Source organism: Kribbella sp. NPDC048915 (assembly GCF_040649595.1).
Lineage (GTDB): Bacteria > Actinomycetota > Actinomycetes > Propionibacteriales > Kribbellaceae > Kribbella.
Map to the genome: position 1 here is coordinate 1 of NZ_JBEZFT010000033.1, position 57,671 is coordinate 57,671.

Annotated in this window: 46 protein-coding genes and 2 pseudogenes (1 of these 48 running past the window's edge); 32 read left to right on the top strand and 16 right to left on the bottom strand. The window is 69.2% G+C overall.

What is annotated here, in order from left to right; genetic code table 11:
* Window positions 1-603 precede the first annotated feature (603 nt).
* Genes guaB through AB0B82_RS18585 form a run of 4 tightly spaced genes read left to right on the top strand, consistent with a single transcriptional unit; the run spans window position 604 to window position 4,433 of the window.
* Window positions 604-2,118, top strand: a complete 1,515-nt coding sequence (guaB, locus tag AB0B82_RS18570; RefSeq protein ID WP_360169412.1) for an IMP dehydrogenase — start codon at window positions 604-606, stop codon at window positions 2,116-2,118.
* 33 nt (window positions 2,119-2,151) lie between these two features.
* Window positions 2,152-3,258 (top strand): GuaB3 family IMP dehydrogenase-related protein, encoded by a 1,107-nt coding sequence (locus AB0B82_RS18575; RefSeq protein WP_360169415.1) that lies wholly within the window; start codon window positions 2,152-2,154, stop codon window positions 3,256-3,258.
* A complete protein-coding gene (locus AB0B82_RS18580; protein WP_360169418.1) occupies window positions 3,258-3,983 on the top strand; it encodes an acyl-CoA thioester hydrolase/BAAT C-terminal domain-containing protein in 726 nt (241 codons plus the stop codon). Before AB0B82_RS18575 ends, AB0B82_RS18580 begins: the two co-directional genes overlap by 1 nt.
* Before the next feature lie 33 nt (window positions 3,984-4,016).
* Window positions 4,017-4,433, top strand: coding sequence for a hypothetical protein (locus AB0B82_RS18585; protein WP_360169421.1), 417 nt, complete (start codon window positions 4,017-4,019; stop codon window positions 4,431-4,433).
* A 95-nt stretch (window positions 4,434-4,528) separates the two neighbouring features.
* Here AB0B82_RS18585 and AB0B82_RS18590 read toward each other — a convergent pair whose 3' ends face one another.
* Both AB0B82_RS18590 and AB0B82_RS18595 read right to left on the bottom strand, forming a co-directional pair.
* Window positions 4,529-5,428: a TIGR03086 family metal-binding protein gene (locus AB0B82_RS18590; protein WP_360169424.1), complete on the bottom strand. Its 900-nt coding sequence runs from the start codon at window positions 5,426-5,428 to the stop codon at window positions 4,529-4,531.
* A 47-nt stretch (window positions 5,429-5,475) separates the two neighbouring features.
* Window positions 5,476-6,924 carry a hypothetical protein gene (locus AB0B82_RS18595; protein WP_360169427.1) on the bottom strand — a complete coding sequence of 483 codons (1,449 nt, stop codon included), beginning with the start codon at window positions 6,922-6,924 and terminating at the stop codon, window positions 5,476-5,478.
* A 90-nt stretch (window positions 6,925-7,014) separates the two neighbouring features.
* On the opposite strand from AB0B82_RS18595, the gene AB0B82_RS18600 reads away from it, so the two are divergent.
* The 7 genes from AB0B82_RS18600 to AB0B82_RS18630 all read left to right on the top strand — a co-directional run bounded on the left by AB0B82_RS18600 (window position 7,015) and on the right by AB0B82_RS18630 (window position 16,546).
* Window positions 7,015-8,607 carry a succinic semialdehyde dehydrogenase gene (locus tag AB0B82_RS18600; protein WP_360169430.1) on the top strand — a complete coding sequence of 531 codons (1,593 nt, stop codon included), beginning with the start codon at window positions 7,015-7,017 and terminating at the stop codon, window positions 8,605-8,607.
* A gap of 115 nt (window positions 8,608-8,722) precedes the next feature.
* Complete coding sequence (locus tag AB0B82_RS18605; protein ID WP_360169433.1) at window positions 8,723-10,432, top strand: GMC family oxidoreductase; 1,710 nt, start codon at window positions 8,723-8,725, stop codon at window positions 10,430-10,432.
* 562 nt (window positions 10,433-10,994) lie between these two features.
* A complete protein-coding gene (bioB, locus tag AB0B82_RS18610; protein ID WP_360169436.1) occupies window positions 10,995-12,011 on the top strand; it encodes a biotin synthase BioB in 1,017 nt (338 codons plus the stop codon).
* Between the two features lie 244 nt (window positions 12,012-12,255).
* Window positions 12,256-12,567: a hypothetical protein gene (locus tag AB0B82_RS18615; protein ID WP_360169439.1), complete on the top strand. Its 312-nt coding sequence runs from the start codon at window positions 12,256-12,258 to the stop codon at window positions 12,565-12,567.
* Window positions 12,560-13,528 (top strand): zeta toxin family protein, encoded by a 969-nt coding sequence (locus AB0B82_RS18620; protein ID WP_360169442.1) that lies wholly within the window; start codon window positions 12,560-12,562, stop codon window positions 13,526-13,528. The genes AB0B82_RS18615 and AB0B82_RS18620 overlap by 8 nt, the downstream gene beginning before the upstream one ends.
* Before the next feature lie 520 nt (window positions 13,529-14,048).
* On the top strand, window positions 14,049-15,371 hold the full coding sequence (locus AB0B82_RS18625) for an adenosylmethionine--8-amino-7-oxononanoate transaminase (RefSeq protein WP_360169445.1): 1,323 nt from the start codon (window positions 14,049-14,051) through the stop codon (window positions 15,369-15,371).
* Window positions 15,371-16,546, top strand: a complete 1,176-nt coding sequence (locus AB0B82_RS18630) for an 8-amino-7-oxononanoate synthase (RefSeq protein ID WP_360169448.1) — start codon at window positions 15,371-15,373, stop codon at window positions 16,544-16,546. Before AB0B82_RS18625 ends, AB0B82_RS18630 begins: the two co-directional genes overlap by 1 nt.
* 21 nt (window positions 16,547-16,567) lie before the next feature.
* Here the strand turns inward: AB0B82_RS18630 and AB0B82_RS18635 are convergent, their stop codons facing one another.
* Window positions 16,568-18,553 carry a hypothetical protein gene (locus AB0B82_RS18635; RefSeq protein WP_360169451.1) on the bottom strand — a complete coding sequence of 662 codons (1,986 nt, stop codon included), beginning with the start codon at window positions 18,551-18,553 and terminating at the stop codon, window positions 16,568-16,570.
* 18 nt (window positions 18,554-18,571) lie between these two features.
* On the opposite strand from AB0B82_RS18635, the gene AB0B82_RS18640 reads away from it, so the two are divergent.
* Together AB0B82_RS18640 and AB0B82_RS18645 are read left to right on the top strand one after the other, a co-directional pair.
* On the top strand, window positions 18,572-18,988 hold the full coding sequence (locus tag AB0B82_RS18640) for a GPW/gp25 family protein (protein WP_360169454.1): 417 nt from the start codon (window positions 18,572-18,574) through the stop codon (window positions 18,986-18,988).
* Entirely contained in the window at window positions 18,988-20,931 is a 1,944-nt protein-coding gene (locus AB0B82_RS18645; RefSeq protein WP_360169457.1) for a putative baseplate assembly protein, read from the top strand. Before AB0B82_RS18640 ends, AB0B82_RS18645 begins: the two co-directional genes overlap by 1 nt.
* A gap of 25 nt (window positions 20,932-20,956) precedes the next feature.
* Here the strand turns inward: AB0B82_RS18645 and AB0B82_RS18650 are convergent, their stop codons facing one another.
* Window positions 20,957-21,163: a hypothetical protein gene (locus AB0B82_RS18650; protein ID WP_360169460.1), complete on the bottom strand. Its 207-nt coding sequence runs from the start codon at window positions 21,161-21,163 to the stop codon at window positions 20,957-20,959.
* A 250-nt stretch (window positions 21,164-21,413) separates the two neighbouring features.
* On the opposite strand from AB0B82_RS18650, the gene AB0B82_RS18655 reads away from it, so the two are divergent.
* Window positions 21,414-22,352 carry a zinc ribbon domain-containing protein gene (locus AB0B82_RS18655; RefSeq protein WP_360169463.1) on the top strand — a complete coding sequence of 313 codons (939 nt, stop codon included), beginning with the start codon at window positions 21,414-21,416 and terminating at the stop codon, window positions 22,350-22,352.
* A 35-nt stretch (window positions 22,353-22,387) separates the two neighbouring features.
* Window positions 22,388-22,930 (top strand): phage tail protein, encoded by a 543-nt coding sequence (locus AB0B82_RS18660; protein ID WP_360169466.1) that lies wholly within the window; start codon window positions 22,388-22,390, stop codon window positions 22,928-22,930.
* Here AB0B82_RS18660 and AB0B82_RS18665 read toward each other — a convergent pair.
* Window positions 22,914-25,373, bottom strand: a complete 2,460-nt coding sequence (locus AB0B82_RS18665) for a choice-of-anchor D domain-containing protein (protein ID WP_360169469.1) — start codon at window positions 25,371-25,373, stop codon at window positions 22,914-22,916. The genes AB0B82_RS18660 and AB0B82_RS18665 overlap by 17 nt on opposite strands.
* Window positions 25,374-25,551: 178 nt before the next feature.
* Here AB0B82_RS18665 and AB0B82_RS18670 point away from each other — a divergent pair, with 178 nt between their 5' ends.
* A complete protein-coding gene (locus tag AB0B82_RS18670) occupies window positions 25,552-26,913 on the top strand; it encodes a hypothetical protein (RefSeq protein WP_360169472.1) in 1,362 nt (453 codons plus the stop codon).
* On the opposite strand, the gene AB0B82_RS18675 is transcribed toward AB0B82_RS18670, so the two are convergent.
* A complete protein-coding gene (locus AB0B82_RS18675) occupies window positions 26,910-27,536 on the bottom strand; it encodes a response regulator transcription factor (protein WP_360169475.1) in 627 nt (208 codons plus the stop codon). The genes AB0B82_RS18670 and AB0B82_RS18675 overlap by 4 nt on opposite strands.
* Before the next feature lie 117 nt (window positions 27,537-27,653).
* Between AB0B82_RS18675 and bioD the strand changes: the two genes are divergently transcribed.
* The 5 genes from bioD to AB0B82_RS18700 all read left to right on the top strand — a co-directional run bounded on the left by bioD (window position 27,654) and on the right by AB0B82_RS18700 (window position 35,391).
* Window positions 27,654-28,325 carry a dethiobiotin synthase gene (bioD, locus tag AB0B82_RS18680; RefSeq protein WP_360169477.1) on the top strand — a complete coding sequence of 224 codons (672 nt, stop codon included), beginning with the start codon at window positions 27,654-27,656 and terminating at the stop codon, window positions 28,323-28,325.
* A gap of 34 nt (window positions 28,326-28,359) precedes the next feature.
* On the top strand, window positions 28,360-29,439 hold the full coding sequence (locus AB0B82_RS18685) for a hypothetical protein (protein WP_360169479.1): 1,080 nt from the start codon (window positions 28,360-28,362) through the stop codon (window positions 29,437-29,439).
* 11 nt (window positions 29,440-29,450) lie between these two features.
* Window positions 29,451-29,747 (top strand): hypothetical protein, encoded by a 297-nt coding sequence (locus AB0B82_RS18690; RefSeq protein WP_360169482.1) that lies wholly within the window; start codon window positions 29,451-29,453, stop codon window positions 29,745-29,747.
* Between the two features lie 21 nt (window positions 29,748-29,768).
* Window positions 29,769-31,319, top strand: a complete 1,551-nt coding sequence (gene guaA, locus AB0B82_RS18695) for a glutamine-hydrolyzing GMP synthase (RefSeq protein WP_360169580.1) — start codon at window positions 29,769-29,771, stop codon at window positions 31,317-31,319.
* A 1,648-nt stretch (window positions 31,320-32,967) separates the two neighbouring features.
* Window positions 32,968-35,391, top strand: a complete 2,424-nt coding sequence (locus AB0B82_RS18700) for a DUF222 domain-containing protein (protein ID WP_360169485.1) — start codon at window positions 32,968-32,970, stop codon at window positions 35,389-35,391.
* Between the two features lie 285 nt (window positions 35,392-35,676).
* Here the strand turns inward: AB0B82_RS18700 and AB0B82_RS18705 are convergent.
* A pseudogene (locus tag AB0B82_RS18705) lies at window positions 35,677-35,801 on the bottom strand (transposase); the annotation flags it as partial.
* Here AB0B82_RS18705 and AB0B82_RS18710 point away from each other — a divergent pair.
* Window positions 35,796-36,101: a hypothetical protein gene (locus AB0B82_RS18710; protein ID WP_360169583.1), complete on the top strand. Its 306-nt coding sequence runs from the start codon at window positions 35,796-35,798 to the stop codon at window positions 36,099-36,101. The pseudogene AB0B82_RS18705 and the gene AB0B82_RS18710 overlap by 6 nt on opposite strands.
* Here AB0B82_RS18710 and AB0B82_RS18715 read toward each other — a convergent pair.
* Window positions 36,021-36,433 (bottom strand): annotated as a pseudogene (locus AB0B82_RS18715) (IS630 family transposase); the annotation flags it as partial. The gene AB0B82_RS18710 and the pseudogene AB0B82_RS18715 overlap by 81 nt on opposite strands.
* Before the next feature lie 546 nt (window positions 36,434-36,979).
* On the opposite strand from AB0B82_RS18715, the gene AB0B82_RS18720 reads away from it, so the two are divergent.
* From AB0B82_RS18720 to AB0B82_RS18735, 4 genes are all read left to right on the top strand, one after another.
* Window positions 36,980-39,691: a S8 family serine peptidase gene (locus AB0B82_RS18720; protein WP_360169488.1), complete on the top strand. Its 2,712-nt coding sequence runs from the start codon at window positions 36,980-36,982 to the stop codon at window positions 39,689-39,691.
* A gap of 184 nt (window positions 39,692-39,875) precedes the next feature.
* The gene (locus AB0B82_RS18725; protein WP_360169491.1) at window positions 39,876-40,532 is read left to right on the top strand and encodes a hypothetical protein; all 657 of its coding nucleotides are present in this window, start codon (window positions 39,876-39,878) and stop codon (window positions 40,530-40,532) included.
* A 181-nt stretch (window positions 40,533-40,713) separates the two neighbouring features.
* Entirely contained in the window at window positions 40,714-43,473 is a 2,760-nt protein-coding gene (locus AB0B82_RS18730) for an AAA family ATPase (protein WP_360169494.1), read from the top strand.
* 14 nt (window positions 43,474-43,487) lie between these two features.
* A complete protein-coding gene (locus AB0B82_RS18735) occupies window positions 43,488-43,733 on the top strand; it encodes a hypothetical protein (RefSeq protein ID WP_360169497.1) in 246 nt (81 codons plus the stop codon).
* Here the strand turns inward: AB0B82_RS18735 and AB0B82_RS18740 are convergent.
* Entirely contained in the window at window positions 43,702-44,496 is a 795-nt protein-coding gene (locus tag AB0B82_RS18740) for an AraC family transcriptional regulator (RefSeq protein ID WP_360169500.1), read from the bottom strand. The genes AB0B82_RS18735 and AB0B82_RS18740 overlap by 32 nt on opposite strands.
* A 23-nt stretch (window positions 44,497-44,519) precedes the next feature.
* Between AB0B82_RS18740 and AB0B82_RS18745 the strand changes: the two genes are divergently transcribed.
* Together AB0B82_RS18745 and AB0B82_RS18750 are read left to right on the top strand one after the other, a co-directional pair.
* The gene (locus AB0B82_RS18745; protein ID WP_360169503.1) at window positions 44,520-45,347 is read left to right on the top strand and encodes a M55 family metallopeptidase; all 828 of its coding nucleotides are present in this window, start codon (window positions 44,520-44,522) and stop codon (window positions 45,345-45,347) included.
* A 56-nt stretch (window positions 45,348-45,403) separates the two neighbouring features.
* Complete coding sequence (locus AB0B82_RS18750) at window positions 45,404-45,826, top strand: DUF2000 domain-containing protein (RefSeq protein ID WP_360169506.1); 423 nt, start codon at window positions 45,404-45,406, stop codon at window positions 45,824-45,826.
* Here the strand turns inward: AB0B82_RS18750 and AB0B82_RS18755 are convergent.
* The 5 genes from AB0B82_RS18755 to sdhC all read right to left on the bottom strand — a co-directional run bounded on the left by AB0B82_RS18755 (window position 45,823) and on the right by sdhC (window position 50,381).
* Window positions 45,823-46,989, bottom strand: coding sequence for a sialidase family protein (locus AB0B82_RS18755; RefSeq protein WP_360169509.1), 1,167 nt, complete (start codon window positions 46,987-46,989; stop codon window positions 45,823-45,825). The genes AB0B82_RS18750 and AB0B82_RS18755 overlap by 4 nt on opposite strands.
* Window positions 46,990-47,065: 76 nt before the next feature.
* A complete protein-coding gene (locus tag AB0B82_RS18760) occupies window positions 47,066-47,770 on the bottom strand; it encodes a succinate dehydrogenase iron-sulfur subunit (protein ID WP_360169511.1) in 705 nt (234 codons plus the stop codon).
* The gene (gene sdhA / locus AB0B82_RS18765) at window positions 47,770-49,512 is read right to left on the bottom strand and encodes a succinate dehydrogenase flavoprotein subunit (protein WP_360169514.1); all 1,743 of its coding nucleotides are present in this window, start codon (window positions 49,510-49,512) and stop codon (window positions 47,770-47,772) included. Before sdhA ends, AB0B82_RS18760 begins: the two co-directional genes overlap by 1 nt.
* A 28-nt stretch (window positions 49,513-49,540) precedes the next feature.
* The gene (locus tag AB0B82_RS18770; RefSeq protein ID WP_360169517.1) at window positions 49,541-50,002 is read right to left on the bottom strand and encodes a succinate dehydrogenase hydrophobic membrane anchor subunit; all 462 of its coding nucleotides are present in this window, start codon (window positions 50,000-50,002) and stop codon (window positions 49,541-49,543) included.
* A 1-nt stretch (window position 50,003) separates the two neighbouring features.
* Complete coding sequence (gene sdhC / locus AB0B82_RS18775; RefSeq protein ID WP_360169520.1) at window positions 50,004-50,381, bottom strand: succinate dehydrogenase, cytochrome b556 subunit; 378 nt, start codon at window positions 50,379-50,381, stop codon at window positions 50,004-50,006.
* A gap of 225 nt (window positions 50,382-50,606) precedes the next feature.
* Between sdhC and AB0B82_RS18780 the strand changes: the two genes are divergently transcribed.
* Both AB0B82_RS18780 and AB0B82_RS18785 read left to right on the top strand, forming a co-directional pair.
* On the top strand, window positions 50,607-51,422 hold the full coding sequence (locus AB0B82_RS18780; RefSeq protein WP_360169523.1) for an MBL fold metallo-hydrolase: 816 nt from the start codon (window positions 50,607-50,609) through the stop codon (window positions 51,420-51,422).
* A 54-nt stretch (window positions 51,423-51,476) separates the two neighbouring features.
* On the top strand, window positions 51,477-53,051 hold the full coding sequence (locus AB0B82_RS18785; protein WP_360169526.1) for a methylmalonyl-CoA mutase family protein: 1,575 nt from the start codon (window positions 51,477-51,479) through the stop codon (window positions 53,049-53,051).
* A 168-nt stretch (window positions 53,052-53,219) separates the two neighbouring features.
* On the opposite strand, the gene AB0B82_RS18790 is transcribed toward AB0B82_RS18785, so the two are convergent.
* A complete protein-coding gene (locus AB0B82_RS18790; RefSeq protein WP_360169529.1) occupies window positions 53,220-54,401 on the bottom strand; it encodes an amidohydrolase in 1,182 nt (393 codons plus the stop codon).
* Window positions 54,398-54,850 carry a hypothetical protein gene (locus AB0B82_RS18795; RefSeq protein ID WP_360169532.1) on the bottom strand — a complete coding sequence of 151 codons (453 nt, stop codon included), beginning with the start codon at window positions 54,848-54,850 and terminating at the stop codon, window positions 54,398-54,400. The genes AB0B82_RS18790 and AB0B82_RS18795 overlap by 4 nt, the downstream gene beginning before the upstream one ends.
* 338 nt (window positions 54,851-55,188) lie before the next feature.
* Between AB0B82_RS18795 and AB0B82_RS18800 the strand changes: the two genes are divergently transcribed.
* Window positions 55,189-56,265 (top strand): BMP family ABC transporter substrate-binding protein, encoded by a 1,077-nt coding sequence (locus tag AB0B82_RS18800; protein ID WP_360169535.1) that lies wholly within the window; start codon window positions 55,189-55,191, stop codon window positions 56,263-56,265.
* A gap of 107 nt (window positions 56,266-56,372) precedes the next feature.
* Window positions 56,373-57,671, top strand: the 5' portion of a protein-coding gene (locus AB0B82_RS18805; RefSeq protein ID WP_360169538.1) for an ABC transporter ATP-binding protein. Its footprint extends 252 nt past the window's final position; only the first 1,299 of its 1,551 coding nucleotides appear in the window; its start codon is at window positions 56,373-56,375; its stop codon lies off the right edge, out of view.

Sequence of the window (57,671 nt, forward strand, 5' to 3'; positions counted from 1 at the left end):
TCTGGCCGATCCTGGGGTGAAATCCTCCCCGGATCGGGCCCGGATCGTGGCCTGACGCCGCCGCAGATCACGATCTCCGGCTGTAGTACTAGGAGAGTTTTCCGCACGACATTGGAGGATTTCTGCCCGCAGTACGGAGAAAACCCTCCATAGACGCGACTCCAACAACCCCACGCCCCCCTCGCCCCATACGCCCCTCGCCCCGTACGCCCCTCGCCCCGTACGCCCCTCGCTCCGTACGCCCCTCGCTCCGTACGCCCCCTCGCCCCACACGCCCACGCCTTCACCGCCCCCGGCCATCCCGCACGCCGACGGTCAGCGACCACCCCTCCTCCAGCAACAACCCGACCCACACATCGGTCAGAAGACCCGGTTATCCGTTCGTGCGAGGTTGGCTGCGTCGGTGGTCGTGCGGGCTGAAGACGGGGGATTGGACAGGTTGTGGTGGGTGTCGACTGGTTATTGCTTGTGCACGGTCCCTGGTGGGGGTGCGAGGTCCCGGCCGGGTGTGCGGTGGCCTGTGGACGGCGGATTCGGGGCCCTGCGGCCGCGCGGATAGGATGGTGTCCCGTTGTCGCCGCACAAAAGGTGCTCGTTTTCCCCATGGACATCACCCCCGCTGGAGTTCCCGACAAGTTCGCCGTCCTCGGTCTCACCTTCGACGACGTTCTGCTGCAGCCGAACGAGTCCGACGTCATCCCCTCCGAGGTCGTCACCCGGTCGCGCCTGAGCCGGAACGTCGAGGTCAACATTCCCCTGGTGTCCAGTGCGATGGACACCGTCACCGAAGCCCGGATGGCGATCGCGATGGCGCGCCAAGGCGGGCTCGGCGTCCTGCACCGCAACCTCTCGATCGAGGATCAGGCCCAGCAGGTCGACCTGGTGAAGCGGTCGGAGTCCGGCATGATCGCCCAGCCGATCACGATCGGCCCGGACGCCAGCATCGGTGAGGCCGACGCAGTCTGCGGGCAGTACCGGATCTCCGGCGTTCCGGTGGTGGACGACGCGGGTGTCCTGGTAGGCATCGTCACCAACCGTGACATGCGCTTCGAGACCGACCTGTCCCGGCCGGTCCGCGAGGTGATGACCAAGCAGCCGCTGATCACCGGCCGGCAGGGGATCGCGGCCGACGACGCGATGGCGCTGCTCAGCAAGCACAAGGTGGAGAAGCTGCCGCTGGTCGACGAGGCCGGCAAGCTCACCGGTCTGATCACGCTGAAGGACTTCGTCAAGCGCGACAAGTTCCCGCTGTCCACCAAGGACGGCTCCGGCCGGCTGATGGTCGGCGCCGCGATCGGCTTCTTCGGCGAGGCGTACAAGCGCGCCATGACGCTGGTCGAGGCCGGTGTCGACGTGCTGGTGGTGGATACCGCGCACGGCCACTCACAGGCCCAGATCGAGATCATCCGCAAGCTCAAGGCCGACCCGGCGACCCGCGGCGTGGACATCGTCGGCGGCAACGTCGGCACCCGCGCGGGCGCGCAGGCGCTGGTCGACGCGGGAGCGGACGGCGTCAAGGTCGGCGTCGGCCCGGGTTCGATCTGTACGACGCGAGTCGTGTCCGGCGTCGGCGTACCGCAGGTGACCGCAATCTACGAGGCGTCGCTGGCCTGCAAGCCGGCCGGTGTCCCGGTGATCGGCGACGGCGGCCTGCAGTACTCGGGCGACATCGCGAAGGCGCTGGTCGCGGGGGCGGACACGGTCATGCTGGGATCGCTGCTGGCTGGGTGTGAGGAGTCCCCGGGCGACCTGGTGTTCATCAACGGCAAGCAGTTCAAGGCGTACCGCGGGATGGGGTCGCTGGGTGCGATGTCGTCGGCCGGCGGGCTGCGCAAGTCGTACTCGAAGGACCGCTACTTCCAGCACGACGGCGGTGCGGACGAGAAACTGATCGCCGAGGGCGTCGAGGGCCAGGTGCCGTACCGTGGCCCGCTGTCGGCCGTCGCGCACCAGTTGGTCGGTGGCCTGCGCCAGTCGATGTGGTACACGGGCGCCCGGACCGTGCCCGAACTGCAGGAGAAGGGCCGCTTCGTCCGGATCACCTCGGCCGGCCTGCAGGAGTCCCACCCGCACGACATCCAGATGACGGTCGAGGCGCCGAACTACTCCGGCCGCTGACCCCGCCTGCACACACCCGTTAGGACACACCAGATGACCGAGATCGAGATCGGCCGGGCCAAGCGCGGCCGGCAGGCGTACGCGTTCGACGACATCGCGATCGTGCCGTCGCGGCGGACGCGGGACCCTGAGGAGGTCTCGGTCGCCTGGCAGATCGACGCGTACCGGTTCGAGCTGCCGATCCTGGCCGCGCCGATGGACTCGGTGATGTCGCCGGCCACCGCGATCGCGATCGGCAAGGCCGGCGGTCTCGGCGTACTGAACCTCGAAGGTCTCTGGACCAGGTACGAGGACCCGACCAACCTGCTCGAGGAGATCACCAGCCTCGACGCGCAGCAGGCGACGCACCGGCTGCAGGAGATCTACTCGGCGCCGATCAAGCCCGAGCTGATCTCGCAGCGGGTGCAGGAGATCCGCGACTCCGGCGTGACGGTGGCCGGTGCGCTGTCGCCGCAGCGCACCAAGCAGTTCGCCAAGCACGTCGTGGACGCGGGCGTCGACCTGTTTGTCATCCGCGGTACGACGGTGTCCGCCGAGCACGTGTCCGGCCAGGCGGAGCCGCTGAACCTGAAGCAGTTCATCTACGACCTCGACGTCCCGGTGATCGTCGGCGGCTGCGCCACGCACCAGGCGGCGCTGCACCTGATGCGGACCGGCGCGGCCGGGGTCCTGGTCGGTTTCGGCGGCGGCGCAGCGCACACCACCCGCAAGGTGCTCGGGGTCGCGGTGCCGATGGCGTCGGCAGTGGCCGACGTGGCGGCGGCGCGGCGCGACTACATGGACGAGTCCGGCGGGCGGTACGTACACGTCATCGCCGATGGCTCGGTCGGCCGCTCGGGTGACGTGGCGAAGGCGATCGCCTGCGGCGCGGACGCGGTGATGGTCGGTTCGCCGCTGGCCCGCGCCAGCGACGCGCCGGGTGGCGGCTTCCACTGGGGCGCCGAGGCCTGGCACCAGGATCTGCCGCGCGGCGAGCGGGTCGAGGTCGGCGTCACCGGCACGATGGAGCAGATCCTGTTCGGTCCGTCCTGGGTCCCGGACGGCACGATGAACCTGGTCGGCGCCCTCAAGCGCGCGATGGCCACCACGGGCTACACGGAGCTCAAGGAGTTCCAGCGCGTCGAGGTCGTCGTCGGCTAGTGAGTGTCGGCGTACTGCTGCTGCACGGCTCCAGTGGTACGCCGGATCTCGACCGTGCCCGTTTGCTCGCGGGCGAGGGGTACGACGTTCGCGCGCCGCGGTGGACGGTGACGCACGAGGTGCCGCTGGAATCGCTCGGACTGGACGAGCTCGCGCATCATGATCGGCTGGTCGTGATGGGCAGTTCGTGGGGAGCCGAGGCGGCGCTGTTGCTGGGTGCGTTGGACGAGCGTGTCGACGCGGTGGTCGCGTTCGCGCCGACGGCGTACGTCTGGGGTCGTGTCCTGGAGAACGGCGACCAGAGGCCGGCCTGGACCTGGCAGGGTGCGCCGCTGCCGTTCGTGCCCTACGACGCGGACTGGCAGCCGGACGACGATCCGCCCAGCTACGTCGGCCTCTACCGGCAGAGCATCGAGCGGTACGCCGACGCCGAGCGCGCGCGGATCCCGGTGGAGCGCATCCGCGACCTCCTGCTGATCTCGGGCGGTGACGACCGGGTCTGGCCGGCGGTCGAGTTCGCCGACGAGATCGTCCGGTGCCGTCGCGACCGCGGCGCTCGCCCGACACGGACTGTCAGCAGCGCGGAAGCCGGGCATCGTGCGGTGCTGCCGGGTGAGGAGCCGAAAGCCGCCGGGCAGCGGATGGCCCGCGGTGGCACCGACGCCGCCGACCGTGAACTCGGCGCCCGCGCCTGGCCCGAGATCTTGCGTGTCCTCGCCGAGTGAGCGCGGAACGATCTGGTCTGGAAGGATTGCGCCATGGGATTGTTCAGCCGACGAAGCAGCAAGGACACCGACAATGTTGCCCTCGCCGCGGCGCGAGGCCGACTGTCCTCGGACGACGTCGATCAGGTGCGTTTCCTGATCACGACGAAGAAGACGGTGCATGCCGTCAAACTGATCCGGGACCGAACCGGTCTGGATCTGAAGCATGCCAAGGAGTTGGTCGACGACATCCGCCTCGGGCGCTACGTGCCGCCGACCACCGCGACACCGCCGGTGGTCCGCAAGCCGGGCGCCAACCTGGCCGAGCGGACCCGCGCGTTGAAGGCCGCGGGTGAGCTCCACCAGGCGACCGCGCTGGTGGTCTCCGAGACCGGCATGACCGAGCTGGAAGCTGGCCTGTTCGTCGGCGCGCTGAAGACCGACGTCCAGGACCAACCCGCCGCGGACTGACCCCTGCAGACTGACCCCTGCAGACTGACCCCCGCGGCCTCACCCTTGAGGACTGGCCTCTGAGGACTGGCCCCTGAGGACTGGCCCGGCGCGGATCAGCCCTTCACGTACGACAGCTTCTCCGCGATCAGGCCGTCGCGCAGGCGCAGTACGTCGACTCCCCGGACGTGGCCGGCGCCACCGTCCCACGAGTACTGCCAGCGGACCACCGCGCGGTCGTCGAGGACGACGAGCTCCTCGGTGTCGAACCGCGGATCGGTCGTGTCCGCGAACAGCTTCGCCCACTGCGCGCGGACCGCCTCGGCGCCCTCGAACCGCTCGCCGTCCGGCGCCGGTGACGTGGACTCGAACACGACGTCCTCGGTGACCAACGACATCACGGTGTCCAGGTCACCACGCCCGAAGGCCTCGCCGAACAGCTCGATCAGGTGCCGCGCCGGACTCCACCGCGGATCCCGCCCGAACGCCGCGAGCAGCGCCTCGGCCGGATCGGTGAAACCCTCCAGATGCGCCCCGATCATCCCCGCGGACCGATAGATGTCCTCCCGCTGGGCGAACCACTTCGCGACCTCGTCGACGATCTCGGCGTCCATCCGCGGCAGCGCACCGGTCGCCACGGCCAGGTCCCAGCCGTGGACCAGGTGGTCCGCGGCGAGTTGCCGCAGGTACTCGTACGGATCCTCGTCGCCGTACGACAGATGTACCTTGTCGATCGTCCGGGTCGCCGCGAGCTGCGCCTCCGCGGCCGCGGCCACCGCCGCGCCGGCCGGGTCGTTGTCGAGCAGGTCGCCGTCGAGGGCGTCCCCGACCTCGGCGATCGTCCGGCCGTCCATCAGCGGTACGGTCCAGCGCTCCTCGCCGACGACATGATTCACCAGCGTGCGGACATCCCAGTCCGCGCACGGCGTCGGTGCCGACCACTGGTCGGCGGTCACCCCCGCGACCAGCTCGGCGAAGTCGGCGACAGTCCGGTTGTGCAGCTCCACGACGTCCATGACGTTCCCCTCCCCAAGCGTCAGCGTCCGCCTGGCGAGCCAGTACGTCAACGGCCGAGCTGCAGTTGCTCCGCGGCCTCGTGGGCGTGGTACGACGCAGTCAGGTCGCCGGTCGCGGCGAGCAGGTTGCCGTGGTGCCGGTAGCAGGCCCCGGCCAGCTCCTTCATCGGCTCGCTCTCGTCGGTGAACGGGATCAGCGCGGTGGCGACCTCCGCGCACCAGCCGCCGAGGTCGAGCGCGATCTCGGTCCGGCCGGCCTGGAAGTACGCCTGCGAGATGTCCATCAGCAGCTGCGCCCAGATCGGGACGTACGTCGCGGTCTGGAACCGCATCCGGTGCGACTCGCGCTCCGACGAGATCGCGAACAGATAGTGCGCCTCGAGCCCCAGTGTGAGCGCGGTGTCGGCGTCCTGCGACAGTAACGGTTGCACCAGCTCGGCGAGTTCGGACGCGCGCTGCGCCGCGGACTCCGGGTCGGTCCGTCCGGACACGGTCGCCAGCGTCATCCCGGGCGCGGGTTCGCTGAGTGCCACGAGCCGGTGGTGCTGCTCGAACGGCCCGAGCTTGATCTCGGCGTTCTCCAGTGCGGCGACCAGCGTCAACGGCAGACCCCGGTCCAGCTCCTCGATGACGCGGCCCGCCGTCTCGGGATCCGTGTCGTACGCCGTGCGCAGGCAGGCCTCGCCCTCCAGGCGGCCGATGCTGCCCAGGTGCTTGCCCTTCCGCACCAGCGCGGCGACCAGCGTGCGCATGTCGGTCGCCGATTCGGAGTCGGCCAGCGTGTCGGCGGTCGTCAGGCCGATCTCGTCGGCTTCGAGCGCGAGGTCCAGCCGGCCCTCGGCGGCGTGTACGTCAGCCGACACGGCGGTCGCCGTACACAGGTAGCGGGCGTACGAGAGCGACTGCGGGCTCTCGTTGATCTGGTCCGCCAGTTGCAGGAACAGCTGCGTCGCCGCGTCCGCGGACGCCACTGCTAGGGCCGGGTCGCCGTACCGGCGCAGGATCAGTGCATTCATCGCGAGGACGCGCGCGAAGTCGGGCTGGTGCTTGAGGCCGTCCGCACCGCCGACGAGCTGGCCGTACGCGATCACCGCGCCGTCCATCTCCAGGACGGCGGTGGCGCCGTACCCGCGATGTGCCTGCGTCATCGCGCGCCGGGCGCGGACGTCGGCGAGGAAGCAGGTGGCGTCCAGGACACCCGCGTCCTGCAGCTCGGTGTAGCCGAGCTGCGCCTCGTGCAGCGCGGCCAGCGCCTCGTCGTGCCGGCCGGAGGCGTTCAGGGAGCCGGCCAGCTCGTACTGCGTCGCGGCCATCAGGTGCTTGGCCTCGTAGTGGTTCGGGTGCTCCTCGGCCCGCTCCCGGGCCAGCTCGATGACCCGCTGCTGGTAAGGCCCCGCCTCGTCGGCACGGCCTTCCTCGATCAGGACCTGGGCCGTCTGCAGCGCCTCACCGAGCTCGTCCTCAGGAGGCGTCCAGAGCCCCCCGCTATCCACCATCGTGACCTTCCACCCCTTCGCGTCTCAGCGGGTCAGCTTAACGCTCCTCTGATACTGACAGGGCCGATTACCGGCAGGTAGCCTTCGGGTATGAGCGACCAGACGTCGATTCCCGCGGATCCGGAGCTCGACCCCACCGCGTCGTACGCGACCGATCAGTCGGTGATCCGGCGATTGTCGGGGCTGTTGCGCGCCACCGCCGGCACCCGGACGTCGTACGCGCCGGCCACCGGTCAGCCGATCGCGGACCTCCCGGTGTCGAGTGCGGACGACGTCGCCGCCGCGGTCCGGACCGCCCGGAAGACTCAGCAGACCTGGCGCCGGGTTCCGCTCGCCGAGCGCGCCGCGATCCTGCTGCGCTACCACGACCTGGTGCTCGACCACCGGCACGAGCTGGTCGACCTGATCATCCGCGAGTCCGGCAAGGCGCGCAAGCAGGCGTTCGAGGAGCTCGCGCACGTCGCGCTGACTGCGCGGTACTACGGCCGCAAGGCGTTCGAGCTGCTCGAGCCGGAGCGCAAGCTCGGCATCTTCCCGCTGCTCACCCGCGCCGAGACGCGGTACGTCCCGAAGGGCGTCGTCGGCATCATCTCGCCGTGGAACTATCCGCTGACCATGGCGATCTCCGACGGACTGCCGGCGATCCTGGCCGGCAACACCGTCGTCCACAAACCCGACAGCCAGACGCCGCTGACCGCGCTGCGCGGCATCGAGTTGCTGTACGAGGCCGGTCTGCCGCGGGAGGCCTGGCTGGCGGTCAACGGCGACGGCCCGACCGTCGGCGGCGCGCTGATCCAGAACGCCGACTACATCTGCTTCACCGGCTCTACCAAAACCGGCCGCTTGGTCGCGAAGCAGGCCGGTGAGCGGCTGATCGGCTGCAGCCTCGAGCTCGGCGGCAAGAACCCGATGCTGGTACTGCGGGACGCCGACATCAACCGCGCCGCGGAAGGTGCCGTCCGGGCCTGTTTCGCGAACGCAGGCCAACTGTGCGTCTCGATGGAGCGGCTGTACGTCGCCGACCAGGTGTACGACGCCTTCGTCACGGCGTTCGTGGATCGGGTGCAGAACCTGCGCCTCTCGGCCGGTACCGGCTGGGACGTCGACATGGGCTCGCTGATCTCCAAGGAGCAACTGGAGACCGTCACGCGGCACGTCGAGGACGCCCGGGCGAAGGGCGCGACGGTGCTGGCCGGCGGGAAGCCGCGGCCGGACATCGGTCCGCTGTTCTACGAGCCGACCGTGCTGTCCGGGGTGACGCCCGCGATGGAGTGCTTCGACAACGAGACCTTCGGTCCGGTGGTGTCGATCTACCGGTTCTCCGACGAGTCCGAGGCGATCCAGCGCGCGAACGAGGGCGAGTACGGCTTGAACGCGAGCGTCTGGACGCGCGACGGCCGCCGCGGACGCGCGGTCGCGGCGCAGCTGATGGCCGGAACCGTGAACGTCAACGAGGGGTACGGCGCGACGTTCGGATCGATCGACACACCGATGGGCGGCATGCGCTCGTCCGGCCTCGGGCGGCGGCAAGGCGTCGAGGGCATCCGCCGGTACGTCGAACCCCAGGCGATCGCCACTCAGCGCGTCCTCCCCCTCGCCGCCTCCCACGGCCTGTCGGACGAAAAGTTCGCCGACCTGATGACCGGTGCCCTGCGCATCCTCAAGAAAATCGGCCGCCCATGACTGTGCCAACGCAGCGACTCCGTCGCGGGAGGTCATGGGGCTGTGGCTCCCGGTCTTCCTTCGTCGCTCTGGTCGCTTCGCTCCCTCCGCTCCTCAGTCCAGACCGGGAGGCCCCATGACCTGGGACTACGACGTCGTCGTCATCGGGTCGGGGTTCGGTGGCTCGGTGTCGGCGTTGCGGCTGACCGAGAAGGGGTATCGGGTCGCGGTTCTGGAGGCCGGTGCGCGGTTCGACGACGCCGGGTTCGCGAAGAACTCGTGGGACACCAAGCGGTTTCTGTTCGCGCCCAAGCTCGGCATGTACGGCATCCAGCGGATCAGCGCGCTGCGCGACGTGATCATCCTGTCCGGCGCCGGGGTCGGCGGCGGCAGCCTCGTCTACGCGAACACGCTGTACGAACCGCTGCCCGCGTTCTACGCCGATCGCCAGTGGGCGCACATCACCGACTGGCGGTCCGAGCTCGCGCCGTACTACGACCAGGCGAAGCGGATGCTCGGCGTCACGACGTACCCGGGATTCACGCCGGCTGACAAAGTGATGAAACAGGTCGCCGACGAGATGGGGGTGGGCGACACGTTCCGCCCGACACCGGTCGGTGTCTTCTTCGGCGAGCCTGGTGTCGAGGTCGACGACCCGTATTTCGGTGGTGTAGGCCCGCGCCGGAGCGGGTGCCTCAACTGCGGCGAGTGCATGACCGGCTGCCGGCACAACGCGAAGAACACCCTGACCAAGAACTACCTGTACCTGGCCGAGAAGGCCGGCGCCGAGGTCTACTCGCTCACCACGGTCACGTCGGTCGAGCCGCTGCCGGAAGCGGCAGGCGGCGGGTACGCGATCGACACCCGCCGGACGTCGAACCGCAAGGTCACGCACCGCTTCACCGCCAAGCAGGTCGTGTTCGCGGCCTCCGCGCTCGGTACGGCGAAGCTCCTGCACCGGCTGAAGGACGAGGGGAAGCTGCCGCGGCTGTCGGACCGCCTCGGCGTCCTCACCCGGACGAACTCGGAGTCGCTGCTCGGGGTGATCGCCCGCGACCGCGACGTCGACTACAGCCAAGGCGTGGCGATCACGTCGTCGTTCCATCCCGACGACATCACGCACATCGAGCCGGTGCGCTACGGCAAAGGCAGCAACGTGATGTCACTGCTGCAGACGGTGCTGACCGACGGCGACGGGGACCAGCCGCGCTGGCGGACCTGGCTGCGCGAGCTGCGCGTCCAGCGGAAGAACGTCCGTCGGCTGTACGACCTCAAGCACTGGTCCGAGCGGACCGTGATCGCGCTGGTGATGCAGACCGAGGACAACTCGATCACGACGTTCGGCAAGCGCGACCGGCTCGGTCGCTGGCGGCTGACTTCGAAGCAGGGCCACGGCGCCCCGAACCCGTCCTGGATCCCGGTCGCGAACCAGGTGGTCCGGCGGATGGCCAAGCTGATGAACGGTACGCCGGGCGGCACGATCGGGGAGCCGTTCAACGTCCCGATGACCGCGCACTTCATCGGCGGCTGCGCGATCGGCGACTCGCCGTCGACCGGTGTGGTCGATCCGTACCACCGGGTCTACGGGTACGACGGCCTGCACATCGTGGACGGCTCGACGATCTCCGCCAACCTCGGCGTCAACCCGTCGCTGACGATCACCGCACAGGCCGAGCGCGCGCTGTCGTTCTGGCCGAACAAGGGCGAGGAGGACCTCCGCCCGCCCCTCGGGTCGCCGTACGAGCGGGTGCGGCCGGTGCCGCCGGCGCACCCCGTCGTACCGGCCGAGGCGCCGGCGGCGCTGCGGCTGCCGATCGTGCCGAAACAGGCTGTGACGGATTCGTAACGGAACAGCGTGAATTCCAGGGAAATGAAAAAGCCTCAGCAGTAAGTTGCTGAGGCTTTGTCCTGGGATTTTGGCGAAAGGTCCGGAAAAGGGAGCAGGTCCCTCGGGAACGTTTCCGCCCAAATCGTTTCCCGAGGGACCCACTCAAGCCGGGGTGAGGCGCCCGGCGCTTTGGGATCGGGTCACCAACCATGGCTGGCGACCCGAGCTCTTGGTCACTACTTTACCTCCGATTTTCAAGAACTTCGGCCTTGTGACCACTCTGCGTGCTGATCGTAATGATCTGCTCTGGGGGCCGGCTTTATCGCTCTTGGTAACCGGGTGGCGGTCTTCCTTGCGGTAACCGCCTCTGCACACTTCAACGAGCCCGTCTACGGGGGGTTACGAAGTTCCGCAGAAAATTCCGGAATCTTTTTCCGGGTGGGTTCCGGGGGTGTGCGGAGAGTGGCGATCGGCGGTTGAGTCACCGGGCGGTCATCTGTTCCACGTGACGCCCGCCGCAGCCCCGCCGTACCCGCCTGTCTTACTGTGAGCCGACAGTTGAGCTGAGGCAGGAGAACCCGTGAGCGAGCGAACAACCGGCAGAGGCGACATCCTGGACGTGGCACGTGTTCAGGTCCTGGAGCAGGGCACCGGGCTGAGCCAGGAGCAACTGGTCGAGGTTCTCCACACCCCCGACGAGCGGTTGCCGGAGTTGCTCGCGCTCGCCCACGAGGTCCGGGTGAAGTGGTGCGGCGAGGAGGTCGAGGTCGAGGGCATCATCTCGCTGAAGACCGGCGGCTGCCCCGAGGACTGCCACTTCTGCTCCCAGTCCGGTCAGTTCACCTCGCCGGTGCGCGCGGTCTGGCTGAACATCCCCGAGCTGGTCGAGGCCGCGAAGGAGACCGCGAAGACCGGCGCCACCGAGTTCTGCATCGTGGCCGCGGTCCGCGGGCCGGACGACAAGCTGATGGCCCAGGTGAAGGCCGGGATCGACGCGATCAACGCCGAGGTCGACATCAACATCGCCTGCTCGCTCGGGATGCTCACCCAGGAGCAGGTCGACCAGCTCAAGTCGTGGGGTGTGCACCGCTACAACCACAACCTCGAGTCGGCCCGCTCGTACTTCGGCGACGTCGTCACCACGCACTCGTTCGAGGAGCGCTGGGAGACCTGCCTGATGGTGCGCGAGTCCGGCATGGAGCTGTGCTGCGGCGGTCTGGTCGGGATGGGGGAGTCGCTGGAGCAGCGCGCCGAGCTGGCCGCGCAGCTGGCCGAACTCGACCCGCACGAGGTGCCGCTGAACTTCCTCAACCCACGCCCCGGGACGCCGTTCGGCGGCCTGGAGGTGATGGACGGCAAGGACGCGTTGCGCACCATCGCCGCGTTCCGGCTGGCGATGCCGCGGACGGTTCTGCGGTACGCCGGCGGTCGCGAACTGACCCTCGGCGACCTGGGCACCCGCGAGGGGCTGCTCGGCGGAATCAACGCGGTGATCGTCGGCAACTACCTGACCACCCTGGGGCGCCCGGCCACCGCCGACCTCGACCTGCTCGCCGAGCTGAAGATGCCGGTCAAGGAACTCCAGAAGACGCTGTGAACGCGACCTATTGCGGGCATTGCGGCCGCCGGTTCGATGATGGCGACCACGCGGTCTGTGGGCGAGCGCTGCACCTGGAGCCGCCGAGGTATTGCGGCGAATGCCGGCGCCGCATGATCGTCCAGGTCCACCCGACGGGCTGGTCAGCACGCTGCTCAGTTCACGGAGTGATCACTCCGGGCTGAGTGCTTGCTCTCTCGAGTGGTGCGGCGAGCTGACCCAGGCGGTCGGATATCGTTGAATCGTGGGTCAGCTCGCTGAGATCGCCGTGCTTCCGGCGCTGGGAAAGGCGAGCTGGAGCGGCGCGCAACTCCTGCAGTACGAGGTCGCGCTCGAGGCCGTTCGGCAGGCGATCGGCCACTATGCGCAGCGGATCGCCGAGGCCGAGGCTGCTGGAGAATCTGCTTGCGACGAGATCGCGATGCTGCGTGCCGAACAGGCTGCCTGGGCCGCCCGCGCGCAGGATCTGGACCCGCTCGACACCGGTGCCGTGAAGCAGCTCCGCACCGACGCTGACGACCTCCTCAGTGAGGACGAGGACGGCGCGGGTGAGTGACGAGCGCTTCGTGCCGAGCGGATTCCCGGCCGGTGACGGCTGGCCGGCTGCCCCAGAGCCGAGCGAGTACGTGCTGACCGACGCCGACAGCGAGCGGATCTTCCGCGAGCGGATCGTGCCGGACCGGGTCGTCGGCACCCCGCAGGACCGCCCGGTGGCCGTCTTCGTCGCCGGGCAGCCCGGTGACGGCAAGGCATCGATCACCGCGATGGTGCGCAACGTGCTGGCCCGCCGCGGTCGGCCGGTCGTCCTGAGCGCCCTCGCGTTCGAGGCGTACCACCCGCGGTTGGCGCAGCCGATCACTGAGGTGCCGCCGACCACCGACCGCTCGGTCGAGATCGACGGTCTGCGCTGGCTGGCGCGGGCCGAGGAGCTGGTCATTCAGCAGCGGTACGACGCAATCTGCGAAACCGAGCTGGTTGATCCTTCGGCGTTTGTTGCGTCGGCACGTGCGTTGAAGGCTGCGGGATACCAGGTCGAGGTCGCGCTCCTTGCTGTCCACGAGGCCGTCAGCCGCCTCGGCGTACTGCAACGGCACCTCCGCGCCCTGGAGGCCTTCGGGTACGGGCGGCTGGTCAGCCCGAGCCGGCACGACGCCGGGTATGACGGCGTACTGCAGGCGGCCGCGCTCATCGACGAAGGCACCTGGGCGGACCGCGTCGGCGTACTGCGTCCGGACGGGCAGCTGATCTACGGCAACCAGCGCGACACCGACTGGCAGCAGCCGCCTCGTACCCCGGAAGCGATCACCTGGGAACGCGAACGTGCCTGGACCGTCGCCGAGTCCCGCGACTTCCTCGACGCCGCCAGCACCATCGAACGCTTCGGCCTGACCGCGCCGTACCAGTGGATCCGCGACGAGTCCGTCGAAGGTGCCCACACCGCCACCACCCTCGCCAAACCCCGCCTCGACCCCCTGGCCGTAACCCTCCACATAGCCAAAGCCGGCACGGCGTTCTGACTCTCTTCGCGCCGCCGGTCCGGAGGGGGCCACCCGCCCCCACGCCCGGCCCGCGGCTCGGCCTGGTGCCCGTCGCGCGCCGTGCTTCGTGTGTCGCGCCCACCCCGGGCCGGGTCCGGCGCGGCCCGGGTCCGGCGCAGCCCGTGTCGGCGCGGCCCGTGTCGGCGCCGGGGATTCGAGGTCGCCGGGCTGTCGCCCGGCTGTCGCCGCTGGTGCGGAAGCCTGTGGGCTGATTGCGTGCGGTGGGTTTACCCACCGTGTTGTGGGTTCCTGCATCTTCACACGGGTTAGGAACCCACCACGCGGTGGGTGAACCCACCCCGTGCGCCCCGTCCGGCGCCGCACTTCGTGTGTCGCCCCCGGCGCACCCCGTCCCGCGCACCCCGTCCCGCGCTCCCGCGCACCCCGTCCCGCGCGGCCTGGTCGGCGAGGGGAGGTGATGATCACATCGTGGGGGCCAGTGAGGTGGAAGCCGGCGCGCAGCGATTACCGTGGTGAATCCTCAGGATGGAGGAGGACGGTGTCACAGTCGGTCATTGGGTGGCGACAGCGGGACGCGGAGGTGCTGTGGCATCCGTACTCTTCGCTGACCGAACCGTCGCCGGTGCGGATGGTCCGCGGTGCGTCGGGCGTTCGTTTGCAGCTGGACGACGGTACCGGCGGTACCGGCGGTACCGTCGAGGCGATCGACGCGATGGCGTCGTGGTGGTGCATGATCCACGGCTACCGGCACCCGGTCCTGGATGCCGCGCTGAAGCAACAAGTCGACGATTTCAGTCACGTAATGTTCGGTGGGCTGACCCACGAACCGGCGATCCGGCTGGCGGACCGCCTGGTCGAGATCACACCGGAGCCGTTGCAGCACGTCTTCTTCTGCGACTCGGGCTCAGTCTCCGTCGAGGTCGCGATCAAGCTCGCGTTGCAGTACCAAGTTGCGCGCGGCAACCACGGCCGCACCCGGATGCTCACGGTCCGTGGCGGATACCACGGTGACACGTTCGCGCCGATGAGCGTGTGCGATCCGGTGAACGGCATGCACTCGCTGTTCACCGGTGCCCTGAAGGAACAGGTTTTCGGCCCGCAACCACCGGCCGGCTTCAATCGCCCCGCCGACGACCCGGAGTTGCAGTCCTGGGCCGACACACTCGCAACTCTCGCCGCCGAGCACGCGGACGAAATCGCCGGAATCATCGTCGAGCCGATCCTGCAAGGGGCCGGCGGCATGTACCCGTACAGCCCCGCCTGCCTGCGCGTGTTGCGCGAACTCGCCGACCGGCACGGCTTCCTGCTGATCTTCGACGAGATCGCGACCGGCTTCGGCCGTACCGGCACGCTCTTCGCCTCCGAACACGCAGGCGTCGACCCCGACATTCTCTGCGTCGGCAAGGCGCTGACCGGCGGGTACCTCACCTTGGCCGCGATGCTGTGTACGACGGACGTCGCGCACACCGTCTCGAACGGACCCGGCGGCGCGCTGATGCACGGTCCGACGTTCATGGCCAACCCGCTCGCTTGCGCGGTCGCGCTCGCGTCGATCGACCTGCTGCTGTCGCAGGACTGGCAGAGCCGGATCGAGGCGATCTCAAGCGGTCTCGAGGCCGGGCTGGCACCCGCTCGTGAGCTGCCTGCAGTGAAGGACGTACGGGTGGTCGGTGCGGTCGGCGTCGTCCAGCTGGGCGGGCCGGTGGATCTGCCGCGAATGACCGAAGCGGCGTTGCGACGCGGCGTGTGGGTACGCCCGTTCCGCGACCTGGTCTACACGATGCCGCCGTACGTCTGCACCGACGACGACATCGTGACCATCGCCGCCGCGATCACCGGCGCGGTGGAGGAGGCCGGCTGATGCTGGAGGAGTGGCTCGCCCCGAAAGCCGCGGCACTCGAGGCTCGCGGCCTCACCCGCCGGCTTCGTCCGCGCGCTGCCGATGAGCACCTGATCGACCTGGCCGGCAACGACTATCTCGGCCTGGCACGGGATCCGCGGGTGGTACAGGCCGCCGCGGACGCCGTACGGACTTGGGGCACCGGCGCGACCGCATCCCGTCTCGTCACCGGTACGACGACCCTCCACGAGGAACTGGAGCGCGCGCTGGCGTCGTACACCGGCCAGGAGTCCGCCCTCGCCTTCTCCTCCGGCTACCTGGCCAACCTCGGCGTCGTGACCGCTCTGGGCGGCCCCGGCACCCTGCTGGTCTCCGACGAACACGTCCACGCCTCCCTCGTCGACGCCTGCCGCCTGTCCCGCTCCCGCGTCGAGGTCGTCCCACACAACGACGTCGACGCGGTCGCGAAGGTACTTGCCGAGCGCAACGAACCGCGCGCGCTGGTGCTGACCGAGTCGGTGTTCAGCGTTCTCAGTGACGAGGCCCCACTGACCGAACTCGCCGCGGTCGCCCGCACGCACAACGCCGTCCTCCTCGTCGACGAGGCCCACGGGTTAGGGGTCACCGGCAACGGCCACGGTTCGGTCCACGCCTACGGCCTGGCCGGCCTCGACCACGTCGTCGTCACCATGACTCTCTCCAAATCCCTGGCCTCCCAAGGCGGCGTGGTCCTCGGCCCGGCCGTCCTCCGCGACCACCTGATCAACCGCTCCCGCCCCTTCATCTACGACACCGGCCTCAACCCCGCCGCCTGCGCCGCCGCGCTGGCTGCCCTCGATATCCTCCAATCCGAACCCCACCGGCCCGCCGCGATTCACCAGGCCACTGCTCACCTGGCCGGCGCCTTCAACCTGCCCGCGCCTTCCGGACCTGTCGTCTCGATCCCGATGCCAGGTCCTCAGGAGACCGTCGACGCAGCGGCCATCTGCCTCGCCAAAGGGGTGAGGGTGGGCAGTTTCCGCCCACCCTCGGTCCCGGACGGCATCAGCCGGCTGCGCCTCACCGCCAACGCCGCACTGACCCCAGAGCAACTTGACCGCGCGTGTGACGTCGTGCAGCGGGCTGTGCGGGAAGCACCCGAGGCTAAGGTTGGAGCGGCGTCGAATCAGGTCGAGCCAGTTCGACGCCATTCCTGACGACGAGTTGCGGGAGCCGACTCAGAGTGCGTCGGGGGTTGCGGCCTGGACGACGCCCTCAACCGCAGCGCCAACAAGGACCGTGGGATCTCCTGTCTTCCAGTGACTCAGGACGAACTGACGACTGCCTGACTGCGGTCGAAACTCGAGGATTTCGTGTCGAGCGGCCCACGGCCGATGCCAGGTGCCCTGGACGAAGTCCGCACGCTTGCCGTCGACGAGATTCCAATAGCCCCCACGCGTCTTGTCTATGGACCGCGTGCGCCAGACGGCCGGATCCAGGCGCTCCGGATCGGGGCCTGTCGGCCGGAACTGCAAGAACTGCTCGTCGATCTCGCCGATCAGATCAAGGCTCCGCGCGCGATGGCCGGTGCGTCCGGGCACCGTCTCCATCGGAAGCGTCCAGGCAAGGTTGACCTCGCTGAGCGGGCGACCCCGGCCGTCCGTCTCCGGCACCGTCCGATAGCGGGCAGCCTCTTGGTCATCTGCATCGGCCGGCACGAACCGCAGGTCGGCGAGGTACAGCCGGCCGATGGTCTTGTCCGCACGCCGTGCGTAGCGGTAGCCACCCGCAGTCTGCTCGTCGATCGGACCGGACAGAAGAGTAACCGCTTGGCCAGCGTTGTCCACCTTCGGCCGCGGCTGGATGGCTGTGCTCGGGTCCTCGATACGGACTCCGATCCGGGCCTGGGACGATGCGATGATGAGGTTCATCTTCGATCGCAGCGCGGCGCCGTCGATGGCCTGGGCCGGGTCGACCGGTAGTACCCCCATGAGCATCGCCATGAGGTCGTCGATCAGCGTTGCGAAGAGGGCGTCGGCCAAGAGATTGGCGAGGTCGGTGACTGCGAGAATGTCACGCTCCAGCGTCTGCTTCAGCTTGTCGAGCATCTGCCTGTGGAAGTTCTCGAACTTGCTGACGTCCTTCATCGTCAGGTCGCCGGCTCTCCTGAGCCGTTCTTTCTGATATTGATCCACGGCCGTTGAGATGATCGCAACGACGCCGTCGATGGCTTTGGACACGATTTGGCTGTACGGGACCCACTCGAGTGCCACCGCGACGATGGGCCGCGCCAATTCGAGGATCAAGTCGAGCTCGCGTTTGGTTTTGTCCGCGAGCAGGCGGGCGATCAGCAGGTTGTCGGTGTCGTGTTTGGCCAGCATGTTCCCGAGGCCCTCGTCCTTCAGAACCTCGTCGATCTGCCGGTTCACGTCGGCCGAAATGGCCAGCTTGTCGACCACAGCCTTGCCGGCTCGGGCGGCGACCATGCTCCACTTGACGCCCGCGGACGCGGCCTGTGTGTGAGGGTCCGGCACGGATCCGATGGCGTCGCCTGCCCGTGCGGTCGCATTGATTCCCTGGTCGAAGACCTTGAGTGCGGCCTTCAGGAACTGGTGTCGTTCGTCGGGATGCTCGACGACCCAAGCCTTGACGGTCAGATGGCTGACGAAGTCCAGTGCGGACTGCATGAGGGCGTCCGCACGCTGACCGAACCTGCTTGCGTAGTTGAGCGTCAGGACGAACAGCCTGGCCAAGCGCAGGTTGAGGTCTTCGATCCTGACGATGACATCCTTGCCTCCGGGGACATTCTCGTAGGCGACGATCAGGGACTGGACCTCGTTGATACGGCGACCGGCCTCGTCCCGGTGCAGGGCGGCCATCTCAATGGCCGTGAGCAGATCGCCGCCGGTCCCCGTCTTGATGGTTGCTTCCCATTCATTCAGAGTGCGGACTCCCTGCTCCACCTCGTCGTAGAGCTTCTGTTGATCCTTGAGCAGCTGAACGATTTTCGCCAGTGCGACCCGTCCAGGTGCGAAGGGCCGGATCGCGGTCGAGTGCGGTCCGGGCGGTGCGATCGACATCGTCGCCGGCGCCGGCGGCGCGATCACCATCGACGGCGGTGCCGAGCTGACCTTGAAGGCGCAGCAGCTCAACCTGCAGGGCACCAGGATCAGCGTGAACGGCACCGGACCGGTCGAGGTCAAGGGCAAGCCGATCAAACTCAACTGACGGGGGAGGTGACCATGCCGACGACGGCAACGGATACGCCGACAGGGCTCGGGTTCCCGCTCGACTGCGGACTGGGCAGGTTCGCGGTCGCGCGCGGGACCGACAAGCTCGAGCAGAACATGACTCAGATCCTGCTCACCTATCCGGGGGAGCGGGTGATGCGTCCGGACTTCGGCTGCCGGCTGCGCGACTTCGTGTTCGACAGCATCACGCCGGCCTCCGGAGTCTGGCTGGCCGATGAGGTGCGGCGTGCCCTGACCGCCTGTGAACCGCGGGTCGCGGTCGAGCACGTGGACGTCGTACCCGACGAAGCCGTCGACGGGCTGGTCCACCTGGTGATCGGCTACCGGAATCTGGCGGACGGGGACGATCGTGAGTTCGTGGTCGACTTCCGGACCGATCGAGCACTGAACCCGGAAGGCGGCGACTGATGGGACTGCCGGCTCCGGACCTCGACGATCGGCGGTACGACGACCTGCTGGCGGACGCGGTCCGTCTGGTCCGCCGATCCTGCCCGGGCTGGACGGACGAGAACCCGTCCGATGTCGGCATCGCGCTCCTGGAGGCGTACGCGTTCCTGACCGACGGACTGTTCCAGCGACTGAACCAGGTGCCGGACCGGCTCCGGCTGAAGTTCTTCGAGCTGATCGGATTGCGCCTGGTGCCGCCGACGCCGGCGACCGTTCCGGTCACCTTCTGGCTCACGGCACCGGCCCGCGCACCGCTGACAGTTGCTCAGGGCACCGAGATCGGCACGGTCCGGACCGAGGCCGAGCCGTCGGTGATGTTCACGACGAGGGCCGAGCTCACCATCGGCCCGTGCACGGTGGATGCCGTCCTGACCCGCACCGTCGCGGACCCCGAGCCGCTCGACCGTGAGCTGAACGGCGATGTCTTCGCTGCCTTCAGCGACCCGCCGGTGGCCGGGGACGAGTTGCTGATCGGTCTCGACGTGGCTGCGCCGACGGCCGCCGTCCAGCTCGACTACGCCGGTCAGACCGAAGGGCTCGGCATTGATCCGAACCATCCGCCGCTGGTGTGGGAGGCCTGGACCGGTGCGGGCTGGACCTCGTGTGACGTCGAGCGCGACGACACCGGTGGGCTGAACCGCTCCGGTTCGCTGGTGCTGCATGTGCCGGCGGAGCATCAGGTCACCACGATCGCGGGACGCCCCGCCGGATGGGTCCGCGCGCGGGTCGTCGACGCGGAGGACGATCAGCCGCCGTACTCCGCATCACCTCAGGTACGTCGGCTCGCGGCGGACTGCATCGGCGGTACGGCGGACGCGGTCCAGGCGGAGTTGGTGTCCGACGAGGTACTCGGCACGTCGGAAGGCGTCCCCGGCCAGATCTTCGCGGTCCGGTCGGTGCCGGTGCTCGCCGGGCTCGGCGAACCGGTTGTCGAGATCAGTTCGGACGACGGGTGGCAGGAGTGGACCGCGGTCGACTCCTTCGCGAACAGCGGACCGGACGACCGGCATTTCCGGCTGGACGCCGTACCGGGCGAGGTCTCGTTCGGGCCGGTGGTGCGGCTGGCGGACGGCGGATTGCGCCGGTACGGCGCCGTTCCGGCGAAAGGCGAGACGATCCGGATCCGCGAGTACGCGACCGGTGGTGGCGTGCGCGGCAACGTGCCGGCCGCGGCGATCGCCACCCCGAAGTCGTCGATCCCGTTCGTCGCCGCGGTAGAGAACCGGGTCGCGGCGCGCGGCGGTACCGACGGCGAGTCGGTCGCCGAAGCGGTCGACCGGGCGCCGATCCTGCTCCGGACCAGAGGACGGGCGGTGACGGCGGAGGACTACGAGGCGTTGTCGCGGGAGGCGGTTCCGGACGCGGCGCGGATCCGCTGCATCACCGCCGGTGAGGGTACCGCGGCCGGAACCGTCCGGGTCCTCGTCGTACCGGCAGCGGCGCAGCAGGACGGCGTCATCAGCTTCGCCGATCTCGTCCCGCCGGTACCGCTGCTCGAACGGCTCGCGGAGCGGCTCGAGCAGGTCCGCCTGATCGGGACCCGGGTCTCGGTCGAGCCGCCGCGCTACCGCGGGATCACGGTCGTCGCGCGACTGGTGGCCCGGTCGCGAGTGGACAAGGAGCGGGTCCGTCGGGATGCGCTGGCCGCGCTGTACACGTTCCTGAATCCCTTGCCCGGCGGCGGTTTCGACGGAGCTGGGTGGGAGTTCGGGCGTCCGGTGCGGTCCGGGGACATCTATGCCGTACTGCAGGCGGTGCGGGGGGTCCAGGCCGTCGAGGACATCCGGTTGTTCACCGCGAACCCGGTCACGCGCGAACGCGGTACGGAGCAGACCCGGGTGGAACTCGAGCGCAACAGCTTGGTGTTCTCGTTCGAGCATCTGGTGAAGGTGGAGGACCACTGATGCTGATCTGTGGAGAGTGCGGCCATCAGAACGCCGACAAGGACACGTTCTGCGGATCATGTGGCGCCTTCCTGGAATGGAACGCCGAGCGGACCGCGCCCGAGCCGGTGGCGACCACGCCCGAACAGCTCGAACCGTTACCGGTGAAGGCGTCACTGGCGACGCGGATTCGGCGCGCGACGTTCGAACTCGTCGGCGGCACCGCAATCCCCGACAACTCCATGCCGGCCACCAAGGCGGCCCCCGGAGCCCAGCCCAAGCCGGGAGGCCCCACCCCACCATCGCCGCCAGGCCGCCCGGCACCGCCGGCGCCGCCCGGCGCACCTCCGCCACCTCCGCCGCCCCCTCCTGCACCGCCGGGCGCTGCGCCGCCTCCGCCGCCGCCAACACCACCTCCGCCACGCGCGACGCCGGGTGCCGCAGCGCCGCCACCGCCACCACCGCCGCCACCTCCGCCGCCAACACCTGCGCCGAAGCCGCCGGTGCCGTCTCTGGAGGGCCTTCCGGAGCCACAGGGGTCTGCGGAGCCTCCGCCGGTCGCACGGCTGGCCGCGCCGGTGGTGGAGCGCGAGGACCTCGCCGAAGTGGAGCCGCAACCCGTCAAGGCCCGGCCGGCACCGGTACGACGGGCGACGCCGAGCAGCAAGCTCAACCCGGGCGACCTGATCTGCGGCGACTGCGGCGAAGGCAACGCGCCGGACCGCAAGTTCTGCAGGCGGTGCGGTCACTCACTGGCCTCTGCTGAAGTCGTCAAGACACCGTGGTGGCGGCGGCTGCGCCGGCGACGTCGTCCACGCACGATGGTCGCAGGCTCGCGCCCTGCGCGCCCCGGCGAGAGCGCGGCACCCCGGGTGTTCAGGACGGCACTGCGACGCGTCCGTGCCGCCGTGGGGATCCTCATGCTGACCTTCGTGTTGTTGAGCGGCCTCTACCCACCCCTGCGGACGTACGTCGTCCAGCAGGCCTCCAACGTCAAACAGAAGATCAGCGGGGTGGCCGAGTCCGCGTTGGCGCCGATCCGCCCGGCCGCGGTCCAAGGCAGCAAGGCCACGGTCGGCCATCCGCCCAAGGCCGCGTTCGACACGTTCACCAACACGACCTGGGCCGCGCCCTGGAACCAGAAAACACCGCCGACCCTGACCGACCAGCTCGATCACGCCGTGGCGCTGCGCAAGGTCATCGTCAGCAACGGGGACAAGAAGAACTTCGCCGCCCTGATCCGTCCGGCCACGCTGCAGTTCAGGTATTCCAACGAGCAGACCGAGCTGATCACGCTCGCCGACACGCCCGAGCCGCAGGAGTTCACCCTCCGCAACGGGATCGGGGTCAACCAGCTCACCGTCATCGTGGTGTCGGTCTACCCCGCCCAGGGCGCTCGCGATCTGGCCCTGTCCGAGATCGAGCTGTTCGGCATCGGCTGACCGGCCCGAACCGTGCTGCACGACGGAGAAGACCGATGCGAGGTACGTCGCTCGAGCTGGCCACGCCGTATCCGTTGGGATCGCTGTTGCCTCCGGTACTGCAAGAAGATCCACTGCTGATGCAGTTCACCGCAGCGGTGGACTTCCTGCTCGCCCCTGCCATCAGCTCACTGGACTGCCTGACGGCGTACGTCGATCCCGCACTGGCGCCACCGGATGGGCTCGGCTGGTTGGCCGGGTGGGTCGGTGCGGACCTGATCGAGACCTGGCCGATCGCAACGCAGCGCGCCGCGATCGCGCAGGCTGTGGAACTTCAGGGCGGCCGCGGAACGGTCGACGGGCTGCGGCGCCACCTGATGCTGCTCGCCGGGACGGATGTCGAGGTGACCGACACCGGCGGCGTGACGTGGTCGCTGGAGCCCGTTGACGACCTCGGTCCGCAACCCACTCCGCAAGTGTTCGTGGTTGTCCGCAGCAACGAAATTACCCGGTCCGCGCTCGATGCCGCGGTGGACGCCGCGAAACCGGCTCACGTCACCCACGAGGTTCGGCTCGAGCCGGTCAGCGACGAGAGGTGAATCCCGGCGGTTGAAAGCTGCCCGATACGACGAGCAGCGACGCTTGCGCGCGGATCGACGTACCGGCCACGGTTGCGATCACCGGCCGGCTGCCCGGACTCGTCTGCGGGAACACCAGCAACGGAACCGACAATCTGCCGTCCGCACCGACGGTCGTGGTCGTTCGCAGCTCGGTGCCCGGCGTGGTCACGGTGAGCGTCACCGACGAGCCCGGCGGGAACGCCCGTCCGGTGACCAGCGTGACCCGGTTCGGCCGCACCACCGCCGGGTTCACCATCAGAGTCGGCACGGCGGCCCGGCTCGACAGTTGTACCAGCCGGGAGTACGACGGGTCTGCGGCGGTGACGGCGAGTACGCCGGACCGCGCTCCAGGCGCCTGCGGTGTCGAGCCGACCTCGATGGCGCAGGTGTCGCCGGGATTCAGCCGCTTTCCGCGACAGGTAGTGGCGGCGACGGCGAAGTCCCCGGCAGTGAAACGAGGGCCGGTCAGGATGCCGATCGCCGCGATCGTGATGGGTGTCGTCGCCTCGTTGCGGACGGCAACCGTCCGCGGCGCGATCGATACCAGAGCGGGGCCCACACCACCGAGATCCACTGGATCCGGTGTGACGACCAGACCGCCGGACGGCCTCGGCGCGGACGGCGTCGGATTCGGCGGCGGTGGACCCGGCGGGACAGGAACGGCGTCGGCCTGCAGCGGGAGATCGGTCCGCGTTCCGTCTCGCTGCTCGATCCTGAGGATTGCCTGTTTCGCGCCGGTGGAAGTCGGCCGGAACTCGACGGTGAGCTGGCAGGTGTCTTCGTTGTGCAGGGTCGCGCCTGCACAGTTTTCGGCCGCCCCAACCACGAAGCCGGAATCGCCTGCGATCCGCAGCGCGCTGATGGTGAGGGGGCCGAACCCGGTGTGCTGCAGGGTAATCGTCCGCGCCGCCGCGCCTCCCACCTGAACCGCGCCGAACACGGTTGCCTGGCTGGTGACCCGAGGCCGAAGGAGCCGGGCGAAGGCAGCGCCTGCGCAGCACGGTGGCGAAACCAGGTCGGCCGCGGCACTGCTGAAGACAACGACCGATCCATCCGCGGACAGGCGTGGCGATCCACTTGGTCCGTCGGCAGGACAGGGCTCCTGAGTGCAGCCGCCCGCGGCAGGGGAACCGAGTTCGCTGGGAAGCCTCGGCAGCTTGGACTCGGTTCGGGTCGCGTCCAGGGTGAGGTCGCGCAGCAGGATCGAGCTCTCGGTGCCCTTCCGCGCCGAACCTTGGTACGCGAGGTATCGACCGTCCGTGGACAGCGCGGGCGCGGTTCCTTCCGCGGGTTGCCCGGTGTCGTCGGTGGACGCGATGGAGGCGGCCACCGGTGCGCCGGGCCCAGGGCCGAGCCGTCCGGTGCCGGCCGGGTCTCGATCGACCACGACCGTCACCACGGGTCCGGCGGGAGCAAGCGCGTGCTCGTAGGCGATCAATCGCCCGGATCCCGAGATCGCCGGGTGCGCCGCCGTACCCGAGAAGCTGCCGTCCGGCAGGTAGTCGATGCGAACGTTCCGCGCCGCGGCCAGCTCGTAGGCCTGGATCGAACCAGCCGGATCGGGACAGTCGAGCGAGGCCTCCGGGCAGGCGCCGTCGGTGAACACCAGGTGCCGGCCGTCCGCGGACACCTGCGGCGATTCCGCCCGGCCGCCGGACTCCGGGTGGACGAACGCGGTGGGATCCGGTGGGAGCGGCCGGCCTTGCGGATCGAGGACCAGCCGGGTGACCGCGATCCGCGACGACGTTCCACCCGAGACCTGTTCGCGCCAGGCCAGCACGGTGCCGGCCGCGGACAGGCTCGGCTCCGAGCCGGTGGACCGGTCCGGCGCCGTCAGATACAGATAGCCGAACTCCATCAGTCCGTCGGGACCGATCTCGTCGAAGACTCCGTCGTTGTCCGGATCACGGTCGCAGATGACGATCCGCTGCAGCCATCGGCCGTACCAGTCGCGCAGGTTGCTCGCCTGGCTGTCGAACGCGACGTACCGGCCATCGGCCGAGATCGCCGGGTGCAGGCTGTCGGCGTTGCCGCCCTCTTCGGTGACGGCGGCTCGGATCGGCACGGAGTAGCCCCGGAACGCGAACGAGGTCTGCGGGATTCCCCGGCTGATCAGCACCGTGCGTCCCGGTCTGCGGCGGTCGCGGACGTAGATGTTGTACGGCGTGTTCGGTCCGGGCTGCACAATCGGGTCAAGTGCAGCCCGCGATGCGAAAGCGACCTGCGTGCCGTCGGCCGAGACCACGGGGGTAGTCGCCGGCCCGGCAGATTCGTTGCCGTCGGCACCTGTCGAGACGACCTCCGTGACACCCGGGGCGACCGCTGCGGCGCGTTGGGCGGTGCGCGCAGGAAGACTGCTGGCGACCACGACGACCACGACGACCACGGCGATCCCGAGGACGAGCCCGGCTCGACGCACCACGACGGTCTCCCCTCGCTCGGTCAGCGTTCCGATCGTAGGGTCGGTCGGCGACCGCCGGGTGCCCGATCGCCGGAGCCAACGGGCGGCGGCCGCGGCCCGATCGGGCAGCAATCGTGACGCTTCGGGTTAGCCCGTCGTGGCTGCCGGCTGCCGTGGGTCCGGCGGCACGCTGGTCGGCATGGCAGCCACGGTGACGTTGTCGACCGAGTCGCTCGCAGTTGTGCCCGGAGAGACCGGCAGCTGCGAGATCCGCATCACGAACACCGGCCGGCTGGTGGATCAGTTCTCGCTCCGCCTGGTCGGCGTGGACGGCGACTGGGTCACCCTCGAGTCGGCCACGCTGAACCTGATGCCGGGCAGCAGCGGCCAGGCGTCGATCACGTTCGCGCCGCCGAAAGCGGCCGACGTGCCGGCCGGTACGCACGGGTTCGGGGTCCGGGTCGTGTCCCGGGAGGACCCGGACGCCTCGGTCGTCGCGGAGGGCGCCGTCGACGTCGCGCCGTACCGGGAGATCGTCACCGAGCTCGTGCCGGCCAAACGCCGGGCCCGGCGCCGGGCGAAGTTCCGGCTCGCGGTCGACAACCTCGGCAACAGCGAGACCGAAGTACAGATCGGCCTGCGGGATCCCGACGACGAGCTGGTCCTGCGGACACGGCATCCGGTGATCCTGGCGGAGCCGGGCACCGCGACCCTTGTGAAGTTGAGCGCTGTGCCGCAGCGCCGGTTCTGGCGGGGGCAGCCGAAGATGCTGCCGTTCGAAGTCATTGCGACGCCCACCGCGGAGGAACCGGTCAAGGCGACCGGGGTGGTGCAGCAGGAACAGCTCATGCCGAAGTGGCTCCTGCCGGCGCTGGCCGCGGCGGTCGTCCTTGCCGTGGCTCTCGTCGCCGCGTGGTATGCCTTGCTCAAACCCGCGGTGCAGTCGGTGGCCACCGAGCAGACTCAGCAAGAAGTCGCCCGCGCCGAGACCGCGGCGTCGAAGGCGAGTACCGCGGCGGACAAGGCGACGGCTGCAGCGACCGTGGCGCAACAGGCCGCCGGGATCAGCCCGAGCCCCACCCCCGGTACGAGCGATGGCGGCGGCAAGCCGAGCGTGGAGCCGACCGGCTCCCCGACCAGCAGGCCGAGCGGCGGGCCGGGTTCCGGTACGCCGCCGGCCACCGCGCGGCCCGGCCCGGCCGTCACCCCTCCGGCCGGGCCGGCGCCGCTGAGCTTCCGGATCGCGTCCGATGCGAAGCCGGTGACCGACGGATCGTTCCAGCCGTTCACCTACACCGCGCCGCCGAAGAAGACCGTCCGGATCACCGACCTGGTCCTGCAGAATCCCCGCGGTGACAACGGGATTCTGCGGATCATCATCGGCCAGAACGTTCTGCTGGAGACCGGACTGGCCAACTTCCGGGACCTCGACTACCACTACCTTCAGGCGCTCACCGCCGCGCCGGGACAGGCGGTCGTCGTCGCGGTGAACTGCACCGCGCCGGGTCCCGGGTTCGATCGATGTACACCGTCGGTCTCGTTCTCCGGACAGCTCGTCTAGATCAAGCCTTCCTTGAGCGCGTACGCGACCGCGTGGGACCGATTCCGGAGCTGGAAGCGCGTGGTGACGCCGTGCAGGACGTTCTTGACCGTCCGCGGTGAATAACTCAGGCGGGCCGCGATCTCGTCGGTGTCGTAGCCTTCGGCCACCAGTTTGAGGATCGCGCTCTCCCGCGGCGACAGACCGGCCAGGCGGAGACCGCGCGGGGTCAGGACGTCGTTCTGCATGTGTGAGACCTGCCGGAACAATCGGGTCAGCAGATCGGCCGGCAGTTCGGCCTCGCCGGCCGCGGCTCGGCGGACCAGTTCGGCCAGCCGATCCGGTGTGACCTCGGCCCGGCGGATCAGTGCGCAGACGCCGGCCTCGATCACGGCGATCAGGTCCGCGTCGTTGAGGGTGGCGACGACCAGAATCAGTTTGTCCAGACCGCGCCGGCGCAGGTCGCCGAGGGCTGCGATCGTGGGGCCGTCCGGAGTTTCGGCCGCGACCACCGCGACCACGGTGCTGTCCAGTTGCTCGGCGCCGACGACATGGATCTCCGGCCGGAAGCGGAGTTGGCTCTCCAGCCCGGACCGTGAGATCGAATCGGCGGAATACACGTAGACCGGAACGCGAAGACCCATCATTCCTCCCCAGGTGATGCGACGGATCAACAATGCGTGATGGATCGACTACTCGCCCTAGGGTCCATCCCTAGGCTCGCTCCCGGGCCGCGCGGGCCGCCGTCCTACACTCGGCAGATGCCTCGGATCCAGATCGTCACCGGTACCGACACCGGGGTGGGGAAGACCGTTGTTACTGCGGCGTTGGCTGTTCGGGCCGGTGGGGTGGACGCGGCCGTGGCCGTGGTGAAGCCGACGCAGACCGGGGTGGGGGTGAACGACCCGGCAGATCTGGACGATGTGCATCGGTTGAGCGGGTTGGTGAAGTTGCACGAGGGGGTGCGGTTGCGGGATCCGTTGGCGCCGACGGCGGCGGCGCGGCGGGAAGGAGTGCGGTTGCCGTCGGTGGTTGCGCATGCCCGGGCGATCGACGAGCTGACCGGGACGAACGAGACCGTGCTGGTGGAGGGAGCCGGCGGCCTGCTCGTCGGGATAGATGCCGAGGGCAAGCATCTGGCGGATCTGGCGCAGCACCTGACCACGCCGTTCGGGTTCGTCGTGGTGGTGCGGGCGGGGCTGGGGACGTTGAATCACACCGGGCTGACGGTCGAGGCGTTGCGGTCGCGCGGACTGCCGATCGACGGCTTGGTGATCGGGTCGATGCCGGCGGCGCCGGACCTCGCCGAGGAATGCAACCTGGAGGATCTGCCGGCGACGACCGGGGTGCCGATCATCGGCCGGATCCCTGCTGGGGCAGGGGCGATGAGCCAGAAAGACTTCGTTGCCGCCGCACCGGGATGGTTCGAGTGAACCGCGGCGTGGCTCGAGTGCGCGGCTGCGGTCGATGAACGGTTGCCCGGCGCGGTACGACGAGACGCTCGGCTACTGGGTGGTCGACGACCCGGAGCTGGCGCGCGAGGTGATGCTCGATCCGCGGACGTTCCGGCCGGACAACGCCGTACTCGCACATACACCGCTGTCGGTGAAGGCGTTGCGGGTGTTGTCGGGCGTCGGGTTCGCTCTGCCGCCGACCCTGGCCAACAACGCGGGGGAGTCGCACCGGCCGATCCGTGCCGCGGTGGCTCGGTTCTTCAGTCCGGCGCGGGTCGCTGCGGTCGAGTCGTACGCGCGGGAGCTCAACGCCGTACGAGTGGAGGCAGCGGCTGCTGCGCTGGCGGACGGTCAGGAGGTGGATCTGGTCCAGGCGATCGCCGCCGAGCCGCCTGCCCTCGTCGTCCTGCGGTTGCTCGGGCTGACGGATGTCGACGTACCGGCGCTGAAGGCGTGGAGCCTGGACTCGCTGGAGTTGTTCTGGGGTACGCCGGACGCGGATCGGCAACTGGAGCTCGCGCACAGTGCGGCGGAGTTCTACGCGTGGCTCAGGTCGCGTACGGCGGCTGCGCGCGGTACGGCCGGCGACGACCTGTTCGGGGCGATGGTCGGGCTGGGGCTGACGGACGAAGAGGTGTGCGCGGTCGGGTACTTCCTGCTGATCGCCGGGCAGGAGACCACGACGCAGCTCATCTCGACGGCCTTTCGGCGCTCGCTGGGTGCGCCGGGTGATCCTGCGGAGACGGTCGAGGAGGTACTGCGGGACGCGTCGTCGGTGCCGACCTGGCGCCGGATCACGGCCGACGCGACGACCCTCGGTGAGGTGGACGTACCGGCGGGTGCGCCCGTACTGCTGGGGCTGAGCGGTCACGGCGGACCGGCGGACCTTGCGTTCGGGATCGGTGTCCACCGCTGTCTGGGGGCTGGGTTGGCGCGGATGGAGACCCGGGTGGCGCTGGAGTGTGCCAGTCCGGTGCTGTCGGCGGTGCGGTTGGTCGAGGAGCCGCCGATGATCGACCTGCTGTCGTTCCGGGCGCCGAAGCGTCTCCGGGTCGTAACGCGCGGTAACACCACGGACACCTCGCGCCACTAGCGTCGCGTGCTGTGAGCTTCCCGACGCGTCGCCGGGTCCGGTTGTGGTTCGGCCCGCATCCGATCGCCGACTTCATCGGCGCGCCCGCCGCGGCCGCCCGGCACGAGGCCGCGATGCGTCGCCGGTTCCCCGGGCTCGAGGTCACCAACGAGCCGCTGCCGGGCGCGCGTCCGGTGAGCGGCCCGCAGCCGACCGGGCGTCCGGTGAGCGGCCCGCAGCCGACCGGGCGTCCGGCGAGCGGGCGCCCGGCAGGTGGGCGTCCGGGTGGGCGTCCGGCGGATTACAGCCCTGCTGACCTGCACCGATAGGCTTTGCGCGTGGCCCACGACATCCCGCAGCACGAGTTGGTCCTGGTCGTCGACTTCGGCGCGCAGTACGCGCAGCTGATCGCCCGCCGGGTGCGCGAAGCGAAGGTGTACTCCGAGATCGTGCCGCATTCGATGCCGGTCGAGGAGATGCTCGCCAAACAGCCGAAGGCGATCATCCTGTCCGGCGGTCCGCAGTCGGTGTACGCCGAGGGCGCGCCACGGGTCGATTCGCACCTGTTCGAGGCCGGCGTCCCGGCGTTCGGGATCTGCTACGGCTTCCAGGCCATGGCACAGACGCTCGGCGGCGAGGTCCGCCGTACCGGCCTGCGCGAGTTCGGCCGCACCCCGGTCACCGTGAGCGAGGCGGGCACGCTGCTGTCCGGCATCCCCGAGGACCTGAACGTGTGGATGTCCCACGGCGACGCGGTGCACGCGCCGCCGGCCGGATTCGCCGTACTCGCCGCGTCCGAGGGCGCGCCGGTGGCCGCATTCGAGGACCTGGACCGGCGGCTCGCGGGCGTCCAGTGGCACCCGGAGGTCCTGCACTCGCAGGCCGGCCAGGCGGTGCTGGAACACTTCCTGTACAACATCGCCGGCTGCAAGGGCGACTGGACCACGACCAACGTCGTCGAGGAGCAGGTCGAGCTGATCCGCCAGCAGGTCGGCGACAAGCAAGTGCTGTGCGCGCTGTCCGGCGGCGTCGACTCCGCGGTCGCCGCGGCGCTGGTCAGCAAGGCGATCGGCGACCAGCTGACCTGCGTGTACGTCGACCACGGGCTGCAGCGCGCCGGCGAGTCCGAGCAGATCGAGAAGGACTTCGTCGCCGTCACCGGCACCCGGCTGGAGGTCGTCGACGCGGAGGAGCGATTCCTCGCCGCACTGGCCGGCGTCACGGACCCGGAGCAGAAGCGGAAGATCGTCGGGCGCGAGTTCATCCGCACCTTCGAGGCGACCGCTCGCAAGCTCGACGCCGAGCGGCACATCGAGTTCCTCGTCCAGGGCACCCTGTACCCGGACGTCGTCGAGTCCGGCGGCGGTGCGGGCGCGTCGAACATCAAGTCCCACCACAACGTCGGCGGTCTGCCCGACGACCTGCAGTTCTCGCTGATCGAGCCGCTGCGGACGCTGTTCAAGGACGAGGTCCGCGAGCTGGGCCTCGCGCTCGGCCTGCCCGAGTCGCTGGTCTACCGGCACCCGTTCCCCGGCCCCGGCCTGAGTATCCGCATCATCGGCGAGGTCACCCGCGAACGCCTCGACATCCTCCGCGCCGCCGACCTGATCGCCCGCACCGAACTCACCGCCGCCGGCCTCGACCGCGACATCTGGCAGTTCCCCGTCGTCCTCCTCGCCGACGTCCGCTCGGTCGGCGTCCAGGGCGACGGCCGCACCTACGGCCACCCCGTCGTCCTCCGCCCCGTCACCAGCGAAGACGCCATGACCGCCGACTGGGCCCGCCTCCCGTACGACGTCATCGAACGCATCTCCACCCGCATCACCAACGAGGTCGACGAAATCAACCGCGTAACCCTGGACGTCACCAGCAAGCCCCCGGGCACCATCGAGTGGGAGTGACCGGCGCTTCCGACTGACGGCCCCGAATCCGTTGGCCGCGGCGGCCGTTGGGTCTCACGCGTCAACATCGGCGGACCGGCGTCAGCGAGCCAGTCTGGTCCGCGCGTCACCGAGCCAGTGTGGCCCTGCGTCAGCGAGCTAGTCTGGCCCGCGCGTCACCGAGGCAGTGTGGCCCTGCGTCAGCGAGCTAGTCTGGCCCCCGCGTCACCGAACCAGTCTGGCCCGCGCGTCAACGAGTCACGCCAATCTGTTGGTCAGCGCGAGTTCGCCCCAGCGCGCTCGGTCGGACGAGAACCACGCGTTGCCCCAGCCGTACCTCCGCAGCACCGGCCTCGCGCACACGACAGCGGTCAGCCCAACTGCTTGCCAAGCCAGCCGCTTGCTGGCCCATTCGCTTGCCAGCCCATCTGCCAGGCGCGCCAGGGGTGTCTGGGCATGGCGGCACCACGTGACGGTCACCACCTGCCCAGCTCGTTGACGATCCGAGATCGCCCTTCAGCGCAGCCCGGGCTGGTCGGTGTCCGCCGTTGCGCGACCCCCGGCTCCACAACGGTTGCTACAGGCACCGTCATCGGGGCCTGCGGCAGGAGATCGCACGCAAATTCCAACCACGAACTTCTGCGTGGGCGGCGCGACGAGCTCGATCGCGACCAACGGCACCCGCGAGATACCTGGCTCTTGTGACCGATCCGTGGGTGAGTCCGGCTGCCCGATTCGACGCGCACGCTGGACGACCGCACGCGTCCCCGCACGGTGGGTTCACCCATCGTGTTGTGGGTTCCTGACCCGTGTGAAGGGTGCGGAACCCACAACACCGTGGGTAGACCCACCGTAGGGCGGAACCCTGACCACGCCGCCACCACGGCACCATGCCGCCACCACGGCACCACACCGCCACGCCCGGCCGCGCCGCCACGCCGCCACCACACCGCCACCACGGCACCACACCGCCACGCCCGGCCGCGCCGCCACACCGCCACCACGGCACCACACCGCCACGCCCGGCCACGCCGCCACCACGGCACCACACCGCCACGCCCGGCCGCGCCGCCACGCCGCCACCACGGCGCCACACCGCCACCACGGCGCCACACCGCCACGCCGTACCATCACCCCCCCGCCACCCCGCCACCACGGCGCCAGGGCGCCAGGGCACCACGCCGCGTCACCACGCCGCATCGTCACCGCGTGCCGAACACCGACAGACCAGATCACCGCTGGCTATATCACCGCCGACTGATCCACGGCACGGCATCCGAATGGATATCTGGCACTGAAGCCCAGCCCGGGCTGGGCGGTGTCCGCAGCCGTGCTAGCCCTGGCTCCACAAACGGTTGCTACAGGCAACGTCATCGGGGCCAGCGGCAGGAGACCGCACGCAAACCCCGAACCACGAGCCTCTGTGTCGCCGGCGCGACGAGCTCGATCGCGAACCAACGGCACCCGGCGAGGGATATCTGGCACCTGAGATCGCGATGCAACTGGGGGCGCGAGCTCGAGTGCGGCCCCGAGGTCAGGGCCTCCGATGTGGGCTGGGGTGTGGGCTGGGTGTGGGCTGGGTGTTTGCTGGTGTGGGCTCACAAACAGCCCACAAAATAAAGGGAATCGAGCTCGAAAACTGTCGGAGGCCGTGCCTACAGTTGACGGCATGGAACTCCTGGGCGAACGGCCGGTGTGGTCGATGAGTGGCAGCGAACTGCTGTCCACTCTCGACGCGCTCGAGACCGACCTCGCCCGCCTGGACACCTACCGCCTCCAGGTCGTCGCCGCCATCGAAAACACCGGCTACGCCCAAGAACTCGGTGCCCGCGACACCGCCGAACTGCTCCGCTTCCGCTACCGCCACGACGCGCCGGCCGCGCGGCGCATGCTGCGCCTGGCCCAGACGATGACCACCTACCCCGCCGTCGCCGACGCCCTCAACGAAACCGCCGCCTACCCCACCACCGACGAAACCGACAACACAGCCGAAACGACAGCCGACGCGACGAACGTTGCCAACGGCACCGACCACGACGGTGCAGACGGTGCAGACGGTGCAGACGGTGCGGATGCCGTCGGTGGTACGGATGGCGGCGCTGACGGCGCTGACTGCATGGGTGACGGCCAGGACGGTGCGGACGGCGCGGATGGCGGCCAGGCCGGCGCGGACGGTGCGGATGGCGGTGTGGATGGTGGTGGGTGGTTGCTGCGGTCCGGGCAGGCGGCCGCGATCGTGTTCGGCCTGGACCGGGTCCGGTCGCGGGTGCCGGTGGAACAGCTCGACGCCGCGGCTGAACAATTGGTGCGGCTGGCCGGGCACCTGTCGCCGGGTGAGTTGCGCAGCGCGGCGAAGGAGATCGCGGACCTGCTGGACTCCGACGGTCCCGAGCCCGAGGAGCAGAAGGCGGCCGCGCGGGAGTCGCTGACGTTGACACCGGCCGACAACGGGGTGAAGTTCCGTGGCTATCTGGCCAACGAGAACGCCGAGCTGCTCCGCGCGGTCATCCACGCCGGTGCCCGCCCCCACAAGACCGGTGACGGTGAACTCGACCCGCGGTCGCGTGAGAAGCGCCAGGCCGACGCGCTCACCACCGCGCTCACCCTGGCCGCGACCGCCTGGGACACCCACAACACCACCACCGGCAACACCACCGCAGCACACACCACCGCAGCACACACCACCGTCGTCAACACCGCCGCCGGCAACACCGCCGGCGGCAGCGCCACCACCACCACCACCAGCGGCAGCGGTAGCGGCAGCGGCAGCGGCAGCGGTAGCGGTAGCGGCGTGAGTGGCGGGCTGGGCGATGCGGGCGCCCGTAAGGGTGGGGCCGATGCCGGTAGGGGTGGTGTGGTGCCGGGGTATGGGGCGAAGGCGAACATCACGATCACCATCGACCTCAACGACTTGATCGCCGCGACCGCTGACGCGGTCGGCCGCACCGTGTATGGTGACGGGTTGTCGGCGGCGGCGATCCGGCGGCTGGCCTGTGACGCTGCGATCATCCCGATCGTGCTCGGTGCGAACTCCGAGCCGCTGGATGTCGGGCGTCGTGAGCGGCTGGTCACCAAGGCGATGCGGCATGCGCTGAACACCCGTGACCGGGGTTGTGTCGTGTGTGGGGCGCCGCCGGTCATGTGCGATGCGCATCATCTGATCTCGTGGCTGGACGGCGGCGCGACCAAGGTCTCGAATCTGGCGCTGCTGTGCCGTCGCCATCACGTCGATCTGCACGCCGGCCGCTGGCACATCACCATCGTCAACGGTGAGGTTCAGGTCAGTCGCCCCGCCTGGTCTCAACCACCACCGGCACGCAAACGCCGCAAACCACAATCACCAGGCGTACACCCACCCGCGCCCGACGCCACGACCCAGCCGCCCGGCGCACCCGGCACGCCCAACGCCGCAACCGGCACGCCCGGCGGCGCAACCGGCACGCCCGGCGCCGCAACCGGCACGCCCAACGCCGCACCGGGCACGCCCAACGGCGCGCCTGTCATGCCCGGCGGCGCACCTGGCACGCCCGGCGCCGCACCCGGCACGCCCAACGGCGCGCCTGTCATGCCCGGCGGCGCACCTGGCACGCCCAACGCCGCAACCGGCACGCCCGGCGGCGCAACCGGCACGCCCGGCGGCGCACCCGGCACGCCCGGCGGCGTACCGGGCACGCTCGAGGACGCCGCGGGTACGTGTCATGGGGCCGTGGACTGCGACATCGACGTACCGTGGCACGACGTCGCAGCGCGAACCCACAACGTCGCAGTGCGAACCAAGGACAACGCAGCCGACCCGTGCGACAGTGCCATCGGCACCCACAACCCCAGCGGAACGTCCGACGTCGCAGCACCCGAACCCGACGTCTGGGCAGACACGCCCGCCAATCCCCTCGGCAATCCGGCAGACCGTACACACGGCAGTGCAACCGGTATGCCCGACGGAGCACCTGGTGCACCAGACGCCGCAGGTCACGCGGAAGCAGCCGTGCCAGCCGTGCCAGCCGTGCCAGCCGTCAGTGCCGGCACCCCTGCGTGGTGGAGATCCAACGAAGCGACTCTCCGGGAAGCCGACGCCTTCGCCGCAGCCGACTGACGCCTCGGGTCAACCCCACCCTGCGAGATCTCGAGGTCCGACCCGTGCGGCGTTGCTATCGGCACCCACGGCTCCATGTGTGCGCAGGTTCCGATGGGCTAGTGCCCTGCGGCTGCGGTCTTCTGACGGTTGGCTTCGTTGAGGGTCTGGTCGGCGGTCTTGGTCCAGACGAAGGGGTGTGATCGGTTGTTCCAGCCGGTGATGAAGGCCTGGATTTTGCGCTGAGGTCATGGACGATCGGAAGGTGCCGTGGTGGCCTGGCGTTCGATGATGGAGAACCAGACTTTGAACCCGGTTCATCCAGGATGCGTGAGTGGGTGTGAAATGCACGTTAACGCGGGGGTTGTCGGTCAGCCAGGCCTTGATCTTGGAGTGTTTGTGGCCGCGTAGTTGTCCATCACCAGGTGCAGTTCGCGGCCTGGGCGGGCGCGGGCGACCTGTTGAGGAAGGCCAGGAACTTGGTGACGGTGCCTGTGGTTGCACGCGGCGGTGACCTGGCCGGTGGCAATCTCGACAAGGTCGTCACCTCGCGCTGGCACCAACCCGTCGCAGCGGCGAACAGGGTCCTGCCGGACCTGCCGGACCTGCCGGACCTGCCGGACATACCGGACATACCGGACATGCCAGACATAGTCGTGCGAGCGGCGTTCGGCCGGTCCCGGTTGCAAGGGAAGGATCGGCGCGGTGCGATCCAGTGCCTGGATCTGTGACTTCTCATCCACACACAACACAACCGCGTTGTCCGGCGGCGCCAGGTACCACCCGACCACATCGGTCACCTTGGCCACCAGGTCGGGGTCGGTGGACAACCGGAACGACTCCGACCGCCACGGCTGCACCCCGAACTCACGCCACGCCCGCGCGACCGTGGCGTCCCCGATCCGCGGATGCCGCCCCAACAGCCGCGACGACCAGTGCGTCACCCCGTACTTGTTCGGCGGCGACGTCAAGGTCGCCGCGACGATGCCCGATGATCAACCATCCGCGGCCGGCCCGCACGCGGCTCGTCCGCCAACCCTGCGAACCCTGCGAACCCTGCGAACCCTGCGAACCCTGCGAACCCTGCGAACCCTGCGAACCCTGCGAACCCTGCGAACCCTGCGAACCCCGCCAACTCCGCCAACCCCGCTCGGCATAACGCTCCCGCGAGCCGATCACCGTCAGCCGATCACCGCGAGCCGATCACCGTCAGCCGATCACCGCGAGCCGATCCAGACCCTCTACCTGTACGACGACGTCGGGCCCGGCCGGTGGCGCACCGAGACCGGAGCTCTTGGAGGACGACTTCGCAGCATTCGAAGCGGCGCTCCTGCCTGGTGAGTTGCGCTGTCGGACCCGCCCCGCTGATGCCAATTCCCGGCGGGCCGCGGCGCCGATCTGAGATTGGAGCTTTTGGCAGCGGGAAAGGAGAGCTATCCGGTGTAGACCTCTGGCATACTCCGGGCGTCTGTGTCTGGCGTGGGTGGGAGTGTGGGCTGTGCGTGTTCGTGGGTTGGTGGGCTGGGGGCTCTCGGCCGCTCTGGTGGCGGGTGGGCTGGTTGCGCTGGGTGGGGCGGCTGGGACCGCGGCGCAGCCGGGGGTGCAGCGGGTGGGGTTCGCCCGGAACAGCACCGGTCTGCCGGACATCGAGCCGAACGCCGTGGTGGTGAAGTTCAAGAAGAGCGTGGCCGCCACGGCCCGGAAGGCTGCGGCGACGAAGGTGGGCGCGGCGGCTGAGGACGAGACCGGCGGCGATGTCGTCAAGCTGAAGGGGAAGGTCAGCGCCCAGGAGTTGCTCAAGAAGGTGAAGGCGGACCCCACGGTCGAGCTCGCCTCGCTGAGCTACCGGCGCCACGTGGCCGCCGTACCCAATGACCCTTACGCCAGCTCCCTCCAGCAGGCCTACCTCAACACGATCCGCGCACCCCAGGCCTGGGACGTCACCAAGACCACCGGCAGCCAGGTCGTCGCGGTCCTCGACACCGGTGTCGATGCCAGCCATCCGGATCTCGCGGGCCGCCTGGTCCCCGGGTACAACGCGACCTCGACCACCCGCCCGAATCCGGTCGACGACAACGGCCACGGCACGATGACGCTCGGCATCATCGCCGCGAGCGCGAACAACGGCATCGGCATCGCCGGCATCGGATGGAGCGCGAAGGCGATGCCGGTCAAGGTGGCCGGATCCAATGGGGTCGCCAACGACCTGGACATTGTCGAAGGCATCGACTGGGCAATCACCCACGGCGCGACGATCCTGAACATCTCGCTCGCCAGCCCGGGCGACAACCCGGTGCTGCACGACGCGATCAAGCGCGCCGTTGCCAAGGGCGTCACGGTCGTGGCGGCCGCGGGCAACGACGGGAGTGCCGTCCTGCAGTACCCGGCGGCGTACCCCGAGGTGATCGCTGTGGGTGCGACCAACGCCGGCGCCGTCCTCACCGACTTCAGCTCGTACGGCGACTGGGTGGACATCGCCGCGCCGGGATGGGACATCGTCAGCACTACGCGGCGCACAACGGCGCAGTACGCGTACTGCACTGGCACCTCCTGCGCCGCGCCGATCGTCGCCGCGGTGGCCGCGCTGGTGAAGAACAAGTGGCCGACCCTCACGCCCGCCCAGCTTGAGGCGCGCCTCAAGACCTTCACCCGCGACGCCGGCCCGCGCGGCAACGACCCGTACTACGGCGCCGGCGTGCTCGACGCGTACGCCGCGCTCGGCGGCCGCTGGGCGGCGGACTTCCCGACCAACTCGATCGACCTCAACGACCAGCCCGAGCGCGCGATCCCGCTGTCGAGCGGGATCAGTACGACGATCAGCACCGAGGGCGAGGTCGACTGGTACGAGGTCGTCAGCGCCGCCCCGCGCAACCTGCGGGTGACGCTCACCGGCCCCGAGTTCAACGGCGACAAGTACGCGGTCAACTTCGGCCCGCGGATCGACGTGTACGACGGCGACCTGAAGTCCCGGGCCTCCGCCGTGAAGCCGTTCCCGTCGTCGGGGTGGGCGCCGCTGACCGCGACGGTCGATGTCAGCGCGACCGCGGGCAGCACCTACATTGCCGTCCGCAATGCCAACGGATCGCGCGACACCAGGCCGTACCAGTTGACCGTCGAGGAGACCGGAGCCGGGGGCACCAACCCGAGCGACGACTACCCGGCCCGGGAAGTCCAGCCGGCCGACCTGACGACCAACCAGGACCTCACCTCGCGCCCCGTCGTCACCTTCGCCAGGCCCGTCACGGCAGACAGCGTGAACTCGTCGACGGTTCGCCTGGTCCACGGCCGGAACGGTACGACGGTCGGCGCTGCGGTGACGTACGACGCCGAGAACCGGCAGGCCGTCATCGCGCCATCCGCCCCGCTCCTCGACAATACGCCGTACCGCATTGTCGTCAGCGGTGTGAAGGAAACGACCGGCGCCGATCTGAAGCCGTTCAGCAGCGTCTTCTCGACACTCGACGTGGCACCGCCGAAGCCGACGGTCGATGCCACCGGCGCCTACCTGGCCGCCAGTGTCTCCTGGAAGGTCCCCGCCCTGCCTGACCTCGACCAGGTGATCGTCCGGCGCAACTCCGGCAGCACGGCCCCGACGCTCACGACTGGTACGCAGGTCTACGCGGGGACGGCGACCGGCGTCAAGAACACGGGCCTCGCGCAACGCGTGACGTACACGTACGGCGCCTGGGTGAAGGACCGCGGCGGCAAGGTCAGCCCGATCGCGGTCACCCGGCTGCTCGGGATGAAGACCACGATGACCAGCACCGCGTCGCAGGTGAACTACGGCGGCACGATCACCCTCAAGGGCAGCACGCTGCGCATCGACAACATGGCGTACGCCGGTCTGCCCGTCAACCTGTACGTCCGCCCGAAGAACTCCTCGACGTTCAAACTGCTTGCGACCCTGAAGACGTCGTCCACGGGGGCGGTCAGCTACGTGTACAAGCCGCTCGTCTCGTCGGTATTCATGATGACGTTCCCCGGCAACGCCGACCTGATGGGTACCCGGACCGTCGACCTGACCGTGCAAGTGGCCCCGACGATTTCGGCGGTCCTGTCGCCGGCCACGATCCGGCTGGGCCAGATCACCAAGTTCAGCGGGTACGTCGGTCCCGCGCACTACGGCCGGCCGGTCTACCTGCAGCAGTACGCGAACCGGGCGTGGAAGTCGATCGCGTCGGTGAAGCTCAGCACGTCCGGTGCATACGCGTTCGGCATCAAGCCGACAGTCCGCGGACAGATCGCGTACCGCGTCTGGTTCCCGGGTGACGCCGACCATGCGCAGGCCTTCACACCGAACATGATCCTGACCGTCAGCTGAGATCCGAACCGGTGCGGATTGCAACAAGCTGCAATCCGCACCGTGCGGATATAGCGTTCTAATAGCTGCTCTTGCGCGGATCGATTGGTATAGCCCACAGTTCCTCGCTGTGGGGAACTTGAAGAAACTGAAACCGAACCGACGGCAGATCTTGATCGCGGGGGCGGCGGCCGCAGTGGCAGGGGTGGCCACGACGGAGACCGCCAGTGCCGCCGACCCGTACGGATCCGGCGCGCTGGGGGACTGGACGATCCTCGGCCGCTCGATCTCGTCCACTGCCACGATCACCTACGTCCGCGATCACAACGGGGTGTGCATGTTCGGCGACAGCATCGCCGTCCAGGACGGCAAGGCGCTGGCGACCAAGCTGTCGAGCCACGGCATCACCCTCGCCGTGCACAACTGGTCCGGTCGGCCGACCGCGCCCGCCGTCGACGCGCTCGAGAACTGGGCGGTCAAGTACGGCCTGCCGCGCCGGATCCTGATGGCGACCGGCACCAACGACATCTTCAACCCGCCGGTGTTCGCCGCACAGGTCGACCGCGCGATGAAGATCGCCGGCGCGAACCGGACCGTGATCTGGGTGAACACGCAGATCTCCCGGACCGCGAAGTCGGCCGCGATCCAGGTCGCCGACCAGCGCAACAGCGCCTGGATCAACTCCCAGCTCCACGATGCCGACAAGAAGTACCCGAACCTGAAGATCGTCCGCTGGGCCGAGTACCTCGCCGCCCAGCCGTCCCGGCTGACCTCGTGCCTGCGCGAAGGCGTCCACACCACCGTCCCGGTCGGCCAGAACGCCCGTAACGACCTGATCGTCCAGGCGATCACCGCCGGCTGACCCGCTCCGCGGGCGAAACGGCCATCCGGTGCCCCGGCACGATCGTGCCGTCGTGACTGCTCGGAACCGGGCAGTATGGGGTGCCAGGATGGTGACCAGCACATTTCCTCATGTGACACTCGCCGTGTCGATCACCGGTCGACTGTGATAATCGGCGAAGGTAATCCTTCGAGGAGTGGTATTGACTGACGACGAGCTGGTCGGGCGGAGCGGACTGGTCGAGCGTGCGACGAAGCAGCTCGAGACCAGCGGCAGCGTGCTGCTGTACGGGCCGACCGGTATCGGCAAGTCGGCCCTCGCCCGGTCGCTGGTCGCGGAGCGTGTTCGGCGCGGCTGCCGGGTGCTGACCGCGGCGCCCTCGAACGCCGAGGCCGGCCTGCCGTACGTCACGCTTCTCGATCTGCTCTCCCACCAGCTGGATTTCGCCTGGCAGGTGCTGCCCGACCACCTCCGTCAGCCGCTCGAAGTCGCGTTGCTGAAGGCCAGCGCGCCGGACACGGTGCGTGACGAGCTCGCGGTGCGTCTCGCCGTACTGCACGTGCTGCGCCGGCTCGCGACCACCGGGCCGGTGCTGATCGTGGTCGACGACATCCAGTGGGTGGATCCGTCCAGCCTCGAGGTGCTGACGTTCTGCGCGCGCCGCCTGACCGACGGCGTGCAGGTGCTCGCCACCGAGCAGGTGGCCGACGGGGAGCTGCCGGTGATGGCCGGCGCGTGCCCGGAGCCGCTCCTGCAGCTCGAAGTGCCGCCGCTGACCGAGCCCGACGTCCTCGGCCTGCTCCGGCAGCGCCTCGCCGGGCCGCTCCCGGTGCGTACGGCGCGACGCATCTTCACCGCCAGCGACGGCAACCCGTTCATGGCGCTCGAGCTCGGCCGGGCCGTCCTGCGGCACCCGAAGAGCGTCTCGCCGAACGACCCGCTCCCGGTCTCGAGCCGCCTGAAGACGCTGCTCGGCGACCGCCTCGGCACAGTGTCCAGCAGCACCCACGAACTGTTGCTGCACGCGGCATCGTCACCGCGCCCGACGACCACTCAGCTCGCCGCGGCGCTCGGCCGCCCGATCGAGGCCGACCTGACCGAGGCCGAGACCCTCGGGCTGGTCGACATCACGGCCGAGCGGCTGCGGTTCGCCCATCCACTGCTGCGGGAGTTCGTGTACGCCGAGGCGACGTCGGCCGCCCGACGCCAGGCACATGCCCAGCTCGCGGCCGTGGTCGACGAACCGGTGGAGAACGCCACGCACCGTGCCCTCGCCACTCAGGAGGCCGACCCGGCGCTGGCGGCCGCGATCGAGGAGGCTGCCACGGTGGCCGCAGGCCGCGGGGCGCCGGGTGCCGCCGCGACTCTGTGGCGCCTGAGCGCGGACCGGACACCGTGCACGGAGCCCGATGAGCGTGCCCGCCGGCTCACCAGGGCCGCCGACGACGCGGCGGCAGCCGGTCATCTCGCGGAATCGGCCGACATGGCGCGTCTCGCCGTACAGACCGCGACCACGCCCGCGACCAAGGTGCCCGCGCTGCTGCACTGCGCGGACGTCGACTGGGCAGAGCGGGACCGGCGGGTCGAGCTGCTCTCCGAGGCGTTCGAGGCGGCGCAGGGCGACCCGCGGCTGGAGGCCCGGGTCCGCATCATGCGCAGCAACAGCCACTACTTCGACCGCAGCCTGGACGACGCGCAGGAGGACGCGCGGATCGCCGAGGAACTTGCCCGCTCGGTCGGCGACACCGAGGCGGTCGTCGACGCGCTCAGCGCTGCCAGTTCGGTCCTGATCGCGCGCGACGCCGAGCACTCCGCGGACGCCGTTCTGCTGCAGGCCGCCGAGCTCGCGCACGGTCTGCCGCTCACCAAGGCCACGGTCAACGCGCGCCAGATGGCCGCCATGCAGGCGCTGTTCCGCGGCCGGACGGCCGAGGCGATCGCCGGGATCAGCGCGCTGGCCGACGAGGTCCGCGATCTCGGCGCGATGCGCTGGCTGGCGTCGGTGCTGATCTCGGCGACGGCGATCTACGAGCGCAGCGGCCGCGGCGCGGACGCGCTCGCCGCCGGCCACGAGTGCTACCAGCTGATGCGGGACATCGGCGACGAGACCGAGGTCGGCCTGGTGATCGCCGGCCGCGCCGAGTGGGCGGGCGGTACGGCGGCCATGGGCCGCGAGCTCGCCGAGGCCGCGCTGGCCGAGGTGAAGCGGGTCGGCAACGACGAATGGACCGGCCCGGCGCTGGCCAGTCTGGGCATGCTCGGCGTACTGACCGGCGACCCGCAGCGGGCGGTCGAGGCGTTCGACGCGATCGGGGAGTCCGGCGAGGCGGCGATGCCGTACGACCCGGCGGTGATCCCGTGGCACGCGGACTACGCCGAGGCGCTCGTCGCGGCCGGCCGGCTGGAGGACGCGGCCGCGCTGATCGCTGAGATCCGCACCCGCGCCGAGAACCTCGACCGCGACGTGGTCAGGGTCGGCCTGGATCGCGCGGAAGCCCTGCTGATCGCGAAGAACGGCGACCCGGCCGCCGCGCTGGAGCTGCTCGAGCAGACCGTCGACAGGGCAGGCACCTGCGTGTACCCGCTCGACCTCGCGCGCTGCGAACTGACCCGCGGCCGGATCGCGCGCCAGGCCCGGCGCCGCTCGGTGGCCCGAACCGCCTTCCTGGACGCGATCGAGCAGTTCGAGGCCTACGGCGCTCCCGCCTGGCGTGAGGTCGCGGAGACCGAGCTCGCGCGTCTCGACGTACCGAGCCGCAGCCGGCAGCCGTCGGAGCTGACCGACAACGAGCAGCAGATCGTCGCGATGGTCCGCGACGGCTCCACCAACCGCGAGATCGCCGCCGCGCTGTACCTGTCGGTGAAGGCGGTCGAGTCGCAGCTGACCCGCCTGTACCGGCGCTTCGGCGTCGCGAACCGGACCCAGCTGCTGAGGATGGTCGATCGCCCGCACAACGTCTGAGCCACAATGGCTGGGTGAAGCTCGAAAAGAAGCACGCGTTCGTCCTGCTCGGGATCGCGACCTGGAACGTGGTCACCTACCTCCGGTTCATCAAGGCGCTGATCGAGACCCCTGAGGACCGCCCGACCGGGTACTACGTCGCGCACTCGATCCTGATCGTGGTGAACCTGGCCATCGCGGTCGTGCTCGGCAAGTGGGGATGGCGGGCGTACAAGGAGTCGAAGAAGGTCAGCGAGGAGCCACAAAACGCGTCGGTGTGACGCCGAGCATCTTCCGGAAGTGCCTGGTCAGGTGCGACTGGTCGTAGAACCCGGACAGGGTCGCCACCTCCGCCGCGGGGCGTCCGTCGAGCAGATAGCGCCGGGCGAGGTCGACGCGGCGGCCGGTCAGGTACCGGTGTGGCGGCATCCCGAACTCGCGGCTGAATGCGCGGACCAGATGCGCCGGGTGCGCATGCACCAGCTTGGCCGCGTCGTCGAGCGTGATCCCGTCGCGGATGTTCTCGTCCAGTAGCTCGCGCAGTTGCGACGCGATCCCGGCGTCGTGCCGGGGTGGCGTGTTCCCGACCTGTTTCCGCAGATGCTGGTCGAGGCGTTCCTCGATGAGGCTCAGGCGGCTCTGCGCCTCCAGGTCCTCCTTGCCGTCACGCAGTACGCCGTGCAACTGGTGGATGCGGTGCCGCAGCAGCGGGTCGACGTACTCAGGCTGGTCGACGGCGGCACCGATCAGGTCGGTCCCGAGGCGGTCCGGCGCCAGGTACAGAACACGTTTTCTGAAGCCCTCGGGCGGCACCGAGCGGCCGTCGTGCGGGACGTGCGGCGGTAACAGCGAGACCTGCGCCTGGGCGAGGCCGTGCTCGTGACGGTCCAGGTCGTACCGGACAGCGCCCTCGTCGACGATCAGCACCGTCCATGCGTCGTGCGTGTGGCTCGGGTACGCGTGCGACGGGAAGTGGGCGTGCAGAACCTCGACGACCCCGGCCAGTCGGGGCCGCCACGCCCGGACCGTGGCGCGACCGCTCATAGTCAGAACATACGCTGCTGCCTGTGAAGGTGTATGTGAGCGCAGACATGGAAGGCATCACCGGGGTCGTCGACGCGGAGGACGTGCAGCCGCCGGGCCGCGACTACGAGCGGGCCCGGGTGCTGATGACCGAGGACGTGAACGCCGCCGTCCGGGGCGCGTACGCCGCCGGCGCGACCGAGGTCCTGGTCAACGACGCGCACGGCCCGATGCGCAACCTGCTGCCCGACCTCATCGATCCGCGGGTCCGCCTGATCAAGGGCCGTCCGAAGCCGATGGGCATGATGGAGGGCCTCACCCCGGAGTACGACGCCGCGCTCTGCGTCGGCTTCCACGCCCGGGCCGGTGTGCTCGGCGTCCTGAGTCACAGCTTCATGGGCCACGAGATCGAGGACATCTGGCTCGACGACGAGGTCACCGGCGAGATCGGCCTGTTCCACGCGGCCGCCGCGGCGTACGGCGTACCGGTGGCGCTGCTGACCGGCGACGACACGGCCTGCAACGAGATGAAGGCGTGGGACCCGTCGGTGGCGACCGTACCGGTCAAGTTCGCCAAGGATCGCTTCGCCGCCCAGTTGGTCCCTGTCGCGGAGTCGCGCGCCGCGATCGAGGACGCAGCGGCCGCCGCCCTCGCCGACCTCCCACAAGCGGCGCGCCCGACCGGCCCTCGCACCCTGGCCGTTCGCTGGCAGTCCGCCTCCGTCGCCTCCCACCTCACCGCGATCCCCGGCGTCACCCGCCGCGACGACCGCACCGTCACCCTCGAGGCCGACATGCTCCAGCTCTACCGGATGTTCAACCTCTACCTCCGCGTCTGCACCGCCGTCACCTCGAACCCGCCGTACTGCTGAGCGGCGGTTAAGAACGTACAAGACGCGCGCGGGCTCGGGTGGTGACGATTTCGGGTGTGGATGAGCCAATCAAGTTCGATACGAAGATCGCGGTGTTGTTGCGGGACGATCTGGCGGTATGGCAGCGGTTGAACGTGACCGCGTTCCTGGTCAGCGGGATCGCGGGGACGCATCCCGAGGCGATGGGGGAGCCGTACGAGGACGGGGACGGGGTGCGGTACCTGCCGATGTTCCGCCAGCCGGTGATGGTGTTCGAAGGGTCGAAGGAGTTCATGGCGACCGCGCACGAGCGGGCGCTCGGGCGCGGGATCGAGCACTCGGTGTTCACCCAGGACCTGTTCGCGACCGGCAACGACCGCGACAACCGCGCCGCCGTCCGGGCGGTCCGGACCGCGGAACTCGACCTCGTCGGCATCGCCCTCTACGGCCCCAAGAACGCCGTCGACAAGACCCTCAAGGGCGCCGGCAAGCACCACTAGCGAGGGGCGAACTTGCTCCAAGTGGCACCCTGGTCGGTGCTGACGGCCACCTCGGTCGTCCGGCGCTTCGGGACCTCGTAGCCGTACATCAGGCCGGCGTCGCCGGCCAGGTCGGCCAGGTCGCCGGGGTAGCCGCGGTCGAGCTTCGCGACGCCGTCCCGGACCCGGAACAACCGCGGCCGGTCACCGGGGCCGCCGCCGAACAGCAGCGCGGTCCCGTCGTTGAAGGCGAGCGGCGACGCGCTCAGGCTCTGCGGCGCGCTCTTCACCGTCGTCCAGGTCGCGCCGCGATCGGTCGACAACTGCATCTTGGACACCTTCTGGCCGGTCGCGCCGACCGTGACCGCCGTGGTGAGCACCGTCCGGCCGTCGGGGCTGACCGCGATCCGCCCGAGCTGGTTGTGCCGGTCGAGGTTCCGGGAGTCCCAGGTGCGGCCGCCGTCGTCGGTCCAGAGGATGTCGGTGCGCGCGACCCCGGCCAGCATCCAGCAGCGCCCGCTCTGGTCGCAGATCGGCGAGCGGGACGCACGGGTCTCGAGCTTGCGGACCGTGGACTCCGCCGGGTTCACCACCACGATCGAGCCCGGCACGATCCGGTCGGTGAGGACCTCGTCCGGCCCGAACGTCGACGTGGGCAGTTCGTACCGCAGGCGGGTCAGCACCGGTCCGTCGTACGTCAGCCGGAACATCATCGTCTCGCCGCCGCTGAGCGTGCCCTCGACGGGCGGTGCGACCGCGATCGCTTCCTTGCCCGAGCGCAGCGTCACGTACGGCACGGGCCACTCGGGCGCGATCGCGCGGGCGCCGTCGCGGTCGACGACCGCGGCGTACCGGCAGGTCGGGCCGCTCGTGCAGTCGGTCCAGCCGGCCGCCCACCGGTTCCGGGTGACCATGGTGACCGCGGAGACCTGCGCGCGCTTGGAGTTCACCACCTCGGTGCCGGCCCGCCCCGCGGCGGCCGGGGTGATCGCGATCGGCGGGTCGGCGGCGGCGCCGGACGACGTCAGGTCCACCAGCGCGAGCACGATCGACGTGGTCGCCGCGAGCACCCCGAGGACCAGGAACGGCGGCATACTGCGCGGCAGCCCGCAGCGCTCCAGCACTTCGGCCAGGCGACGGTAGGAACGGTCGGTCAGCTCCCGCAGGCGCGGCTCCACAGTCACCCCCCAAGGCGCAGGTGTTGCCCCGCGATGCAGGGTCAGGTCGGCGGAGGAATCTTATGCGACCGGAGTGCCAACCTCACACCCGGCGGAAGATCAGCGCCCGCTTCACTTCCTGGATCGCCTTGGTCACCTCGATGCCGCGCGGGCAGGCCTCGGTGCAGTTGAAGGTGGTCCGGCAGCGCCAGACGCCTTCGGAGTCGTTCAGGATCTCCAGCCGCTGCTCGGTGCCCTCATCCCGGCTGTCGAAGATGAACCGGTGCGCGCCGACGATCGCCTGCGGGCCGAAGTACTGTCCGTCGGACCAGAACACCGGGCAGGACGTCGTACACGCCGCGCAGAGGATGCACTTGGTGGTGTCGTCGAACCGGTCCCGGTCGGCCTGCGACTGGATCCGCTCCCGGGTCGGCTCGTGGCCGCTGGTGACCAGGAACGGCATCACCGAGCGGTACGCCTCGAAGAACGGGTCCATGTCGACGACCAGGTCCTTGAGCACCGGCAGGCCCTTGATGGGCTCGACGGTGATCTCCTTCTCCGGGTTCAGGTCCTTGATCAGCGTCTTGCAGGCCAGCCGGTTGCGGCCGTTGATCCGCATCGCGTCCGACCCGCAGACGCCGTGCGCGCAGGAGCGCCGGAAGGTCAGCGTGCCGTCCTGTTCCCACTTGATCTTGTGCAGCGCGTCCAGGACGCGGTCGGTCGGCTGCAGCGTGACGGCGTACGTCTTCCACTCCGCCTCGTCGACGACCTCCGGGTTGTACCGCAGGATCTTGACCTTGACGTCCATCAGTACTTGCGCTCCATCGGCTTGTAGCGGGTCTGGACGACCGGTTTGTAGTCGAGCCGGATGTTCACGTTGCCGTCGGCATCGACCTCGCGGTACGCCATCGTGTGCCGCATGAAGTTGACGTCGTCGCGCTTGTCGTAGTCCTCGCGGAAGTGGCCGCCGCGGGACTCCTTGCGGGCCAGCGCGGACACCACCAGCACCTCGGCCAGGTCGATCAGGAAGCCGAGCTCGACCGCCTCGAGCAGATCGGTGTTGAACCGCTTGCCCTTGTCCTGGACGCCGACGTTCTTGAACCGGTCCTTGAGCGCCTCGATGTCGACCAGGGCCTGCTTCAGCGAGCCCTCGGTGCGGTACACCTGGGCGTTCAGGTCCATGGTGGCCTGCAGGTCGGACCGGATCGCGGCGATCCGCTCCTCGCCCGGCGAGTTCCGCAGGCCCTCGACCAGGTCGACGACGTACGACTCCGGGTTCGCCGGGAGTTCCTCGAAGCCGACGGTCTCGGCGTACTCCGCGGCGGCGATGCCCGCGCGGCGGCCGAACACGTTGATGTCGAGCAGCGAGTTGGTGCCGAGGCGGTTCGCGCCGTGCACGGACACGCAGGCGACCTCGCCGGCGGCGTACAGGCCCGGGATGACGTCCTCGTTGTTGGCCAGCGCCTCGCCCTTGATGTTGGTCGGGATGCCGCCCATCGCGTAGTGCGCGGTCGGGAACACCGGGATCTGCTCGGTGTACGGCTCCACGCCCAGGTAGGTGCGCGCGAACTCGGTGATGTCCGGGAGCTTGGCGTCGATGTGGGCCGGCTCCAGGTGGGTCAGGTCGAGCATCACGTACGCGCCGTCCGGGCCGCAGCCGCGCCCCTCGCGGACCTCGTTCGCCATCGCGCGGGCGACCATGTCGCGCGGCGCCAGGTCCTTCACGGTCGGGGCGTAGCGCTCCATGAACCGCTCGTTGTCCTTGTTCCGCAGGATCCCGCCTTCACCACGGGCGGCTTCCGACAGCAGTACGCCGAGGCCGGCCAGGCCGGTGGGGTGGAACTGGAAGAACTCCATGTCCTCCAGCGGCAGGCCCTTGCGCCACACGATGCCCATGCCGTCGCCGGTCAGCGTGTGCGCGTTCGACGTGGTGCGGAACACCTTGCCGAAGCCGCCGGACGCGAAGATCACCGACTTCGCGTTGAACACGTGCAGCTCGCCGGTGGCCAGTTCGTACGCGACCACACCGCTGGCCTTGCCGTCGGTCATCAGCAGGTCGAGAACGTAGTACTCGTTGAAGAACTCGACGTTCTGCTTGATGCACTGCTGGTACAGCGTCTGCAGGATCATGTGACCGGTCCGGTCGGCCGCGAAGCAGGAGCGCCGGACGACGGCCTCACCGTGGTTGCGGGTGTGACCACCGAAGAACCGCTGGTCGATCTTGCCCTCGGCGGTCCGGTTGAACGGCAGCCCCATCTTCTCCAGGTCGAGGACCGCGTCGACCGCCTCGCGGCACATCACCTCGGCCGCGTCCTGGTCGACCAGGAAGTCACCGCCCTTGACGGTGTCGAAGGTGTGCCACTCCCAGTTGTCCTCCTCGACGTTCGCGAGCGCGGCGCACATACCGCCCTGCGCGGCGCCGGTGTGCGAACGGGTCGGGTAGAGCTTGGTGAGTACGGCGGTGCGGGTGCGCTTGCTCGACTCGAGAGCCGCGCGCATCCCGGCGCCACCCGCGCCGACGATGACAACGTCGTACTGGTGGACCTGCATGCCCGACCTTTCTGAAATTGACACAGGCTTACTTGTTGGTGCAGACCGAGAGCGTGCTGTTCGGGTCCAGGCAGGGGTCGAAGGTGAAGATCACCAGGGTGCCGAGCACCACGATGACGATCGCCGCGGTGATCAGCAGGGCCTTGAGCCAGAACCGGGTCTGGTCCTTCTCGGCGTAGTCGTTGACGATCGTGCGCAGGCCGTTCGTGCCGTGCAGCATCGCCAGCCACAGCATCAGCAGATCCCAGACCTGCCACAGCGGGTTGGCCCATTTGCCGGCCACGAACCCGAAGTCGAGCGCGTTGATCCCGTCGCCGAGCATCAGGTTCACGAACAGGTGCCCGAGGACGAGCACCACCAGGGCGAGCCCGGACAGCCGCATGAACAGCCAGCTGTAGAGCTCGAAGTTGGTCTGCCCGGAGCGGTTCCGGCCGCCGCCCTTCAGGGAGCGGGACCTGGTGCTGCTGCGGGGGGCCGCGATCTCAGTCATCTCAACCTCCGAACACGTGGGTCAGATGGCGGATGACGAACGGGACGAACAGCACCACCCAGAGCACACCGACGCCGATCATCAGCTGCCGCTGGTAGCGCGGGCCCTTGGCCCAGAAGTCCACCAGGATCAGCCGGATGCCGTTGAACGCGTGGAACAGGATCGCCGCGACCAGCCCGACCTCGAGCAGGCCGACGATCGGGTTCTTGTAGGTGCCGATGACCTCGTTGTAGGCCTCCGGCGACACCCGGACCAGCGCGGTGTCCAGCACGTGCACCAGCAGGAAGAAGAAGATCCCGACACCGGTGATCCGGTGCGCGACCCATGACCACATGCCCTCCCGGCCGCGGTAGAGCGTGCCGGCTGGTTTGCTGGGCAAACCGTCCTCCGATCGAGCTCCCGGACCTGGCGGAATCCAGGTCCATTCGATGCTAATCCCGCCGCGGAAGCCAAAAGGTCACGCCTGGTGTGAGATCCGTCGCGTCATTGGCCCCTGTGGTCCGGGCCCGAGTGGCCCTCGACGTGGCGGCGCCGATGTTCTTGACTTCAACTGCGCTTGAGCACAAAGACTTTCCGGACGAGCGATGGTGAGAAGGAGAACACGGTGAGTTTCTGGATCTGTGCGACCTGTGCGGTCGAGCATTCCGAGCAGGTCGAGGTGTGCGCGATCTGTGCGGACGAACGGCAGTGGGTGCCCGCCGACGGGCAGCAGTGGACCACCCTCGAGGAACTGGCCGCGGCCGGGACCTCGGTCACCGTCGAGGAGGTGGAGCCCGGGCTGTACGGCGTTCGCTCGAAGCCGCCGGTCGGCATCGGGCAGCAGTCGATGCTGCTGACAACATCCGCCGGCAATCTGCTCTGGGACCCGATCGGGTACCTGGACGACGACGCCGTACGCCGCGTCCGGGAGTTCGGCGACGTGGTCGCGATCATCGCCAGCCACCCGCACATGTACGGCGTCCAGGTCGAGTGGAGCCACCGCCTCGGCGACGTACCGGTCTACGTGTCGGAGGCGGACAAGGAATGGGTCGCGCGCCAGGACCCGGTGATCAAGACCTGGTCCGGCGAACTCACGCCGCTACCCGGTGTCACCCTGATCCAGCCCGGCGGGCACTTCCCCGGCAGCGCGATCGTGCACTGGGCGTCCGCTGCCGACGGTCGCGGGGTGGTCCTGTCGGGCGACACGATCTTCGCGAACCCGGACCGTACCTCGGTCAGCTTCATGCGCAGCTACCCGAACCGGATCCCGCTGTCCGGGGCCGTGGTCGACCGCGTCGCGCGTGCCCTCGACCGCTTCGAGTACGACCGCCTCTACAACAACTTCGGCGCCGTCATCCCCGCCGACGCCAAGGCCGTCGTCCGCCGCTCCGCCGACCGCCACGCCGCCTGGGTGCGCGGCGACTACGACCACCTGACCTGAGCGGAGTGCCGGAGGTCATACCAGTGCTGCGGTGGTTCGGAATACGGTGGGGGGATGAGTCATCGCAGCGAGTCGGGGTTCGAGTTCGCGCCGGTCTACGGCCCGCTCGAGGGGTTCGATCCGGCGGTCAAGCTGGGGGAGCCGGGGCAGTTCCCGTACACGCGGGGCGTCTACCCGACGATGTACACCCAGCGGCCGTGGACGATGCGGCAGTACGCCGGGTTCGGAACGGCGGCCGAGTCGAACCAGCGGTACCACCAGCTGATCGACCACGGGACGATGGGCCTGTCGGTCGCGTTCGACCTGCCGACGCAGATGGGGTACGACTCCGATGCCCCGATCGCGCACGGTGAGGTCGGCAAGGTCGGGGTGGCGATCGACTCGATCGACGACATGCGCGTGCTGTTCGACAAGATCCCGCTGGACCAGGTGTCGACGTCGATGACGATCAACGCGCCCGGCTCGGTGCTGCTGCTGCTCTACCAACTCGTCGCCGAGGAGCAGGGCGTGTCCGGTGACAAGCTCACCGGCACGATCCAGAACGACGTACTGAAGGAGTACATCGCCCGCGGCACCTACATCTACCCGCCGAAGGAGTCGCTGCGGCTGATCAGCGACATCTTCGCGTACTGCAAGGCCGAGCTGCCGCGCTGGAACACGATCTCGATCTCGGGCTACCACATGGCCGAGGCCGGCGCGTCACCCGCGCAGGAGATCGCGTTCACGCTGGCGAACGGGATCGAGTACGTGCGCGCCGCGGTCGCCTCCGGTCTGGACGTCGACGAGTTCGCGCCACGGCTGTCGTTCTTCTTCGTGGCGCGGACCACGTTCCTCGAGGAGGTTGCGAAGTTCCGCGCGGCGCGGCGGATCTGGGCGCGGGTGATGCGGGACTCGTTCGGTGCGCAGAACCCGAAGTCGCTGATGCTGCGGTTCCACACGCAGACGGCCGGTGTGCAGCTCACCGCTCAGCAGCCCGAGGTGAACCTGGTGCGCGTCGCCGTCCAGGGCCTGGCCGCCGTACTCGGCGGAACGCAGTCCCTGCACACGAACTCGTACGACGAGGCGATCGCTCTGCCCACCGAGAAGGCGGCGCGCCTCGCACTGCGCACACAGCAGGTGCTCGCGTACGAGACCGACGTCACCGCGACCGTCGATCCCTTCGCCGGGTCGTACGTCGTCGAGTCGCTGACCGATGAGGTCGAGGCCGCCGCACTGGAACTGATGGAGCAGGTCGAGGAGTACGGCGGCGCGGTGGCGGCGATCGAGCAGGGCTTCCAGAAACAGGAGATCGAACGGTCCGCGTACCGGATCGCCCAGGAGATCGACTCCGGCGAACGCGTCGTGGTCGGGATGAACAAGTTCACCATCGCCGAGGAAGAACCGTACGAACCGCTCCGCGTCGACCCCGCCATCGAAGCCCAGCAGGTCGACCGCCTGGCCCAACTTCGCGCCACCCGCGACCAGGAGGCTGTCGACGAGGCCTTGGCCCTGTTGAAGAAAGCTGCCCAAGGCAACGACAACTGCCTGTACCCGATGAAACAAGCCCTGAAGGCCCGAGCCACCGTAGGCGAAGTCTGCGACACGCTGCGGGAAGTATGGGGCGTCTACGTCCCTGCCGACACCTTCTGATCGTCCCCGCCTGTAGACCCGGCGTCCGCACCAACTGCTGCCCTCCGGTCGGGCAGGTGTGTCAGCTCGACAGGATGTGTCTGCCATCTCAGCGTTGGCGCACGCGGGCGCACGCGGTTCAGGGTGGAGACGTCCTGTCGAGATGACACACTCGTCAACGAGCAGCGCTCAGTCCAGGAGCGCGGTGGTGGTGAGGACGGTGGTGCCGACGGTGATGGCTTCTTCCGAGGGGCTGAAGCCGGGGGTGTGGAGGTCGGCGGCGGTGTCCTGGGTGGGTGGGCGGACGCCGAGGCGGGCCATCGCGCCGGGGACGTGTTCCAGGTACCACGCGAAGTCCTCGCCGCCGAGGCTCTGGTCGGTGGCGGCGACGGCGCTGGAGCCGAGGGTCTGGTGGACGGCGTTCTGCAGGACGTTGATGCCGAGCGCATCGTTCATCACAGGTGGTACGCCGTGGGTGACCTCGGTGTCGACCTCGACGCCGTACGGCGTGACGATCTGGGCAGCCAGTGACGGGATGAGTTCCTCGGCGAGCCGCCAGGCCGCGACGTCGAGGCAGCGCAGGGTGCCTTCGGCCTCGCCGCGGGACGGGATGGCGTTGGCGGCGGAGCCGGAGGTGATGCGGCCCCAGACCAGCGACATGCTGGCGCGCGGATCGACGCGGCGGGAGAGCGCGGCGGGGAGCTCGGTCACCAGGGTCGCGAGTGCATAGACCAGGTCGGCGGTGAGATGCGGACGCGAGGTGTGACCGCCGGGCCCGGTGAGCCGGACGAGAAGCTTGTCTGCGGCCGCGGTCAGCGCGCCGACGCGGAGACCGACCTGTCCGACCTGCAGCCGTGGGTCGCAGTGCAGTCCGTAAATCCGCCGTACGCCGTCCAGTCCGCCGGCCGCGATGACACCGAGAGCACCGCCGGGCATGACCTCCTCGGCGGGCTGGAAGATCACCCGGACCCGCCGGTTCAGCTGCCCGTCGCGCGCCATCCCGGCCAGCACCAGTGATGCACCGAGCAGCGCGGCGGTGTGTACGTCGTGCCCGCAGGCGTGTGCCACTCCGTCGACGGTCGATCGCCACGGCGCATCCGTACCGTCGAGGACCGGCAGCGCGTCGATGTCGGCGCGCAGCGCGACGCAGGTGTCGCCGGAGCCGATGTCGCAGATCAGCCCGGTCCCGGTGGGCAGGACGCGCGGGGAGAGGCCGGCGTCGACGAGCTGCTTCTCCAGCAGTTCGGTCGTCCGGACCTCGTGCCATCCGAGCTCCGGGTGCGCGTGCAGGTCTCGCCGTACGGCGACCATGTCCTCGCGCACCGCCTCCACCCGCGCAAGAACGTCGGCGACCAACAGCTGATGACTCATTTGCTCGATTGTGGCACAGGCGCTGGCGAGCCGGTTCTGACGTTGGCAACGACAACCGTCCAGCGCGTGCCGGCCACAGCGTCCAGCGAGAGCAGCAGCACACCTGAGCGGCCCGCCAGCGGCATTCGGTAGGTCGCACCCTCACATGCCGGAAACCACGGCGGAACACTGTAAGGAGGGAACTCCACACTCAGCGGGCCGCCGCGGCAGCGCGCATACAGGACATAGTTGCGGCCGACCCGTACGTTCACGGACACGGGTTGAGTATTTCGGTCCGTGTAGGTGGCCACCTCTTCTTCGGTCGGCGGCAGCTGGATCGAGACGTCGTCGGCGGGGGTTGTCGAAGCCGCAGTCGCTGTCGGCGTGGCAACGGCCGCCGAAGGTCCGCCGTCCGAACCGCAGGCCGCGAGCGCAGTGACCGCCACGCCCGCGGCCAGCGCTGAACCCATCCTTCTTCGCATCAGGACTCCTTCTGTTCCACGCCCCGACCGTAGGGTCCGGAATGCGAGGAGACCGGGCGAGTGCAGCAACCTGCCAACGGTTACGCAATGTGATGGGTACGTTGCGTGACGGGCGATACGGAGAGTGCGCATCGTGATCCTGGGGACGCAGCCGGTGACCACGCCGGAGATGTTGTCGAAATGTGACGGGAACGCCGGTCACTTTCCGGTATCGAGCCCTCCTTGACGTTCAAGAAGCCGGGAAGTCGCCCTATAGTCTGCGGATGCAGCACGTGGGGGAAGGCGTGCCGCGGTACAGAGAATCTGGTCGACAAAGGAGACGTCCGGTGAAGAAGTACGTGCGGGGAACGGCGATCGTGGGCGTCTTGACGCTCGCCGTCGCCGCTTGTGGCAGCAAGCCGACCGAGGAGAACGCAGGCGGCAGCGCCAACAAGGACTTCAAGGCCTGCATGGTCTCCGACTCGGGTGGGTTCGACGACAAGTCGTTCAACCAGACCTCCTACAAGGGCCTGCAGGAGGCCGTGCAGGAGAAGGGCATCACCGAGGTCAAGGCCGAGTCGAAGTCGGACAACGACTACCCGACCAACATGACCGCGATGGTCAACGCCAAGTGCAACATCATCGTCTCGGTGGGCTTCAAGCTCGAGGACGCCACCGACAAGGCGGCGCAGGCGAACCCGAACATCAAGTTCGCGATCGTGGACTCCGCGCCGGAGAAGCCGATCGAGAACGTGAAGCCGCTGTCCTTCAACACCGCGCAGACGAGCTTCCAGGCCGGTTACCTGGCCGCGGCCATGTCGAAGTCTGGCAAGGTCGGCACGTTCGGCGGTCTGAAGATCCCGACCGTGACGATCTTCATGGACGGTTTCGCCGAGGGCGTGCGGTACTACAACCAGCAGAAGAGCAAGAACGTCCAGGTGCTGGGCTGGGACGACCAGAAGCAGGCCGGTCTGTTCACCGGTGACTTCGAGGACAAGGCCAAGGGCCAGAACAACGCGCAGAACCTGATCACCCAGGGCGCGGACGTGATCTTCCCGGTGGCCGGCCCGTCGGGTCTGGGCGGTCTGCAGGCGGCCAAGGCCAGCAACGGCAAGGTCAACGCGATTTGGGTCGACACCGACGGTTGCGTGAGCGCCGCGGAGTACTGCTCGGTGCTGCTGACCAGCGTCCAGAAGGGCATGGACGTCGCGGTCAAGGACGCGATCATCTCCGTCCTCGACAACAAGTTCGACAACACCCAGTTCATCGGCACGCTCGAGAACGGCGGTACGTCGCTCGCGCCGTTCCACGAGTTCGACAGCAAGATCCCGGCCGACGTGAAGTCCGAGCTGGAGCAGATCAAGGCCGACATCATCAGCGGCAAGATCCAGGTCCAGTCGAAGGTCCAGCCGAAGGCGTCGTGAGTCGCGGCCGGCACCACGCGGTGGCGTAGTACGGTGCGAGCCAGGAAGGCAGCGGGCCCACAGGCCCCGGCCTTCCTGGCTCGCCGTCTGAAGGGGAGGCTGCTCGCATGCACCTCGAGTTGTCCGGATTGACCAAGAGCTTCGGCTCGCTGGTCGCCAACGACCACATCGACCTGGTCATCGAGCCGGGCGAGATCCACTGCCTGCTCGGCGAGAACGGCGCCGGCAAGAGCACGCTGATGAACATGCTCTACGGGCTGCTGCAGCCCGACGAGGGCGAGATCCTGATCGACGGCGAGAAGGTGAAGATCACCTCGCCGTCGGATGCGATCAAGCACCGGATCGGCATGGTGCACCAGCATTTCATGCTGGTCCCGGTCTTCACCGTCGCCGAGAACATCATGCTCGGCCGGGAGAACATCCGGTTCGGCGGTGTCCTGGACCGCAAGCGGGCCAACGCCCTGGTCCGGGAGATGTCCGACCGGTACGGCTTCGAGGTCGATCCCGAGGCGCTGGTCGAGGACATCCCGGTCGGTGTGCAGCAGCGGGTGGAGATCATCAAGGCCCTGGTCAACGATGCCAGCGTGCTGATTCTGGACGAGCCGACGGCCGTCCTCACGCCGGCCGAGATCGACGAGCTGATCGGTGTCATGCGGCAGCTCAAAGAGGGCGGTACGTCGATCGTCTTCATCACCCACAAGCTCAAAGAGGTCAAGGCGATCGCGGACAAGATCACCGTGATCCGGCGCGGCAAGGTGGTCGGCAACGCCGAACCGTCCGCGTCCGAGGAGGAGCTCGCTGAGCTGATGGTCGGCCGGGCGGTCGAGCTGGTGGTGGACAAGGAGCCGGCTGAGCCCAAGGAGGCCGTCCTGCAGGTCGAAGGTCTGACCGTCATCGACGAGCGCGGGATCACCGCCGTCGAGGACGTCGACCTCGAGGTGCGGGCCGGTGAGATCGTCGCGGTGGCCGGTGTCCAGGGCAACGGTCAGACCGAGCTCGCCGAGGCGCTGCTCGGGCTGACTCCGATCGCCGCCGGCCGGGTCCTTGTCGATGGCAAGGACCTGAGCGGCCGGAGCACCCGGCAACGACTCGACGCAGGCATCGGGTACGTGCCCGAGGACCGCTGGCACGACGGGTTCGTCGGCCCGTTCACGGTCGCCGAGAACCTGGTCCTGGACCTGTTCCGCAAGCCGCCGTACGGCTCCGGGCTGGCCCTGAAGACCGACGAGATCGACAAGAACGCCGAGGCCCGGGTGGCCGAGTTCGACATCCGCACCCAGGGCATCGACCAGCCGGTGTCGTCGCTGTCCGGCGGCAATCAGCAGAAGGTCGTGCTGGCCCGCGAGCTGTCCCGCCCGCTGCGGCTGCTGGTCGCCTCGCAGCCGACCCGCGGTGTGGACGTCGGC

Excerpts from the sequence above, each read along its gene's own strand:
- guaB (WP_360169412.1), top strand. The coding sequence starts at position 604 with ATGGACATCACCCCCGCTGGAGTTCCCGACAAGTTCGCCGTCCTCGGT.
- AB0B82_RS18575 (WP_360169415.1), top strand. The coding sequence starts at position 2,152 with ATGACCGAGATCGAGATCGGCCGGGCCAAGCGCGGCCGGCAGGCGTAC.
- AB0B82_RS18585 (WP_360169421.1), top strand. The coding sequence starts at position 4,017 with ATGGGATTGTTCAGCCGACGAAGCAGCAAGGACACCGACAATGTTGCC.
- AB0B82_RS18590 (WP_360169424.1), bottom strand. The coding sequence starts at position 5,428 with ATGGACGTCGTGGAGCTGCACAACCGGACTGTCGCCGACTTCGCCGAG.
- AB0B82_RS18595 (WP_360169427.1), bottom strand. The coding sequence starts at position 6,924 with ATGGTGGATAGCGGGGGGCTCTGGACGCCTCCTGAGGACGAGCTCGGT.
- AB0B82_RS18600 (WP_360169430.1), top strand. The coding sequence starts at position 7,015 with ATGAGCGACCAGACGTCGATTCCCGCGGATCCGGAGCTCGACCCCACC.
- AB0B82_RS18605 (WP_360169433.1), top strand. The coding sequence starts at position 8,723 with ATGACCTGGGACTACGACGTCGTCGTCATCGGGTCGGGGTTCGGTGGC.
- AB0B82_RS18630 (WP_360169448.1), top strand. The coding sequence starts at position 15,371 with ATGCTGGAGGAGTGGCTCGCCCCGAAAGCCGCGGCACTCGAGGCTCGC.
- AB0B82_RS18640 (WP_360169454.1), top strand. The coding sequence starts at position 18,572 with ATGCCGACGACGGCAACGGATACGCCGACAGGGCTCGGGTTCCCGCTC.
- AB0B82_RS18645 (WP_360169457.1), top strand. The coding sequence starts at position 18,988 with ATGGGACTGCCGGCTCCGGACCTCGACGATCGGCGGTACGACGACCTG.
- AB0B82_RS18660 (WP_360169466.1), top strand. The coding sequence starts at position 22,388 with ATGCGAGGTACGTCGCTCGAGCTGGCCACGCCGTATCCGTTGGGATCG.
- AB0B82_RS18670 (WP_360169472.1), top strand. The coding sequence starts at position 25,552 with ATGGCAGCCACGGTGACGTTGTCGACCGAGTCGCTCGCAGTTGTGCCC.
- AB0B82_RS18675 (WP_360169475.1), bottom strand. The coding sequence starts at position 27,536 with ATGGGTCTTCGCGTTCCGGTCTACGTGTATTCCGCCGATTCGATCTCA.
- bioD (WP_360169477.1), top strand. The coding sequence starts at position 27,654 with ATGCCTCGGATCCAGATCGTCACCGGTACCGACACCGGGGTGGGGAAG.
- AB0B82_RS18685 (WP_360169479.1), top strand. The coding sequence starts at position 28,360 with ATGAACGGTTGCCCGGCGCGGTACGACGAGACGCTCGGCTACTGGGTG.
- AB0B82_RS18700 (WP_360169485.1), top strand. The coding sequence starts at position 32,968 with ATGGAACTCCTGGGCGAACGGCCGGTGTGGTCGATGAGTGGCAGCGAA.
- AB0B82_RS18740 (WP_360169500.1), bottom strand. The coding sequence starts at position 44,496 with ATGAGCGGTCGCGCCACGGTCCGGGCGTGGCGGCCCCGACTGGCCGGG.
- AB0B82_RS18760 (WP_360169511.1), bottom strand. The coding sequence starts at position 47,770 with ATGGACGTCAAGGTCAAGATCCTGCGGTACAACCCGGAGGTCGTCGAC.
- sdhA (WP_360169514.1), bottom strand. The coding sequence starts at position 49,512 with ATGCAGGTCCACCAGTACGACGTTGTCATCGTCGGCGCGGGTGGCGCC.
- AB0B82_RS18770 (WP_360169517.1), bottom strand. The coding sequence starts at position 50,002 with ATGACTGAGATCGCGGCCCCCCGCAGCAGCACCAGGTCCCGCTCCCTG.
- AB0B82_RS18785 (WP_360169526.1), top strand. The coding sequence starts at position 51,477 with ATGAGTCATCGCAGCGAGTCGGGGTTCGAGTTCGCGCCGGTCTACGGC.
- AB0B82_RS18790 (WP_360169529.1), bottom strand. The coding sequence starts at position 54,401 with ATGAGTCATCAGCTGTTGGTCGCCGACGTTCTTGCGCGGGTGGAGGCG.
- AB0B82_RS18795 (WP_360169532.1), bottom strand. The coding sequence starts at position 54,850 with ATGGGTTCAGCGCTGGCCGCGGGCGTGGCGGTCACTGCGCTCGCGGCC.